This window comes from Mycobacterium sp. E802, assembly GCF_001666875.1.
Classification (GTDB): domain Bacteria; phylum Actinomycetota; class Actinomycetes; order Mycobacteriales; family Mycobacteriaceae; genus Mycobacterium.
In genome coordinates this window covers 1-56,995 of sequence record NZ_LZJD01000189.1, presented here as the reverse complement: position 1 = coordinate 56,995, position 56,995 = coordinate 1, and the positions used below count along the sequence as shown (strand labels likewise).

General features: G+C 67.0%; 52 protein-coding genes and 1 tRNA gene. 24 read left to right on the top strand and 29 right to left on the bottom strand.

Annotated elements, in window-relative coordinates; all coding sequences use genetic code 11:
* Positions 1 to 91: 91 nt before the first annotated feature.
* Positions 92 to 403 (top strand): WhiB family transcriptional regulator, encoded by a 312-nt coding sequence (locus A5699_RS27580; protein ID WP_067776917.1) that lies wholly within the window; start codon positions 92 to 94, stop codon positions 401 to 403.
* Between the two features lie 88 nt (positions 404 to 491).
* Here A5699_RS27580 and A5699_RS27575 read toward each other — a convergent pair whose 3' ends face one another.
* The 3 genes from A5699_RS27575 to A5699_RS27565 are packed head-to-tail and all read right to left on the bottom strand — an operon-like array spanning position 492 to position 4,214.
* The gene (locus A5699_RS27575; RefSeq protein WP_067776913.1) at positions 492 to 1,826 is read right to left on the bottom strand and encodes an AarF/ABC1/UbiB kinase family protein; all 1,335 of its coding nucleotides are present in this window, start codon (positions 1,824 to 1,826) and stop codon (positions 492 to 494) included.
* 42 nt (positions 1,827 to 1,868) lie between these two features.
* Positions 1,869 to 2,708: a cyclodehydratase gene (locus tag A5699_RS27570; RefSeq protein WP_067776910.1), complete on the bottom strand. Its 840-nt coding sequence runs from the start codon at positions 2,706 to 2,708 to the stop codon at positions 1,869 to 1,871.
* Between the two features lie 60 nt (positions 2,709 to 2,768).
* Positions 2,769 to 4,214: a zinc-dependent metalloprotease gene (locus tag A5699_RS27565; RefSeq protein WP_067776997.1), complete on the bottom strand. Its 1,446-nt coding sequence runs from the start codon at positions 4,212 to 4,214 to the stop codon at positions 2,769 to 2,771.
* A gap of 91 nt (positions 4,215 to 4,305) precedes the next feature.
* Between A5699_RS27565 and A5699_RS27560 the strand changes: the two genes are divergently transcribed.
* The 5 genes from A5699_RS27560 to A5699_RS27535 all read left to right on the top strand — a co-directional run bounded on the left by A5699_RS27560 (position 4,306) and on the right by A5699_RS27535 (position 11,481).
* Entirely contained in the window at positions 4,306 to 5,334 is a 1,029-nt protein-coding gene (locus tag A5699_RS27560) for a PDZ domain-containing protein (protein ID WP_067776994.1), read from the top strand.
* A gap of 96 nt (positions 5,335 to 5,430) precedes the next feature.
* A complete protein-coding gene (locus A5699_RS27555) occupies positions 5,431 to 8,439 on the top strand; it encodes a UPF0182 family protein (protein ID WP_067776907.1) in 3,009 nt (1,002 codons plus the stop codon).
* 169 nt (positions 8,440 to 8,608) lie between these two features.
* Positions 8,609 to 10,003, top strand: a complete 1,395-nt coding sequence (locus A5699_RS27550; RefSeq protein ID WP_067776904.1) for an FAD-binding oxidoreductase — start codon at positions 8,609 to 8,611, stop codon at positions 10,001 to 10,003.
* 96 nt (positions 10,004 to 10,099) lie between these two features.
* Positions 10,100 to 10,176 (top strand) — tRNA-Met (locus A5699_RS27545).
* A 306-nt stretch (positions 10,177 to 10,482) separates the two neighbouring features.
* The gene (locus A5699_RS27535) at positions 10,483 to 11,481 is read left to right on the top strand and encodes a tocopherol cyclase family protein (protein ID WP_067776898.1); all 999 of its coding nucleotides are present in this window, start codon (positions 10,483 to 10,485) and stop codon (positions 11,479 to 11,481) included.
* Between the two features lie 3 nt (positions 11,482 to 11,484).
* On the opposite strand, the gene A5699_RS27530 is transcribed toward A5699_RS27535, so the two are convergent.
* From A5699_RS27530 to A5699_RS27465, 14 genes are all read right to left on the bottom strand, one after another.
* A complete protein-coding gene (locus A5699_RS27530) occupies positions 11,485 to 12,249 on the bottom strand; it encodes an RsiV family protein (RefSeq protein ID WP_067776895.1) in 765 nt (254 codons plus the stop codon).
* A gap of 57 nt (positions 12,250 to 12,306) precedes the next feature.
* Positions 12,307 to 12,630 (bottom strand): XRE family transcriptional regulator, encoded by a 324-nt coding sequence (locus A5699_RS27525; protein ID WP_067776892.1) that lies wholly within the window; start codon positions 12,628 to 12,630, stop codon positions 12,307 to 12,309.
* 1 nt (position 12,631) lies between these two features.
* Positions 12,632 to 12,907 (bottom strand): type II toxin-antitoxin system RelE/ParE family toxin, encoded by a 276-nt coding sequence (locus A5699_RS27520; protein WP_231965863.1) that lies wholly within the window; start codon positions 12,905 to 12,907, stop codon positions 12,632 to 12,634.
* Positions 12,908 to 13,022: 115 nt separating this feature from the next.
* Positions 13,023 to 14,366, bottom strand: a complete 1,344-nt coding sequence (locus A5699_RS27515; RefSeq protein WP_067776886.1) for an AMP-binding protein — start codon at positions 14,364 to 14,366, stop codon at positions 13,023 to 13,025.
* Positions 14,363 to 15,040, bottom strand: a complete 678-nt coding sequence (locus A5699_RS27510; protein WP_067776883.1) for a hypothetical protein — start codon at positions 15,038 to 15,040, stop codon at positions 14,363 to 14,365. The genes A5699_RS27515 and A5699_RS27510 overlap by 4 nt, the downstream gene beginning before the upstream one ends.
* Entirely contained in the window at positions 15,037 to 16,656 is a 1,620-nt protein-coding gene (locus A5699_RS27505) for a hypothetical protein (protein WP_067776881.1), read from the bottom strand. Before A5699_RS27505 ends, A5699_RS27510 begins: the two co-directional genes overlap by 4 nt.
* Positions 16,653 to 17,324, bottom strand: coding sequence for a hypothetical protein (locus A5699_RS27500; protein ID WP_067776878.1), 672 nt, complete (start codon positions 17,322 to 17,324; stop codon positions 16,653 to 16,655). Before A5699_RS27500 ends, A5699_RS27505 begins: the two co-directional genes overlap by 4 nt.
* A complete protein-coding gene (locus tag A5699_RS27495) occupies positions 17,321 to 18,580 on the bottom strand; it encodes a MoxR family ATPase (protein WP_231965862.1) in 1,260 nt (419 codons plus the stop codon). Before A5699_RS27495 ends, A5699_RS27500 begins: the two co-directional genes overlap by 4 nt.
* 291 nt (positions 18,581 to 18,871) lie before the next feature.
* Complete coding sequence (locus tag A5699_RS27490; protein WP_067776871.1) at positions 18,872 to 19,915, bottom strand: AAA family ATPase; 1,044 nt, start codon at positions 19,913 to 19,915, stop codon at positions 18,872 to 18,874.
* Positions 19,908 to 20,513: a nicotinamide riboside transporter PnuC gene (gene pnuC, locus A5699_RS27485; RefSeq protein WP_067776869.1), complete on the bottom strand. Its 606-nt coding sequence runs from the start codon at positions 20,511 to 20,513 to the stop codon at positions 19,908 to 19,910. The genes A5699_RS27490 and pnuC overlap by 8 nt, the downstream gene beginning before the upstream one ends.
* A 19-nt stretch (positions 20,514 to 20,532) precedes the next feature.
* On the bottom strand, positions 20,533 to 21,918 hold the full coding sequence (locus A5699_RS27480) for a TIGR00366 family protein (RefSeq protein WP_157561484.1): 1,386 nt from the start codon (positions 21,916 to 21,918) through the stop codon (positions 20,533 to 20,535).
* A 105-nt stretch (positions 21,919 to 22,023) separates the two neighbouring features.
* Positions 22,024 to 23,322 carry an NtaA/DmoA family FMN-dependent monooxygenase gene (locus A5699_RS27475; protein ID WP_067776858.1) on the bottom strand — a complete coding sequence of 433 codons (1,299 nt, stop codon included), beginning with the start codon at positions 23,320 to 23,322 and terminating at the stop codon, positions 22,024 to 22,026.
* A gap of 26 nt (positions 23,323 to 23,348) precedes the next feature.
* Complete coding sequence (locus A5699_RS27470) at positions 23,349 to 23,963, bottom strand: TetR/AcrR family transcriptional regulator (protein WP_067776856.1); 615 nt, start codon at positions 23,961 to 23,963, stop codon at positions 23,349 to 23,351.
* Positions 23,960 to 25,786, bottom strand: coding sequence for an NAD(P)/FAD-dependent oxidoreductase (locus tag A5699_RS27465; protein ID WP_067776853.1), 1,827 nt, complete (start codon positions 25,784 to 25,786; stop codon positions 23,960 to 23,962). Before A5699_RS27465 ends, A5699_RS27470 begins: the two co-directional genes overlap by 4 nt.
* A 179-nt stretch (positions 25,787 to 25,965) precedes the next feature.
* Here A5699_RS27465 and A5699_RS27460 point away from each other — a divergent pair, with 179 nt between their 5' ends.
* The 3 genes from A5699_RS27460 to A5699_RS27450 are packed head-to-tail and all read left to right on the top strand — an operon-like array spanning position 25,966 to position 29,029.
* A complete protein-coding gene (locus A5699_RS27460) occupies positions 25,966 to 27,411 on the top strand; it encodes a DHA2 family efflux MFS transporter permease subunit (RefSeq protein ID WP_067776991.1) in 1,446 nt (481 codons plus the stop codon).
* Positions 27,412 to 27,437: 26 nt separating this feature from the next.
* The gene (locus A5699_RS27455) at positions 27,438 to 28,184 is read left to right on the top strand and encodes an SDR family oxidoreductase (protein WP_067776850.1); all 747 of its coding nucleotides are present in this window, start codon (positions 27,438 to 27,440) and stop codon (positions 28,182 to 28,184) included.
* Between the two features lie 11 nt (positions 28,185 to 28,195).
* Positions 28,196 to 29,029 (top strand): hydroxypyruvate isomerase family protein, encoded by an 834-nt coding sequence (locus A5699_RS27450; protein WP_067776847.1) that lies wholly within the window; start codon positions 28,196 to 28,198, stop codon positions 29,027 to 29,029.
* Here A5699_RS27450 and A5699_RS27445 read toward each other — a convergent pair.
* Complete coding sequence (locus tag A5699_RS27445) at positions 28,991 to 29,890, bottom strand: helix-turn-helix domain-containing protein (protein ID WP_067776844.1); 900 nt, start codon at positions 29,888 to 29,890, stop codon at positions 28,991 to 28,993. The genes A5699_RS27450 and A5699_RS27445 overlap by 39 nt on opposite strands.
* A 147-nt stretch (positions 29,891 to 30,037) precedes the next feature.
* Here A5699_RS27445 and A5699_RS27440 point away from each other — a divergent pair, with 147 nt between their 5' ends.
* Positions 30,038 to 30,814 carry an SDR family oxidoreductase gene (locus tag A5699_RS27440; RefSeq protein WP_067776841.1) on the top strand — a complete coding sequence of 259 codons (777 nt, stop codon included), beginning with the start codon at positions 30,038 to 30,040 and terminating at the stop codon, positions 30,812 to 30,814.
* 13 nt (positions 30,815 to 30,827) lie between these two features.
* Positions 30,828 to 31,553, top strand: coding sequence for an SDR family oxidoreductase (locus tag A5699_RS27435; RefSeq protein WP_067776838.1), 726 nt, complete (start codon positions 30,828 to 30,830; stop codon positions 31,551 to 31,553).
* Between the two features lie 90 nt (positions 31,554 to 31,643).
* Here the strand turns inward: A5699_RS27435 and A5699_RS29425 are convergent, their stop codons facing one another.
* Positions 31,644 to 31,793 (bottom strand): hypothetical protein, encoded by a 150-nt coding sequence (locus A5699_RS29425; protein WP_142253731.1) that lies wholly within the window; start codon positions 31,791 to 31,793, stop codon positions 31,644 to 31,646.
* Positions 31,794 to 32,077: 284 nt separating this feature from the next.
* Here A5699_RS29425 and A5699_RS27430 point away from each other — a divergent pair, with 284 nt between their 5' ends.
* A complete protein-coding gene (locus tag A5699_RS27430; protein WP_082957901.1) occupies positions 32,078 to 33,997 on the top strand; it encodes an acyltransferase family protein in 1,920 nt (639 codons plus the stop codon).
* Positions 33,998 to 34,000: 3 nt separating this feature from the next.
* Here the strand turns inward: A5699_RS27430 and A5699_RS27425 are convergent, their stop codons facing one another.
* Together A5699_RS27425 and A5699_RS27420 are read right to left on the bottom strand one after the other, a co-directional pair.
* Positions 34,001 to 34,423: a nitroreductase family deazaflavin-dependent oxidoreductase gene (locus A5699_RS27425; RefSeq protein WP_067776834.1), complete on the bottom strand. Its 423-nt coding sequence runs from the start codon at positions 34,421 to 34,423 to the stop codon at positions 34,001 to 34,003.
* A gap of 39 nt (positions 34,424 to 34,462) precedes the next feature.
* A complete protein-coding gene (locus tag A5699_RS27420) occupies positions 34,463 to 35,437 on the bottom strand; it encodes an NADPH:quinone oxidoreductase family protein (RefSeq protein ID WP_067776831.1) in 975 nt (324 codons plus the stop codon).
* 84 nt (positions 35,438 to 35,521) lie between these two features.
* On the opposite strand from A5699_RS27420, the gene A5699_RS27415 reads away from it, so the two are divergent.
* Positions 35,522 to 36,619 carry an NAD(P)-dependent alcohol dehydrogenase gene (locus A5699_RS27415; protein ID WP_067776828.1) on the top strand — a complete coding sequence of 366 codons (1,098 nt, stop codon included), beginning with the start codon at positions 35,522 to 35,524 and terminating at the stop codon, positions 36,617 to 36,619.
* Positions 36,620 to 36,661: 42 nt separating this feature from the next.
* The gene (locus A5699_RS27410) at positions 36,662 to 37,585 is read left to right on the top strand and encodes an alpha/beta fold hydrolase (RefSeq protein ID WP_157561483.1); all 924 of its coding nucleotides are present in this window, start codon (positions 36,662 to 36,664) and stop codon (positions 37,583 to 37,585) included.
* Here the strand turns inward: A5699_RS27410 and A5699_RS27405 are convergent.
* A complete protein-coding gene (locus A5699_RS27405) occupies positions 37,575 to 38,927 on the bottom strand; it encodes a flavin monoamine oxidase family protein (RefSeq protein ID WP_067776822.1) in 1,353 nt (450 codons plus the stop codon). The two genes, A5699_RS27410 and A5699_RS27405, sit on opposite strands and share 11 nt — an antisense overlap.
* 27 nt (positions 38,928 to 38,954) lie before the next feature.
* Here A5699_RS27405 and A5699_RS27400 point away from each other — a divergent pair, with 27 nt between their 5' ends.
* The 4 genes from A5699_RS27400 to A5699_RS27385 all read left to right on the top strand — a co-directional run bounded on the left by A5699_RS27400 (position 38,955) and on the right by A5699_RS27385 (position 42,558).
* On the top strand, positions 38,955 to 39,926 hold the full coding sequence (locus A5699_RS27400) for a TIGR03617 family F420-dependent LLM class oxidoreductase (RefSeq protein ID WP_067776985.1): 972 nt from the start codon (positions 38,955 to 38,957) through the stop codon (positions 39,924 to 39,926).
* Between the two features lie 44 nt (positions 39,927 to 39,970).
* Positions 39,971 to 41,464 (top strand): NAD(P)/FAD-dependent oxidoreductase, encoded by a 1,494-nt coding sequence (locus A5699_RS27395; protein ID WP_067776819.1) that lies wholly within the window; start codon positions 39,971 to 39,973, stop codon positions 41,462 to 41,464.
* A 117-nt stretch (positions 41,465 to 41,581) separates the two neighbouring features.
* Positions 41,582 to 42,196, top strand: a complete 615-nt coding sequence (locus tag A5699_RS27390; protein WP_231965861.1) for a TetR/AcrR family transcriptional regulator — start codon at positions 41,582 to 41,584, stop codon at positions 42,194 to 42,196.
* A complete protein-coding gene (locus A5699_RS27385) occupies positions 42,193 to 42,558 on the top strand; it encodes a DoxX family protein (RefSeq protein WP_067776816.1) in 366 nt (121 codons plus the stop codon). Before A5699_RS27390 ends, A5699_RS27385 begins: the two co-directional genes overlap by 4 nt.
* Before the next feature lie 73 nt (positions 42,559 to 42,631).
* Here A5699_RS27385 and A5699_RS27380 read toward each other — a convergent pair whose 3' ends face one another.
* The gene (locus A5699_RS27380; RefSeq protein ID WP_067776813.1) at positions 42,632 to 43,387 is read right to left on the bottom strand and encodes an AraC family transcriptional regulator; all 756 of its coding nucleotides are present in this window, start codon (positions 43,385 to 43,387) and stop codon (positions 42,632 to 42,634) included.
* Between A5699_RS27380 and A5699_RS27375 the strand changes: the two genes are divergently transcribed.
* Entirely contained in the window at positions 43,386 to 43,787 is a 402-nt protein-coding gene (locus tag A5699_RS27375) for a DUF4345 family protein (RefSeq protein ID WP_082957900.1), read from the top strand. The two genes, A5699_RS27380 and A5699_RS27375, sit on opposite strands and share 2 nt — an antisense overlap.
* Before the next feature lie 220 nt (positions 43,788 to 44,007).
* Here the strand turns inward: A5699_RS27375 and A5699_RS27370 are convergent, their stop codons facing one another.
* Positions 44,008 to 45,123, bottom strand: coding sequence for a hypothetical protein (locus A5699_RS27370; RefSeq protein WP_067776976.1), 1,116 nt, complete (start codon positions 45,121 to 45,123; stop codon positions 44,008 to 44,010).
* Positions 45,123 to 46,271 (bottom strand): phosphotransferase family protein, encoded by a 1,149-nt coding sequence (locus A5699_RS27365; RefSeq protein ID WP_067776810.1) that lies wholly within the window; start codon positions 46,269 to 46,271, stop codon positions 45,123 to 45,125. Before A5699_RS27365 ends, A5699_RS27370 begins: the two co-directional genes overlap by 1 nt.
* A 45-nt stretch (positions 46,272 to 46,316) precedes the next feature.
* Between A5699_RS27365 and A5699_RS27360 the strand changes: the two genes are divergently transcribed.
* The 5 genes from A5699_RS27360 (at position 46,317) to A5699_RS27340 (ending at position 51,469) form a co-directional block, all read left to right on the top strand.
* Positions 46,317 to 46,925 carry a TetR/AcrR family transcriptional regulator gene (locus tag A5699_RS27360; protein WP_067776807.1) on the top strand — a complete coding sequence of 203 codons (609 nt, stop codon included), beginning with the start codon at positions 46,317 to 46,319 and terminating at the stop codon, positions 46,923 to 46,925.
* A gap of 72 nt (positions 46,926 to 46,997) precedes the next feature.
* Positions 46,998 to 48,308, top strand: coding sequence for an MFS transporter (locus tag A5699_RS27355; RefSeq protein ID WP_067776804.1), 1,311 nt, complete (start codon positions 46,998 to 47,000; stop codon positions 48,306 to 48,308).
* A complete protein-coding gene (locus A5699_RS27350) occupies positions 48,305 to 49,684 on the top strand; it encodes an LLM class flavin-dependent oxidoreductase (protein ID WP_067776802.1) in 1,380 nt (459 codons plus the stop codon). The genes A5699_RS27355 and A5699_RS27350 overlap by 4 nt, the downstream gene beginning before the upstream one ends.
* Before the next feature lie 33 nt (positions 49,685 to 49,717).
* A complete protein-coding gene (locus tag A5699_RS27345) occupies positions 49,718 to 50,401 on the top strand; it encodes a PIG-L deacetylase family protein (protein ID WP_067776799.1) in 684 nt (227 codons plus the stop codon).
* Positions 50,402 to 50,431: 30 nt separating this feature from the next.
* Positions 50,432 to 51,469, top strand: a complete 1,038-nt coding sequence (locus tag A5699_RS27340) for a zinc-dependent alcohol dehydrogenase family protein (RefSeq protein ID WP_067776796.1) — start codon at positions 50,432 to 50,434, stop codon at positions 51,467 to 51,469.
* A gap of 6 nt (positions 51,470 to 51,475) precedes the next feature.
* Here A5699_RS27340 and A5699_RS27335 read toward each other — a convergent pair whose 3' ends face one another.
* The 4 genes from A5699_RS27335 to A5699_RS27320 form a co-directional block, all read right to left on the bottom strand.
* The gene (locus A5699_RS27335) at positions 51,476 to 53,044 is read right to left on the bottom strand and encodes a PKD domain-containing protein (protein ID WP_082957899.1); all 1,569 of its coding nucleotides are present in this window, start codon (positions 53,042 to 53,044) and stop codon (positions 51,476 to 51,478) included.
* A 93-nt stretch (positions 53,045 to 53,137) separates the two neighbouring features.
* The gene (locus A5699_RS27330; protein ID WP_067776790.1) at positions 53,138 to 53,905 is read right to left on the bottom strand and encodes an enoyl-CoA hydratase; all 768 of its coding nucleotides are present in this window, start codon (positions 53,903 to 53,905) and stop codon (positions 53,138 to 53,140) included.
* A 37-nt stretch (positions 53,906 to 53,942) separates the two neighbouring features.
* Entirely contained in the window at positions 53,943 to 55,508 is a 1,566-nt protein-coding gene (gene nuoN, locus A5699_RS27325; RefSeq protein ID WP_067776787.1) for an NADH-quinone oxidoreductase subunit NuoN, read from the bottom strand.
* 1 nt (position 55,509) lies between these two features.
* Positions 55,510 to 56,995 (bottom strand): NADH-quinone oxidoreductase subunit M (locus A5699_RS27320; protein ID WP_067776784.1); only part of this gene is annotated, 1,486 nt, incomplete at its 5' end.

Sequence of the window (56,995 nt, the reverse complement as noted above, 5' to 3'; positions counted from 1 at the left end):
GTTGTTCGCACACCCCGGAAAACCTGGTCGCAGATCCCTCGAAGAGACAGATCGCCGACAACTACGACCAGGAATCAGGGGGACACAACACATGTCCATTGCGATGACCGCTCCGGAGGTGAGCGTCGCGCCGGTGACATGCGAGCAGCGGCTGCCGGCGGTGCCGTGCCACATCGGGAATCCCGATCTGTGGTTCGCCGAGAGCCCCGTCGATCTGGAGCAGGCCAAGGCACTGTGCGCGGATTGCCCGATCCGTCGCGAGTGCCTGGCCGCCGCGCTGGAACGGCAGGAGCCGTGGGGTGTGTGGGGCGGGGAGATCCTCGACCGCGGCACCATCGTGGCCCGCAAGCGGCCTCGGGGGCGTCCGCGTAAGAATGCCGCGGGCAATCCGGCTGCGGCGTGAGGTGTGCCAATACGTTGACTCTGCGCTCAGGGCGTATTGCTCTCAAGCGAGCATTTGCGCCCTGGCCGCAGAGTCGGCGTGCCGGCAGCTAGGCAGCTTCTTCGGAGAAGCCCGGGACCAGTTGTGTGGCAATCGCTTTCACGGGAACGTGCGCGTCGAGTTGGCAGCAGATCGCGATGGTCGAGGCGATCACCCGCAGCGGGATGGCGAGATTCGGCGGCAGGTCGAGTTGGCGGGCGGTCTTGATCTGGGCCACCGAGTTGTCCATCTGCCCGGCTGCCATGCGCTGAATCCAGCGGCGGGTGTAGTGGAAGACGTCGACCTCGATCGGTTCGACGTACTGGCGCAACATGTCGTCGATCTCCTCGGTCGAGACCTGTTCGCCCTTCTGGATGAAACCGGCTGCCTCCATGGTGGGCAGCAGTTCGTCGTAGTTTTTGTCGCGGGCCAGCCGGATCGTCTCGCCCAGCGCGGTCGGGAAACCACCGGGCATCGGGGCGACGGCGCCGAAGTCGATGACGCCCATCCGGCCGTCGGGCAGCAACATGAAGTTCCCGGGGTGGGTGTCGCCGTGCATCATCTCCATGCGCGCCGGGGCGTCGAACGTCAGTTCCGTAAGACGGGTGCCCATGAGGTCGCGCTGCTCGGGGGTGCCCTCCCGGATGATCACCGACATCGGTACGCCGTCCATCCATTCGGCGATGACGACCTTCGGTGCACTGGCGATGATGGCAGGGACCGCGAAGTGCGGATCGTTGTGGTAGGCCTTGGCGAACGCCCGCTGGTTGTCGGCCTCCAGCCGGTAGTCCAGTTCCATCTCGGTGCGTTCGATCAGCTCGTCGACGATGCCCTGGATGTCGGCACCGGGGGCCAGCTGCTTGAACACGCCGACCAGACGTTGGATCGTCTTGAGGTCGGCGCGTAGCGCTTCGTCGGCACCCGGGTACTGGATCTTGACGGCCACCTCACGGCCGTCGGACCAGACCGCCTTGTGCACCTGGCCGATGCTGGCCGACGCCACCGGGGTGTCGTCGAACGACGTGAACCGATCGCGCCACTTCGTGCCGAGTTGCCCGTCGAGCACCCGGTGCACCTTGGCCGCGGGCAGAGGCGGCGCCTCACGCTGCAGCTTGGTCAGCGCCTCGCGGTAGGGCTTGCCGTACTGCTCGGGGATGACGGCCTCGACCACCGAAAGCGCCTGGCCGACCTTCATCGCCCCGCCCTTGAGCTCACCCAATACGGTGAACAGCTGTTGGGCGGCTTTATCCATCAATTCGGCGGTGACTTCGTCCTTGGACTTGCCGGTCAGGCGCTTACCGAACCCCAATGCGGCCCGGCCCGCCATGCCGCCGGCCAAGCCGGCGAGCTTCGCATTCCGTGCGACGCTGCCCCGTTTGATGTCAGACACCAGACCATCATCCATGACTTGGCTGAACGGCCCACAACCAACTGGCAACATTCGTTTTCAACATGGGCAGTCCGGGTGGCGGGACCAGCGTCTTGCCACGATCGAGTACCCGTCGGCATCGAGTTCCAGCGTGGTGTTCAGCGTGGGCGGCGCCTGCGGGACCGGCTGCCGGTCGGCGGTGTGTCCGACCGCCCGGATCACCAACTCGACCTGCCGCATGGCCAGCGCCGCGGTGGCCAGGATGGTCGCCCGACTGGCGGTGCCGACCGCACCCCGGAGCTGGGTGGCCACGGCCGGCCACGCCGCATCGCGGTCGGCGCGGTGCAGATCCGCACACTGCAGACAACTGGTCACCCCCGGGATCACCAGTGGTCCGACCAGCCCGGCACCGTCACGCACCCGGACGGGTAGGTGGGCGATGCCGCCGTGATGCAGCTCCTGCCGAAGTCTCGGGTCGGTGACCTGGTAATCGGCCAGCACGACCAGGTCGGTGGCGGCCGCCACGCCCCGGGCGTGCGGGTGGGTACTGCGCCGGACCCGTGCGCCCGAACAGCGCAGGCCGCCGGCCAACAGTTCCGACAGCGGTCCGCGGCCATGAACGCGGACGGATGCCGATCGGGCGGGACCGTCCGGTGCGGCGGTCAGGACACCCGCCGTGGTCAGTGCATCGATCAGTTCGTCGAGGGCGTCGGCACCGGTGAATGGCTCGCTCGCAGTGACCAATTCGTCGCGGGTGGCCCCGGTTTGCAGCGTGCGCAGCAGGTGCACCAGTTGGGCCTGGGTGATGCCGGCCGGGGGACGAACCAAGACCGCGCGCCGAGGATCCCAGCCGAGTTGAACCGCGTCGTCGGGGCGCAGCAGGATCGGCCTGCCGGCAGCGAGTACATAGCGCGTCATGCGATGACTCTGCCACGGCCGCGGCACCGGGCGTTTCAGTTATCCACAGGCACCGAGGCGTCAGGGCCGGTCGGGCTGGTCCCCGTTGTCGTCGCCTTTGTCGTCCCCGTTGTCGTCCCTTTTGTCGTGGCCCTCGCGCTGCTCTTTCTCCAGGTCGGCGAAGGCCTGCTCGAAGGCACTGTCGAGGTCGCCGGTGTCGCCGCCGATCATGCGGTCGATGAAGGCGGCCGGCTCGTCGAGATCGGCGGCGCTGGGCAGCAGGTCGGGGTGCTGCCACACGCTGTCACGGGTGTCGATCCCGACTGCGTCGGTCAGCCGCTCCCACAGCAGGGCGGCTTCGCGCATCTTGCGTGGGCGCAGTTCGAGGCCGACGAGCGTGGCGAAGGTCTGTTCGGCCGGGCCGCCGGTGGCGCGACGGCGCCGCAGGGATTCGGCCAGCGCCGAGGTGCCGGGGATGCGATCGCCCAGGGCCGCGGTGACGACGGTCTGCACCCAACCTTCGATGAGCGCCAGCAGGGTTTCCAGCCGCTCGAGGGCGGCTTCCTGCTCGGGGGTGGCCTTCGGCTCGAAGATGCCCTGGTTGAGCAACTGCTCCATCTCCGACGGATCGCCGAGGGAGGCGGGGTTGAACCCGCGGGCGAAGTCCTCGATGCCCGACATGTCGACCTTCATGCCCTTGGCGAAGGCCTCGACCGCGCCGAGCAGCTGGCTCGGCAACCATGGCACGTGGCTGAACAACCGGTGATGGGCGGCCTCACGGGCGGCCAGGAACGTCAGGATCTCACTGCGGGGACGTTCCAGCCCCTCGGTGAGTGACTCGATCGCGTCGGGCATCAGCGCCGCGACTCCCTTGGGCCCCAACGGCAAGCCGATGTCGGTGGAGGTCAACACCTCGCGGGACAGCTTGCCCAGGGCCTGACCGAGCTGAGACCCGAAGGCCATGCCGCCCATCTGCGACATCATCGCCAGCAGCGGCCCGGCCATGCTCCTGGCCTCCTCGGGCAGCGCCGAAGCCCACACCGACGAGATCTGCTCGGCCACCGGATCGCACAGCCGCTTCCAGGTGTCCAGGGTGTGGTCCAGCCAGTCGCTGGGCGTCCAGGCCACCGATTTGGTGGTGCCGGCGGGCAGGGGAGTCACCCCGTCCAGCCACGTCTCGGCCAACCGGACGGCATCGGCGACGGCGCCGGTCGTCTTTTCCGGCACCGGTGCGACGAACCCGATCGAGTTCGACGCCAACTGCCGGGCCAGGTCGTAGTTCACCGGACCGGGTTGTTTGCCGCCGGTCATCGCCCCGCCGGCGCCGCTGAACATCTCACCGAGCTTGGTGAAGATCTGGCCGAGGTCACCCATGTTGAAGTTGCCACCGCCCATGCCGAAGCCGAACGGATCTGCACCGGGACCTGGCCCGGGATTGCCGGAACCGGACCCCGAATCGGGGTCCTTCTTTTGCTTGTCTCGGTCGGGGTCGTCCCCGGCGGAGAAGCCGAAGGGCAGGTCAGCCATACCCATAACGGTACTCATGACACAGTGCCCGGGTGTGGCTGCGGGTCACGCTGTGGGTGAACACCACGACGCAGGCTTTACTGTGGGCGGCGTGAACAGGCGGATTTTGACGCTGCTCGTCGCCCTGGTGCCGATCCTGGCGTTCGGGGTGGTGCTCTCGGTGGTGACGGTGCCCTTCGTCTCGTTGGGGCCCGGTCCGACGTTCAACACCCTCGGCGAGGTCGAGGGCAAGGAGGTCGTCGACATCAACGGACCCGACGCGCACGTGCATCCCACCTCCGGGCACCTCAACATGACCACCGTCTCCCAGCGCGACGGCTTGACCCTGGGGCAGGCGCTGGCGTTGTGGATGTCGGGCCGTGAGCAGATGGTCCCGCGCGATCTGGTGTACCCGCCGGACAAGTCCCGCGACGAGATCGACAAGGCCAACAACTCGGATTTCAAGAAGTCCGAGGACAGTGCCGAGTACGCCGCGCTGTCATTTTTGAAATACCCGATGGCGGTGACCGTGCAGAGCGTCACCGATCCCGGCCCGTCGGCGGGCAAGCTGCGCGAAGGTGACGCGATCGACGGTGTGAACGGCACCCCGGTGGCCAATCTCGACGAGTTCCAGGCCGTTCTGAAGAAGACCAAGCCGGGCGATCAGCTGGTGATCGACTTCCGTCGTAAGAACGCGCCACCGGGGGTCGCCACCATCACCATGGGCGATAACCCCGACCGGGACTACGGCTTCCTGGGTGTCGGCGTGCTCGACGCGCCGTGGGCGCCGTTCGACATCAACTTCCACCTGGCCAACATCGGCGGGCCGTCGGCGGGCCTGATGTTCAGCCTGGCCGTCGTCGACAAGCTCACCACCGGTGATCTCAACGACGGCAAGTTCGTCGCCGGCACCGGAACCATCACCGGCGAGGGCAAGGTCGGGTCCATCGGCGGCATCACGCACAAGATGCTGGCCGCCAAGGAGGCCGGCGCCACGGTGTTCCTGGTGCCCGCCGACAACTGCACCGAGGCGCGCTCGGCGCCGCAGGAGGGCATGGAGTTGGTCAGGGTGGAAACGCTGAGCCAGGCGGTCGACGCGTTGCACACGATTTCTGCCGGTGGCGAACCGCCTCGCTGCTGAACCGTGCCCAACCTGTGAATGGCTAGAGTTGTAGGAAATCGGGCGGCCCCACCGGGCATGTCACGAGTCCACCGAGGCTGAAACAGGAGTTCACGAGTGGGGATGCGGCCCGCGGCGAGGATGCCGAAGCTGACGCGACGTAGCCGGGTGCTGATCGCACTGGCACTGGTGGTGGTGCTGGCATTGCTGATCGGGCCACGCGTCGTCGACGGCTATGTCGACTGGTTGTGGTTCGGCGAGCTCGGGTATCGCTCGGTGTTCACCACCGTGCTGGCCACCCGCGTGATCGTGTTCCTGGTGGTGGGGCTGCTCATCGGGGCCGTGGTGTTCGCGGCGTTGGCGCTGGCGTACCGCAGCCGTCCGGTGTTCGTCCCGGCCGCCGGGCCCAACGACCCGGTGGCGCGCTACCGCACCACGGTGTTGGCCCGGCTGCGGCTGTTCGGTATCGGCGTGCCGGTGTTCATCGGTCTGTTGGCCGGCGTCATCGCGCAGAGTTACTGGGTGCGGGTGCAGTTGTTCCTGCACGGCGGAGACTTCGGGATCACCGATCCGCAGTTCGGCCGCGACCTGGGCTTCTACGCGTTCGATCTGCCGTTCTACCGGCTGGTGCTGACCTACCTGTTCGTTGCGACGTTCCTGGCGTTTGTCGCGAACCTGCTGGGGCACTACGTGTTCGGCGGAATCCGGCTGACCGGGCGCAGCGGTGCGCTGAGCCGTGCCGCGCGCATCCAGCTGATCAGCCTGGTCGGCATCCTGATCCTGCTCAAGGCGTTGGCCTACTGGCTGGACCGCTACGAACTGCTGAGCAATACCCGGGCGGCCAAACCGTTCACCGGCGCGGGCTACACCGACATCAATGCCGTGCTGCCGGCGAAGCTGATCCTGTTGGCCATCGCGGTGATCTGCGCGGTGGCGGTGTTCTCGGCGATCGTGTTGCGGGACTTGCGGATACCGGCCATCGGCGTGGTGCTGTTGCTGCTGAGCTCGCTGGTGGTGGGCGCGGGGTGGCCGCTGATCGTCGAGCAGTTCAGCGTCAAGCCCAACGCGGCGCAGAAAGAAGCCGAGTACATCAGCCGCAGCATCGCCGCCACCCGGCAGGCGTACGGCCTCACCGATGACACGGTGACCTATCGCAATTACGAGAGCAACGCGCAGACCACCGCCGCGCAGGTCGCGGCCGACCGGGCGACCACGTCGAACATCCGGTTGCTCGACCCGACGATCGTCAGCCCGGCCTTCACCCAGTTCCAGCAGGGCAAGAACTTCTACTACTTCCCGGATCAGTTGTCGATGGACCGCTACATCGGCCCGGACGGCAACCTGCGCGATTACGTGGTGGCCGCGCGCGAGCTGAACCCGGACCGCTTGATCGACAACCAGCGGGACTGGATCAACCGGCACACCGTCTACACCCACGGCAACGGCTTCATCGCCTCGCCGGCCAACACCGTGCGCGGAATCGCCAACGATCCCAACCAGAACGGCGGTTACCCGGAGTTCCTGGCCAGTGTGGTCGGGGCCAACGGCAGCATCATCTCGCCCGGACCGGCGCCGCTGGATCAGCCGCGGGTGTACTTCGGTCCGGTGATCGCCGATACGTCCGCCGACTACGCCATCGTCGGCAAGAACGGTGACGTCGACCGCGAGTACGACTACGAGAACAACACCGAGACCAAGAACTACACCTACACCGGTGCCGGCGGCGTCCCGATCGGCAACTGGCTGACCCGGTCGGTGTTCGCGGCCAAGTACGCCGAGCGGAACTTCTTGCTGTCCAATGTGATCGGTGAAAACAGCAAGATCCTGTTCAACCGTGACCCGGCGCAGCGCGTCGAGGCCGTGGCACCGTGGCTGACCACCGACACCAGCGTCTACCCGGCCATCGTCAACAAGCGCATGGTCTGGATCGTCGACGGCTACACCACGCTGGACAACTACCCGTACTCGGAGTTGACGACGCTGTCGAGTGCGACCGCCGACTCCAACGAGGTGGCGCTCAACCGCCTGGCGCCCGACAAGCAGGTGTCCTACATCCGTAACTCGGTGAAGGCCACCGTCGACGCCTACGACGGCACCGTCACGCTGTACGCGCAGGACGAGCAGGACCCGGTGCTCAAGGCCTGGATGAACGTCTTCCCGGGCACGGTCAAACCGAAGTCGGACATCTCCCCGGAGCTGCAGAACCACTTGCGCTACCCGGAGGACCTGTTCAAGGTGCAACGCGCGCTTTTGGCCAAGTACCACGTGGACGACCCGGTGAAGTTCTTCACCAACGCCGACTTCTGGGATGTACCACTGGATCCCAACCCGACGGCGAGCAGTTTCCAGCCGCCGTACTACATCGTGGCGCGCGACATCGCCCACAACAACGGCTCGTCGTCGTTCCAGTTGACCAGTGCGATGAACTGGATCCGGCGTGACTTCCTGGCGGCCTACATCAGTGCCAGCTCCGATCCGGACAACTACGGCAAGATCACCGTGTTGACCATCCCGGGCCAGGTCAACGGTCCCAAGTTGGCGTTCAACGCGATCAGTACCGACACCGCGGTCTCCCAGGATCTCGGTGTGATCGGACGCGACAACCAGAACCGCATCCGCTGGGGCAACTTGTTGACCCTGCCGGTGGCCGACGGTGGATTGCTCTATGTGGCACCGGTTTACGCCTCACCGGGCAGCAGCGACGCCGCGTCGTCCTATCCCCGCCTGATTCGGGTGGCGATGCTCTATGGCGACAAGGTCGGTTACGCCCCGACCGTCAGTGATGCGCTGACGGAGATCTTTGGCCCGGGTGCCGGTGCCACCGCGACCAATGTGGCGCCGACGGACAACAAGCCGCAGGCAGCGGCCGGTACACCGGAAGCGCCGGCGGCCGCCCCGCCGCCGGCCAATGCCGATGGTCAGGCGCCGCAGGTGGTTGCCCCGCCCGCAGCGGTGCCGCCGGGCGAGCCGGTGCAGTTGTCGCCGGCCAAGTCCGCCGCGCTCAAGGAGATCGAGTCGGCGATGTCGGCGGCGCGCGATGCTCAGCGCAGCGGTGACTTCGGCAAGTACGGTGACGCGTTGCAGAAGCTCAACGATGCGATGAACAAGTACGACTCCGCGAAGTAACGTCTTCCCGCGAGCAGACGCAGATGTCCCGCACCGCCCGGCGTGTCGGGTACATCTGCGTCTGCTCGCCGTGAGTTGACCTGGACACCAAGTCAACGCCAAGAGGTCCCGGGCATGCTGTGCGCCGACATTGCATCGGCTGCGCAGCAGCATTTTTGAGAGGACCTCGATGACCCTGACCGATCTTCCGCACGGCGGGCTTGACGACGCACTGGAGGGCCTACGCGCCCACGTCGCCGCCCCCGTCGCATTACCGGGGGAAGCCGGCTATGAGCGAGCCACCCCGTGGAATGTGGCGGCCAGGGTGGAGCCCGCGGCGGTGGTGTTGGCGGCGACGGCCTATGACATCGCCAACACCGTGCGGTTCGCCGCGGCTCGCGGGCTTCGGGTGGCTGTGCAGGCGACCGGACACGGTGCCCTGGCCGTCGAACCCGACACCATCCTGGTGGTGACGGCCGAGATGAACACTGTCACCGTCGATCCGGTGGCCCGGACTGCGCGGGTGGCCGCCGGGGCCACCTGGCAGCACGTCCTCGACGCCGCCGCGCCGCACGGTCTGGCTGGGCTGGGTGGCTCGGCGCCAGGGGTCGGCGTGGTCGGGTATCTCACCGGCGGCGGGATCGGACCGCTGGTGCGCTCGGTGGGCCTGTCCGCGGACTATGTGCGGTCGTTCGAGTTGGTCACCGGCACCGGGGAGCTGCTGCGCGCCAGTCCGGAGGAGAACGCCGAGCTCTTTTGGGGTCTGCGCGGCGGCAAGTCGACGTTGGGCATCGTCACCGTTGTCGAGATCGAGCTGTTGCCGATTCCTGAGTTCTACGGTGGCACGGTGATTTTCGACGGTGTCGACGCGGCAGTGGTCCTGCGGGAATGGGCGCACTGGTGTGCGGATCTGCCCGAGTCCGTCTCGACCTCGATCGCGCTGCAACAACTCCCAGCAATGCCGGGTGTTCCCGAACCGTTGGCCGGCCGGTTCACGGTGGCGGTGCGTTATGCCGCGCTCGGTGACTTCGCGGAGGCCGAGCGGCTGCTGGCACCGATGCGCGCCGTGGCCACGCCGGTGCTCGACACCGTCGCGGTATTGCCTTATGCCGCAATCGGAGCCGTGCATGCCGACCCCGTCGACCCGATGCCCGTCTACGAACACCACACGCTGCTACGGGAATTGACCGCGGAAACCGTCGAGGTGTTGCTGAGTGCGGCCGGCCCCGATTCCGGCTCGGTGCAGACGATCGTCGAACTACGCATGTTGGGCGGCGCCCTGGCGCGCGAGGGTCGTCATCGCAGCGCGTTCTGCCATCGCGACGCCGCCTTCGCCGTGACCACGATCGGGGTGCTGGTGCCACCGGTGGCCGATGTGGTGGTGCCGCAGGCCGGTGCGCTCATGGTGGCGCTGTCCCGCTGGTCCAGCGGCGGCCAGCTCGCCAATTTCGCGCCGTCGGAGGACGCCGGACGGGCCGGGCGGGTCTACGACGAGGACACCCGGCACTGGCTGGCCGCGCTGGCGCAGCGGCATGACCCGGCCGGGGTGTTCCGCTGTGGTCAAGTCGTGCGTTATGCGGACTGATTCTGCGGTGGTTCTCGGGCCGGATTCGACCAAAAACCAGCGCTGAGCAGACGATTTGGAGCTCTGCGTAAGACCCCGGTAACCTTGTATTCGCAACGCGGGGTGGAGCAGCTCGGTAGCTCGCTGGGCTCATAACCCAGAGGTCGCAGGTTCGAATCCTGTCCCCGCTACCAGCGAGAATGGCCCTCGGAGGAATCTCCGGGGGCCATTCTCTATTGGGCTTCGGACATCTGGAATGCCGCCGCTCAGGCGGCGGCGTCCTGCACCTCGGGCTCACGGTGTGCGCATGACGTGCACTCGGGGGACTCGATGTCGAACTCACCGCAACTCGGGCAGATAAACGGAATCACCGGGCCGTCCTTTCTCGCTCTGCGGCCCGCCGTGGTGCCGCGCTGCCTGCCCTGTACCCCGTGCCGGACGCGATCGAAACCAACCATTTTCGACGTGCATCTGCTGCCGAATCTGGGTACCAGGGCAGCATGGATGCTGTTGATGTCCTCACCTGGCCGGCCCGGGAACTCGTGGCGCTGTATCGCCGGACGGGCGCTGACGTGCCGCTGGGGGATCCGTTGCCGTCCCATGGCACCGAGATGGAGGGCTGGTTCTGGCGGCTCACCGATGCGGCCTCAGGCCGGGTGGTGGTCGCCTTGTGTAGTAGCAACCAGCATCCCGACGGGGACTGGTCGACGTCGGCGATCGCTCTGGAGCCGGGCGGGACGGTTCGTGCTGCCGCGATCGACGGGGTCGAAGCCGACCGGCGCGATTTCGTGGTGCGCGCCGAGAGCGGCGGCAACGTTCTGGACGCCAACCGGTCGGGGTTGCGATTGACCATCGACGACATGACTGTCGACCTCGCCGTGGACAACACCCAGCCATGGCCGAAGGTCTTTGGCGGAGGTGGCCTGTTCTCCTCGGTTCCGTTCCTCAACCAGTACTGGCAGCCGTATTGCCTGGGCGGGCGCGCCTCCGGGACGGTGAAAGGCGCAGGTATCGACTGGCAGTTCGACGACGCGCGGCTGTACTGCGAACGCAATTGGGGAGCCGGCTTCCCGCAGCGCTGGTGGTGGGGTGAAGCTCACGACTTCGGCACCGACGATGTCTGCGTGGCGTTTTCGGGCGGTCTGCTCGAATTCGGCCCGGTGGGACAGGAAGTCACCGGCGTGGTGGTTCGGCTCGGCTCACGCGTGCTGCGCCTCACCCCTCCCGCGCTGGTGAACTACCAATTCGACCGGGACAGCTGGCATTGGCAGATCACCGCTCGTACACCGCAATTCGTGGTGGAACTCGACGGACGCGGCAGCGGCGGATCCCCGCACGTGTTGCCCGTACCGCTTCCCGCCGAACGCCGCAACATCGACAGCGACTACGAGTTCCTGGCCGGTGCGCTTCGCTGCACTGTGCGTGAGTGGGGCAAGACCATCTTCGACGGCACGTCACCGCTGGCCGGCCTGGAGATCGGTGACCGGCCAGCGCAGTAGAAACTACGTCGTCAACTTCTCCCGCATCCCCGGCGCCAGCACCCCGGACAACGCGTCCCAGTCGACGGTGACGGGGTAGTAGTCGCCGAGCACGTGGGCGACTGGCAGGTACACGACCAGGCCGTCGTCGTCGGGCACCCAGTTGGCGAGCTGATCGGCGACCGGCTCGGGTGCGGGTTGGCCGGCCAGTTTCTCGTCCGCGGCGATTTCGGACTTGATGCCGTCGACCAGGGCGGTCAGCCCGGCGGTCGGGTCGGTGAACAGGTCGGTGATCATGATCGGTTTGGCGGTGTGGGCGTCGATCACCGTGGTCGCCACTACGTTGAACGGATGCGCTGCATGGTCGACGAAGATGTTGAGCAGCAACACGCCGGCCACGGCTCCGGTGCCGATGTGGGCGACCTCGCTGCGATCATCCTCGTTCAGCACGCCGGGCGCGACGGTGACGGACAGGTTGTCCTCGTTGGGTTTCAGATAGTCGTCGAGGGCGGTACGCATCGCGCCGTTGAACGCGTCACGCACCACGGCGTCGCCGCCTTTCAGCTGCGGTAGCTCCGCCTTGTAGGTGACGGATCCCTTTGCGCCATCTTGGGTTTCGAGGAAACCCGTCAACGGTGCGGTGGCATTCGTGGTGGAGCTCGTCGTGACAGACGGCTGCGAGGTCGTGGAGCTGTCCGAACTGTCCGAGTTGCACGCCGCGCCAACGCCGATCATCGAGAAGGCGACTGTCGCCCATGCGAGACGCCGAATCATCATTGATTCACTCATTTCTCGACCCTAGCGAGTTGAGCAGCTGGCCGAACCGAGAATGGGTATGCGGATTAGTCACGCGGTGAGTTCGACACTGCTTTCACCGAAATCGGCTACCACCCTCAATTGTCCGCCGAGTGCGGCTACATAGGACTGCAGAGTCCCCAGCTCGGTACGTGACAGATCTCCACTCTCAAGCTTTGAGACCCGCGCCTGCGATACGCCCATGAGCTCGGCGACGTCAGCTTGCCGGGCATGTCCGTGCTCCTTGCGGATGTCGGCCAGTCGCTGCGCCTGAACGGTCGCGAGCATCTTCCGACGCGCTGCATTCGCATGTTCGGGGTCGAAGTGACCTCGAGCGATGGCGTCGGCGCGAACGTCGCGCCAGTTCCGTGCCATGTCACTTACCTCCTGCCACCCATTTCTCATACCGTTGTTCGGCGATAGGAATGTTCTTGTCGTACCAAACTTTCCAATTGCCCGCTTTGTCGCCGCCAAGTAGTAGGATGGCCTGCCGGCTGGGGTCGAACACGAACAAGATGCGAATGCTCGTCGCGGCCGGCCGCAATTCCTTCATGTTGTGAAACTTCGAACCATTTACCTTGTCGACAGTGGGCCCGGCCCAGCGAGGAGGAGAACCCGCCACGCCCATGAGTATAACTCCTGTGTTATTTATAGGTGTCGTAGAGTCATGATGCCCGGCAGGACCGACAAGCTGAGGCCGCCGGAGCTAGACGTGATGCGATGCCGTCAACGTCTCGCGCATTCGAGCGCTGCAGACAAGAATCGGATCAGCTGACATCACGGCGATAACGCCGCGGCTTACCCTCACCGAGATCGGCCAACGACGCGACGCGACGGATCGACACCGCAGCGCCGAACAGAGCCGCCAGGACGGATTCGATCGCCGTGCTGTCCCCGCCGACCACCGCGGCGGTCACCGTGCCGTCGGCGCCCTGGTGCACGGTCCAGCCGATGGCGCCGTGCCGCTGCAGCTGTTGGGTTACGTCGACGGCGGGCAGCCGGTCGCCGGTGACCGTCGCGAAGACGACCTCTTCTCGGCCCTCGAGGTCGGCGATCGCCAGGCCGCCGTCGGGCAGGGTCACGAGCCGGCCGAAATCGCCGGTGCGGTAACGCACCAACGGCAACAAAGGGTTCTCGCCGGCCGTCACCACGATCTCGCCCCGCGCCCCAGAAGGCACGGGAACACCGGCCGCGTCGAGGATCTCCACATGCACCCGCCGGTCCAGGATCCGGTGCGGGCCGTCGTCGGACCGCACGGCGATCGGCCGCGTCTCGTGCAACCCGTAGACGTCGTACACCGGCACGCCGAACTCGCCCTCGAGCGCTGCCCGCGCGCCCGGCGTCAAGCCCATGGCCGAGGAGAACAGCGCGAGCGGCTGCAGCCCGCCGATTCCCAGCAGTGAGGTCAGCGAGCTCGGATCGCCGGTGATCACCTGTGGAACCTGTGCCCGCAGAAAGGAATTGCGCTGTGCCGCACCGCGTGCCCACGCCGACGGGTGCAGGTTCAGCCGGGCCATGCCGGCGTGGCCGAAGGAGCTGATCGAGCCGGCATAGCTGAACGCCTGCTGTTGATGCACCACATTCACCAAAGCCAGACGCCGCGGGTCGGGATCCCAGACGACGCCGTCGGACGCCGCCAGCGAGCGGAACAGATGGAAGGTGCGGGCCGTGTCTTCCAGATCATCCGGGATCAGCAGGGCGTGGCCCGTCGAGCCCGAGCTGGTGCCGTGCACCAGCCGACTCAGATCCGCGCCGAGTGGTACGTAGGCGCCGATGTCGCGAATCAGGTCCTCGCGGCTGGTGGTGGGGAAGTCCTCGAGGCGCTCCAACCGACCGAGTCCTCGGTAGGCGAGCAATCCGCGCGCGGTCTGCAGATGTCCGGCGAGCCAACCGGTGTGGGGTAGTGGTTCGAGCACCCGGGTGATCGCGTCGGCGTCGAGCCGGTCCCCGGTCGCGTGCGTCCACACCGGTGCGTCCGGATGTTCGCGCAGCGTCCGTAACCGGGCCGCGCCGGCGGCATCCAGCGTGGGCCAACGCTGCGCGTCGGACAGGACGGCGGCCGCGCCGGGGCGGTACTCGCCGATCCCGAGGTGTTCCTGCGGGGTGCTCATTCGTGCCCGTACCGTTGTGCGGCTTCGCGGGCGGCCTTGGCGCGCAGGGCCGAGACGACGGCGGCCCGGTGCTCGTAAGCTTCACGGGCCGCGGCGAAGGCCCGGTCTCGGCGCAGGCTGTCGCGCATGTCAAGGGCGGCGCGGGCAGCGTCGCGGTCCTCTCCGGCGGGCACGAACCCGAAGCGCAGCAGGAACCAGCGCGCGGCCTCCTCGCGGCGTTCGTCGTCGGTGAACCAGGTGCGCGGCGGGGCGACCGGTGCCACCCGTAGCCCCAACATCTCGGCCGCCAGGTCTGAAACCAATAGGAAGCGGTGTGCCACACCGATATCCACGCTGTAGCGACCCAGGGTGAGCTGGCTGCCCAGCAGCCACGCGGCGATGGCGGCACCGGCACGCACGTCGTCCCCGAGGTCGTCCAGGCGTGGCGCATCGGTGGGTCGGTTGCGGCCCGGCACCAGCGGTCCGCCACCCGGGTGGCAGACCAGCTGGTCCAACAACGCCAGGATGTCGACGGCCGGGTCGAGGAATTCCGCCGGCGTCGCCGAGATTCGCGCGGTGATCTCGGCCAGGGCCGGGCCCTGTCGCAACTGCGGGTCGGCCCAGAGCGACTGTTCGTCACCCCCGGAGCGGATCCACCGGTTCAGCGCCTCGTCCCGGATCTGCTCGTGGTTCATGCCCGCGCCCCCTCCAGAAGTTCGGCCGCCAGTGCGCCGCACACCGCTGGCGCGGCGGCCAGGTCCGGAACGAGCCGAATCTCGTAGCCCGCGGCGGCCGCCTCGGCGGCACCGCGGCCGACCCCGAGCAGGACCAGGGTGGCCGAGTCCAGCGCCGGGCGCACGTCCGCGGCCACATGGGCATAGTCCGGCTGACCGGCGCCGAACAGGCTCGTCATGCCGTCGTCGGAGAGCACCACCAGATGGATGCCGCGCCGCTGCGGCCGGGTATAGCGGCGCTGCAACAGATCGAGGGGAAACGTGGTGCCACCGCCGAAATAGTGCAGCACCGCATCGATCGCGACGCGACGGTCCCGCGTCCAGTCGCAGCCGGCTACCTGCCCGGCCGAAGCGAAGGACGTGACCCGGACGCGGCCGCCGCCGGCGAGCGCCGACCCCACCAGGATCACCCCGGCCAACAGCGCCGGTGACCCGAGTTGCGGCGCCGGCATGGACCCCGAGGAGTCCACATACAGGTCCAGGTCGATCTCGGATTCGGCGCGGACGGCGCCGTCGGGCAGCATTGCGCGCCGGCGGGTGGTGACGCCGGGAATCAACACCGGACCGGCCGCCAGCGACGCGGGCAGATCCAGGTCGGCGAGCTCATCACCGGCCTCCCAAACTTCAAGCGGGCCAGGAAGATCGGGCTCGGGCAGAACCTCGTCGGTGCGCACCCGTAGCGGGCGCCACCAGGGTGCGGCCCGGCTGGTGTACCAGGCCCGCAGCACGGCCGCCGGGTCCCCGGCGCCGAGCACGGCCTCGGTGACAGCGATGTCATGCGCCTGCCCACCGTGGCCGCGGGACAACGGAATCGCCTCGCCGATCGGTTCCTGCAATCGGGGATCGGCGAGCACCCGGGTCATCTCGACCTCGGTCAGCGGCGTCCCTCCGACCTCTCCCGCGCACCCGGTCCCAAAAACGTCTTCGGTGAACGCGCCTCCGAGCACCAGCCCGGCCCGCAGTGCCCCGCCGAGCGGGTCGGTCCCGTAGGTGCGCACCAGGTCCGCGAGTACGACGGCGTCGGTCTCGACCGGTTCGGGCGTCACCGGTCCGCCGGCCAGCGTGCCGGCCGGCAACAGCCACAGCATCTCGTAGGCCCGCAAGACCCGCGCCATCACGGGGTCGGGGGTGTCGGTGCGCAGCACACGCCAGGTGTCGACGATCGTCGGGGTCAGCCCGGCGCGGCGCTGGGCTCGTTCCACCCGCGCGTTGATGAGCATGTCCTCCCACAGATTCGCCAGCATTGCCCCGACCCGGGCCACCCGATCGATCGGGACGCCGTCGGGCGCGGCGACCGACACCGCGTTGGCCATCTGCAGTTGGATCCGCGCCCCCTCCACCCGGGTCGCGGGGGCGAGCACGTGGTGGCCGAGCTCGTGGGCGAACACGCTGACGAGGTGGTCGGTCAATCCCTGACGACGCAGGTCGGCGACATCGATGAGCACTTGCGACGGGAAGGTGAACGCCGCGAACGTGCCTTCCAGCTCATGCGGATGCGGCGGATGCATCCGCACGCCCCACAGCTCCTGGGCGTCGGCCCAAGCCTGTGACCATCCGGGTAGCGGTTCGTCGGTCACGGCCAGATCCGTAGGCCGGGGACATCGACGCCCAACAGGTAGGAGCCGTCGGCGCGGACCACATCCTGCTCGCGTTCGACAGCCCATCCCGATTGGGATGGCACGAACACCGCGCCGCACACGTCGAGCAACAGCAGCCACTGCCGGCGGCCCGCTCGGACCACGAACCGGTCGGGCCGCTCGGTGCCCACAACATGCTCCGGTGGCACCAAAAACGGCCCACCGAAACCGACGAAGCCCCCGACGGCATCGATCCGCGGCTGCGGATGACCGCGCGGGCGCCCGTCGTGGCCGGCGGCGCCGGGCCACCAGAACGGATCGGTGGTCAATCCGGCCAGCGTGGGGCCGACCGTGTCGGGTGGCAGGGCCAGCGCGGCGCCGACGTGGCCGGTGGCATCAGGCCGGGCCGCGAGCAGGTCCCGGGCCTGGGCGAGGGCGCTCACCCGCAGCCGGACGACGCCGGCCCGCCAGGCCGCGAGCGCGGTGAGCACCGGTTGCCACTCCGGCGGGGCCGCGGGGACATGCTGGGCGAACCGGCGCAGCAGCGGCACCGAGCCGCCCCAACCGGCGACGTTCGCCTCGACCTGCGCCGGCTGTGGGGGCGGAGGTGACGGCAGCGGCGGCAGGTCGAGGTTGACCAGACGCCCCTGCGGTCCGGGCGGGATCACCGCCCACCGCCGGTGGCGTCCAGCCAGGTGAGGTAGTTGCGGTAGCGCTGGTGCACATGCTTGAGCGTCAGCAGGTCGGTGTAGGTGGAGCCGTAAAGCTTTCCGGTGCCGGCGATCTGGGCGATGCGTGACTCCACCGCGGTCAGCCGTGCGGACACCTCGGCGCGGCTCACCCCGGTCAGCCCGGCCCGTAGTTGAGCCAGCAGCTCACCAACCGGGTCCTCGTCGCGGGCCAACCGGTCCCGGCGGGCCCGGTCCCACAGTGTGGAAAGCCAGGCTCCGGTGTCGGTGCGCAGTTCGGCCCCGTCGGCGCCGTCGAAGGTCGGATGGTGCAGATTCGGAGCCACCTTGCCCCGCAACACAAATGGGAGCACGGCAGCTACGTCGTCGGAGCCGACGGCCGGGCGTCCGCGGAACCAGGCCATCGCCTTGGCGTACAGGATGAGGGCCTGCAGCGCACGTGGTGACGGCGCCGACGCGGTCTCGGCGCCCAGATCGGCCTGCACGTCGGCGCCGGTGTTCAGGTCGATCACCTCGCCCACGCGGCCGCCGCCGGTGGTGATCACGTCCTTGGTGCGGTGTTCGAAGGTGCGCCCGCCGTGCTGGGCGAACTCGAAATGACTTGCAAATGCCGACAATTCGGCCACCACCTCCGGCGGAACCGGCACCGCCCGGATTCCGGCGGCGACGGCGGCCCGCTCGGCGGCGCCGAAGACCAGGTCGGGTGGTACGTGTTCCTCGGGCCGCTCGCCGCGTTCCACCCGGGCGATCAACTCGTCAAGAAACCGCGGGTTGTAGCCCATCGCGGTGACGGTGACGTCCATCCGATCTCGCAGCGCCTGGATGAGCGCGAACGTGCCCCCGCCCGCATCGTCGTTGGCAGTGAAGAACCACGACTCCACGCCGTCGGCCGGTGCGGTGGCGAGCAGTTGGTCGTGTGACTCCACATAGCCGTCGGCGACCATGGTCAGCAGAGCCGACTGGGTCTTGGTGGGGATGCGGTTCACCTCGTCGACGATCTTCACCGGCGCGGTCAACCACTCGCGCCAGGCGATCCGCACGTCGGCGAGCCGCTCGGCGCCGAGCAGGTCCTTCGGCAGCGGCATGCCGACCAGGTCGGAGATGCTCAGCTGCGGCTGTCCCTGCTGGATGTCGCGGCGCACCTGCGCCGGCGTGGACCCGGCCATCACCGCCAGCACGGTGGCCACCGTGGTCTTGCCCCGCCCCGAGCCCGGCGACCGCATCGGTGACCTCACGGTCGATGACCTCTTCGCACCGCCGCCGCAGGCCCCGGTGAGCCTCGACGAGAAGGTGCGACAGGCCTACTTCTGGCTCGTCAACTCCGCAGTGGTGCTGCCCTATCACGACATCGAGTTCTCCACGGCCGACCCGGTCACCTTCTCGGTCGGTGATGCCGGTGCCGTCCTCACGCTGCCCACCGATCAGTCCTACGCCTCGGGTGTGCTCGTGCCGCTGCTGGCGTTCGCCGTCGGCGGTCGGTGCCTGCTGGTGGGTGGGTGCCTCGGGGATGTGCTGCCAGCGATCGCTCATCTGATGATGATGCCGGTTCCGCGCTGCGGCAGGGGCGCGCTGCACAGCGGTGTCGCGGCCAATTCCCGCCCGACGGCGTCGAGGGCGGTGGCGGTGCGCTGCGCCGGCGTGCCCCGCACTTCGATCCAGGGCACGGGCTGGGCGGCAAGGGTTTCGCGGAACCGGTCCTGCATGGCGTGCCGCAGGTGTTCACCGTCGCGCCAGCCGTCCTGCACGAACGGGATCTCGTCGCCGGTGAGCAGGTACAGCACCGGTGGGTGTGCGGCGGCCCGGAGTTCCAGCCGCTGCGCCCGATGCCCCACGTACCGCTCATGCCACAGGGTGGTGGCCAGGGCATCGGTGTCGCAGACGAGCACCGAACGCGGCGCGGTGGCCGCCGCGGCGCGCTCCATCGCGATCTGCCGGTCGGTGATGAGATCGAATTCGTGTGTGCGCCAAGGAGAGTGCGGGCCGCCGTCGCGGGTCTCAGTGTACTCGCGGCCATACTCGGGCACCCAGTCGGTGCCCAGCGCGGCGGCGAGATCGGCGGCCAGGGTCGTGGACCCGGTCGACTCGGCACCGAGCACCACCACCCGCCGGATCAGGTCGGTGCGCACCAGCGGCGGCAGCGCCGACCAGTGCGCATCCGGGTCCGCGCGGATCGCGGACGCCGAGATCGGCAGCTGCGCACGGTCCGGGTTGACCTGCACCCAGGTGGCATTCAGGCGTCGGGCCAGCTCGCCGCCGTAGACGTCGGAGGTGAACACGGCGTCAACGGCGGCATCCAACAGAGCCTCGATCACCGTCATGTGGGCGTCCCAGGCCGGTGCGGAATCGAAGTCGACCGCGGCGTCGTCGAGGCCGCACACCACATGTGCGCCAGGGAATTCGGCGCGTATCCAGCCCACCCGACGGTCCATCGAGATGGATTCTGCGCTGGACCCGAGCACCTCGACGGTGACCACATCGCAGCGGGCCAACGCGGTCCTGATCAGCAGCGCGTGGCCGGCGTGGAATGGATAAAACTTGCCCAACACCAGGCCGTGGGCGAACTCAGGCATGTTGTCCGACCGGTTCGCTGCCCGGCACCGCGGCGAGGTCACGCCGCCACACGCGCAGGCCGTTGACGCACAGTCCGATGAAGATCAGGTACAGGGCGCCGGTGATCCACAGGCCCTTGCTTGCCGCCAGCCCCACCATGGCGATGTCCACCACGATCCAGACGCACCAGGTCTGCCAGCATCGCCGGTTCAGCAGCACCTGGGCGACCAGGCTGAAGGAGGTGACGGCGGCGTCGGCCACCTCGGTGGTGGAGTCGGTCTGGCCGAGCAGCAGCGCCACGATCGCGGTGCCGAGCCCACCCGCAACCAGTGCGATTGCGAGGCCGCGGGCAGTGGCGGCGCGGACGAATCCGTCGTCGACGGCGCCCTTCGCCCGCGCCCAGCCGTACCAGCCCATCACCCCGAGACCGAGGTAGACCACCTGCAGCGCGGCGTTCCCGTACAGCGCGTTGGTGGTGAACAACCACAAGAAGACCAGGTTGTTCGCAATGCCGACCGGGAAGTTGTACACGTTGCGCCGGCCGGCCAACCACACGCACAACAGGCCCGTCCCGAACCCGAGCACCTCGGTCCAGTTCGCCGCCCACCACGGGCCCACGTGTGCTCCCTCCGACGCCTCAGATCACCAACGGTGCGATCAACATCGTCGCACCCAGGACCACCAACCCGATCAGGAAGGCCACGACCGTAAAGCCCATCACCTGGCGCACATTGAGTTTCGCGATCGCCAACAGCGGCAGCAGCCAGAACGGCTGGATCATGTTCGCCACCCCTTCACCGACGGCGACGGACATCGACATCAACCCGAGGTAGGCCGGGGACTGCTGGCCGACCGCTAACGCCGAGTCCACCGCGATCGGTCCCTGCACCGCCCAGTGCCCGCCGCCGGACGGCACGAAGAGGCTGATGATCAACGAGCCGATGAACGTCAGGAACGGCAGGGTGTACTGCGTCGCCCCGTTGACCACCGCCTCGGCCAGCAGCGTCTGCAGCGGTTTGGTGTCCTCGATCGCCTGATAACCCAACAAGCCGACCAGTCCGCCGTACAGCGGATACTGCAGCAGCAGTGGCCCGGACACCTTCGCCGCGCCGGTGAACGCCCGGATGAACCGGATCGGGGTGCGGTGCAACAACGCGCTCGTGATGGTGAACAACATGATCATCGACGAGATGTTCAGGGCGAAACCGCTGAGCACGAAGTACGCGATCCCGGCGACAAACACCAAAACGTTGAGGATCCACAGGTTTTCCAGCCATTCGGCGAACGTCTTTTTCCTGCTGACGTCGGTGTCGTCGTGCGTTTCGCTGTCCGGTTGCTCGTCGTCTTCGAACACCGCAGGATCCGGTGCCAGGCTCTGGGCCGGCGCCATGCGCCAGATCGCCAGCGCGAGCACGGCGAGCACGACGATCACCGAGAGCCAGCTGTAAGGCTGGAAGATGGTCTGGCTCAACGGCACCGTGATGCCGGTGATCTTGTGGATCACGTTGATCGGACTGCTGCTGTCGGTGTTGGCCAGCGCGATCGACGACGATAGGCCCTGGGTCCAGACGATGAAGCCCATGAATGCCGCCGCGATCAGGTAGCCGAAGTGTGCATCGGTGAACCGCCGTGCCACCTGCCGGGCCACCAGCGCACCGGCCACCAGTCCCAGGCCCCAGTTGAGCAGCGACAGCACCGCGCTCACCGCGAAACAGAGCAGTGCCCCCTGCACCTGGTTGTTCGGCTTGGCGGCGATGCAGCCGATGGCCCGTTTCAGGATCGGCGCCTCGGCCAACGTGTAGCCCGTCACCAGGATCAACACCATCTGGAAGGCGAACGTGAAGATGTTCTGCGAGCCCCACACCCCGCCGTACCACGCCTTGAGCATGCCGTCGGCCGACGCGCCGTCGACCAACACCGCCACCAGCGCCGCGACGATGAGGGTGAGGATGACCGCGAAAAGATACGGGTCGGGCATCAGACGTTCGACGTAGCGGACACACAGCCCGGTGAACGACTGCATGACGCCGCGGCGCCGGGGTGGGTGTTCTTCGCCTGCCGCAGTAGGTTGTTCGCTCGTCGTCATCGACTTTCCTTGCCGTTTCGCCTGCCGGCAGGGACTCTAGCCTCAGAACCGCTCGCGCAAGGGCCGATCCGCCGGGGTGGCGCGATAGATGCCGCGGTCGATGAGCCGGGGGACCACCTCGTCGATGAACTCCCGGATGGACTCCGCACCCGCGGAGAACATCAGGTTGAATCCGCCGACGTTGCCGTCGGAATGCCAGGCCGCGAAGTCCTCGACAAGATCGTCGTAGGAGCCGACGAACTTGCGGTGGGTGGCGCCGCCGCGGCCGACCGCCTGGGCCGCGACCTCGCGCACCGTCACCCCCGGGCGTTCCTGAATCCAGTTGTACAGCCCCACATAGTTGCCGAAGGTGCTCTTGATCGTCTTCTCGACATCGGCCGGAACCGGCAGCGCCGCAACCGGAAACGGGGCGTCGATGTCGTCGAGCGGGATCTCGATACCGAACTGGCCCAAGGCAAACGGGGCGATGGGCGCCCAGTCGACGTAGCTGTCCAACTCGTGCAGCCGCTCCTCGGCGTCTTTGACGGTCTTGCCGACATAGGGAATGAGGCCGGGAATCGCAGGCACGGAGCCGGGTTCACGGCCCTGGGCGGCCAGCGCCTTGTCCAGGGTCTCGCGGTAGACCGCGGCGCCCTCGCGTGTAGAGGAGTTGGTGAACACCATCTCGGCATACTTGGCGGCGACCCGGATGCCGGCCCCGGAGCCACCGGCCTGTGCGATCAGTGGTCGGCCTTGCCGGCTGGGTGCGATGTTGAGTGGGCCGGAGACCTGAAACAGGTTGCCCCGGTGGTTGATCGGCTCCGCGTAGAACCGGGTGCGGCCGTCGGGATCGCGGCGCAGCTCGCGGTTCTCCCACAGTGACCGCAGCACATCGAGGAACTCGTCGGCGCGTTGGTAGCGTTTTTCCCGATCCAAATGCTTTGCCAGGCTGTAGTTCAGCGCGAAGTCATCGATGACGGAGGTGACGGCGTTGTATCCGGCACGGCCGTCAGACGCCTGGTCCAGTGAGGCCAGCAACCGGGCCAGGTTGTACGGGTCGTAGAACGTCGTCGACGCAGTGGCGATGAGGCCGACGTGCTTGGTGTGCTGGGATATTGCGGTTAGCGCCGTGATGGGTTCGGCGGGGCCGCCATCGAAGGCCGGTGAGCCCTGCATGCCGGGGATGTCACCGACGAACAGCGCGGTGAACAAGCCCTCGTCGCCGAAGCGCCCGTACTCGAGCAGGCGCTCGAAAGTGCTGCGCTCGGCGATTCCGTGCGCCTGTTCGTACCCGTACGCACCCTGGTGCAGGTTGATGTCGTTGGCTACCAGGTTCAGATGCAGATACCGTCGGTCCGTCATCGGGAGTTCCTGTCTCGGTGAGGGTTTCAGCGCATGGTGGCGTAGAGGGCATCGGTCATCGCCTCGATGGCGGCCTCGCGGTCCAGCGGCCACCCGTCGACGAGCCATAGATGCATGAAGGAGTCGACCATGGTGTACATCATCGCGATCGCCAACCGGATTTGAGCCTCGTCGGCGCCGGGGATGGCGTCGTTGGCAATCCAGTCCTCGATGTTGGCTTCCATGGTGGCCCGGTGGGCGGCGGCGAATTCCGGGTCGGCGGCGCGGGCTTGGTGCAGCGCCATGTAAAGCTCCGGTGCGGCGGTGTAGAAGTCGACCACTTTCTCGAAGAAGGCCCGAACCGACGGCCGCCCCGACTTGCCGCCGCGCGGCGCATCCTGCTGTGACCACACCGTCATCCGGGTGTTGCGCAGCTCGCGCAGCACCGCGGCCTTGCTGTCGAAATGCAGGTAAAAGGTGGCTCGACCGATCCCGGCGCGCCGCACGATGTCGTCGATGGTGACCGCGACATAACCGCGCTCGCCGAAGGCTTCCAGGGCGGCGGCCATGATGTGCTCACGTGTCATGATGCGATGGCGGTCGCGCATCGTGAGTTTCGGTGCCCCAGTGTCGGTGTCGTCGACGTGCGTCGTCTCGGTCACGTCAAGACCACACCCTCCAGCTGGCCCGTCGAGCGCCACTTGGCCAACATGTCGAAGAACTCGACGGGCTTACCGCCGAAGTTGGTCGACAACATGCCGTGTGGGTTGTCCTTGTCGCCTTCGGAACTGAGGTAGCTCGGTGTGCAGTCGGCGTAGAAGGCCTTCGGCTTGACCGAGGCCTCGTTCATCGCCGCCAGCCACTCTTCCTCGGCCTCGGCGGTGGCCTCGATGGTCGTCGCCTTGCGTTCGACGAATGTGCTGACCAGATAGGCGAAGTGGCGGGCGCGCTCCTCGGCGGTGTGGGTGTAGTTGGGGGAGACGCCGGATTGGGTGTAGCCCAGAAAGAAGCAGTTGGGGAAGCCGTGGGTCTGCAGCCCGTGCAGCGTCCGCATGCCCTTGGCCCATTTGTCGCTCAGTCGGACGTTGTCGCGACCGACGATCTCGAACCCGAGGCGCCGGGTGAACTCGGTGCCGACCTCGAAGCCGGTCGCGAAGATCAACGCGTCGAGCTCGTATTCGACGCCGTCGACGACGGCGGCCGTCTCGGTGAACCGCTCCACTCCGCGGCCGTCGGTGTCGACCAGTTCGACGCTGTCGCGGTTGAAGGTCTTGAGGTATTCGTCGTGGTAACCGGCGCGTTTGCACATCAGGCGGAACCAGGGCTTGAGCGCCTCGGCGGTCTTCTCGTCGTGCACGGTCTCGCTGATCCGCCGGCGCAGGCGTTCCATCGCGTCGAAGTCGGCGCGGAACAGGAACGCGTCGATCTCCTGCGGGGTCATCTCCCGGCCGAGGCGGGCGGTCTCGCGGATCACCGCAGAATCGGTCAGCTCCAACGCATTGCGCGTCCAGCCGTCCTCGGTGAGATCGAGGTCCATCTCGACCCCGCAGGTGACCCGGGTGAAGTTCTCCATCCGTTCCCGCTGCCAGCCCGGCTGCAGACCGGCGGCCCAGTCGCGGTCGGTGGGCCGATTGCCGCGTTCGGCGACGGTGCTCGGAGTCCGTTGGAACACATAGAGTTTCTGCGCCCACCGGCCCAGGTGTGGGATGCACTGCAGGCCCGTCGCGCCGGTGCCGATGATGCCGACGCGCTTGTCGGCGAGCTTGGTCAGCCCGCCGGTTTCGTCGCCGCCGGTGTAGCCGTAATCCCAGCGGCTGGTGTGGAAGGTGTGCCCGGTGAATTCGTTGATTCCCGGGATGCCGGGCAGTTTCGGGCGGGTGAGCGATCCCGGGGAGACGGTGACCAGCGACGCGGTGAACACATCGCCGCGGTTGGTCGAGATTTCCCAGTGCGCGGCCTGCTCATTCCAGCGCATACCGGTGACGGTGGTTTGCAGCAACGCATTTCGGTACAGCCCGTAGTGCCGGGCGATGGCCTGCAAGTGTGCGCGGATCTCCGGCCCATGGGCGTAGCGCTCGGTGGGCATGTAGTTCAGCTCTTCGAGCAGCGGCAGGTAGATATAGGACTCGATGTCGCACTGGGCGCCGGGGTAACGGTTCCAGTACCACGTGCCACCGAAGTCGCCCGCGGTGTCGACGATCCGGACGTCGGTGACGCCGGACTCCTGCAGCCGGGCGGCGGCGATGAGGCTGCCGAGCCCGGCACCGATGATCAGCACCTGCACGTGGTCGTGCACCGGCTCACGGTCGACCCACTCGGTGTAGGGATCGTCGGCGTAGTGCGAGAAGTCGGCGGTGACCTCGACGTACTGGTCGACGGCATCGGGGCGCAGACGCTTGTCACGTTCGAGCGCGTACTTCGCGCGGACCCATTCGGCGTCGTACTCCGCCGGCTGAGGACGCAGGGAAGTAGGCGTCTGTGGCATCTCACTCCTCGAATCCGGAAATTTCGCTAGACACACCGTCTGGTCAATGGACCGTATGCCATCTTGGCAGACGCATCGTTGATTATCGAGGGCTCAGCCGGAAAAACTGGTTTCCCCGTCGCGGGGCCGGCCACCTACCCTGGGGTGCTGCGAAAGTGCCGATTGAGACAGGAGTGGTGATGACAGCGGGACCGGACACGGGGGAGATCGCGACGCGACCGCGTGCCGAGTCGAGCCCCAACGTCATCATCGCGTTGCTGGTCGGATCGGCGTTCGTGATGATCCTCAACGAGACGATCATGAGCGTCGCATTGCCGGCGTTGATCGTGGATCTGCACATTTCCGCCAGCACGGCGCAATGGCTCACCAGCGGTTTCCTGCTGACCATGGCCGTGGTCATCCCCATGTCGGGCTCGCTACTGCAGCGGTATCCGGTGCGCGGGATCTACCTCACCTCGATGTCGCTGTTCTGCACCGGCACGCTCGTGGCCGCCCTCGCACCGGGTTTCGCGGTGCTGATGGCCGGGCGGATCGTGCAGGCGTGCGGCACCGCGGTGATGATGCCGCTGTTGATGACGACGGTGATGACGTTGATTCCAGCCGACCGGCGCGGACAGATGATGGGCACCATCTCGATCGTCATCGCGGTCGCCCCGGCGATCGGGCCCACGCTGTCCGGCTTCATCCTCGGCTCGCTGGACTGGCGGTGGATGTTCTGGATCGTGCTGCCGATCGCGCTGGCTTCGTTGGCCGCCGGCCTGACGTGGTTGCGGGTCGAGGACGAACGGGAGGAACCGACCCCGATCGACCCGATCTCGGTGCCGTTGTCGGCGGTCGCGTTCGCGGGCCTGGTCTTCGGCCTCTCACTGTTGGGCGAGGCCGCGCATGGCGGGCCGGGCATCCCCGCCTGGGCGCCGATGGCACTTGGCGCGGTGGCGATGGTGGCTTTCGGAGCACGCCAGGTACAGCTGCAGCGCCGGGACCGCGCGTTCCTCGACCTGCGGCCGTTCACCTACCGGCGGTTCTCGGTGTCACTGAGTCTGGTGGTCCTCGGCTTCATGGGATTGTTCGGGGCCATCATCATGGTGCCGCTGTACGTGCAGGACGTGCTGGGCCACAGTGCCTTGGTGGCCGGGCTGGCGACCCTGCCGGGTGGATTGCTCATGGGTTTGGCCGGACCGTTGGTGGGCCGGGCCTATGACCGTCACGGCGCGCGGATGCTGGTGGTGCCGGGGTCGATGCTGCTGTGCGCATCGCTGTGGGGTTTCACCGAGCTGTCGGCCGCCTCAGCGATCTGGGAACTCGTCGCGCTGCAGACTCTCATGATGGTCGGCCTGTCGATGATGTTCACCCCGTTGATGACCGACGCGCTCGCCGTACTGCCCGATCGTCTGTACTCGCACGGCAGCGCGATCTTGACCACGTTGCAGCAGGTGGCCGGCGCGGCGGGCACTGCTTTGTTCGTGACGGTGATGACCAAGGCCTCGCAGTCGGGCGGAGCACCCGACATCTCGGGCGTGCACGCGGCGTTCCTGGCCGCGGCGATGATCGGTGTGAGCGCGGTGGTCATGGCCTTCTTCACCGCCGCCCGTCCGAGCCCGGCTGGCGGCACACCGACGCACTGAGCCGCTGCCACGGCACAATCGACGACGTGGACAAAGACCCGAAAATCGTCGTCGTCACCGGAGCGGGCAGCGGCATCGGCCGCGCCACCGCGCAGGTTCTGTTGGACGCCGGCCATCACGTGGTGCTGGCCGGTCGCCGGCCTGAGACGTTGGCACAGGTGGCGGCGCACCGGCCGAATGCGTTGGTGGTGCAAACCGATGTCACCGACTCGGCGTCGGTGCAGGCCTTGTTCGCCGAGACCGTCGCATCGTTCGGTCGCGTGGATGTGTTGTTCAACAATGCAGGCGTGTTCGGGCCCTCGGCCTCGATCCTCGACATCGACGACGAAGGGTGGAGCACCACCTGGCGCACCAACGTCGACGGAGCGGTGTACTGCGCACGCGAGGCCGCCCGCCTCATGGCTTCCCAGCTACCCCGAGGCGGCCGGATCATCAACAACGGCTCCCTGTCGGCGCACCGGCCCCGGCCCAACAGCCTGGCCTACACCACCACCAAACATGCGATCAGCGGGCTGAGCGCGTCGATGTTGTTGGACCTGCGCGACATCGACATCTGCATCACCCAGATCGACATCGGCAACGCTGCCACGGACATGACCGCCGGGTTCAGCCACCAGACTTTGCAGGCCGACGGAAGTCTCGCGGCGGAACCCACTTTCGACGTCGAGCATGTGGCCCGCGCGGTCGCTCACCTCGTCGAGCTGCCGCTGGACGTGTCGGTTCCGTCGCTGACGGTGATGGCCCGGGCCATGCCGTACTTCGGCCGCGGCTGAACCGAGGTCTCGTGAGTACCACTGCACGCTTCGTCGTCAACTGCTCGATCCTGTTCCCCGAGCTGCCCCTGCTGCAACGGCCCGACGCAGCCCGCCGCGCCGGCTTCGAGGCAGTCGAATTCTGGTGGCCCTTCGACGATCCGGTTCCACCTGACCCGGAGGTCGACGCGTTCGTCCGGGCCGTCGAGGACGCCGGGGTGCGCCTGGTGGCGATGAACTTCACCGGCGGTGACATGGCCGCGGGGGACAGAGGGCCGGTCTCGGACCCCGCGCAGCGCAATACCTTCCGAGACAACGTCGACGTCGCCATCGGCATCGCACAACGGCTGGGCACCAAGGCATTCAACGCGCTCTACGGCAACCGACGTGAGGGGCTGGACCAGTCCACACAAGACGAGACCGCGTTGGAGAACCTCGCCCACGCCGGCCGGCTGGCCCAGGGCATCGGTGCCACGATCCTCATCGAACCCCTCAGCGGCGTACCGGCGTACCCCTTGAACACCGCGGCCGAGGCGATCGCGGTGATCGAACGCGTCGAACGGGAAACGGCAGTGACGTCACTGAAGCTTCTCGCCGACCTGTACCACCTGCAGGTCAACGGTGACGACATCACCGCGGTGATCGACCGCCACATCGACCGTATCGGTCACGTCCAGATCGCCGATGCACCGGGACGAGGCGTGCCCGGCACCGGAGCCATGGACATCCCGGCCCATCTGAGCCACTTTGGCCGTCGCGGCTACCGCGGTCACGTCAGCCTGGAGTACCAGGCCGACGGCCCCGACCCGTTCGGCTGGCTGCCGCGATCACGACGCGGTGTCAGCCCCTGGCTGTCCCTCGGGTGACCGAACACGTTCGTCCCCATGCCAATTCGCCAGCAGGCGCAGTGCCGTCTCGTCGGCAGATCCGGCTGCGGTGGTGTAGATGATGAGGATCTGATCTGGGTCGGCCGACGGGTTGAGGGCTTGGTAGTCGACGGTCAGATCACCGACCAACGGATGATGGTAGGCCTTGGTTCCGGTCGTCCGCCGTTCCACGGTGTGGTTGGACCACCAGGATCGGAATTCCACCGAACGGATGGACAATTCGCCGACGAGGGCGGCCAGCTTGTCGTCGTCGGGATGGCGTCCGGCATCGAGCCGCAACATGGCGACGGTATCGGCGGCCACCTGCTCCCAATCCGCGTAGAGCTCACGGGCATGCGGGTCGAAGAAGACGAAGCGGGCCTGGTTACGTTGGGCGGCGGGCAACTCGCGGAACTCGGTGATCAGGGCCCCGGCTAATCGGTTGTGGGCCAGCACGTCCAGGCGCCGGCCTAAGACAAACGCCGGTGAACACACCTGGTCGAGCAACTCCAGCAGACGCAGGGTGGTGCCGTCCACCGATTGGGGCCGCGATCGCCGCTTGCGTTGGGTGGGCTGGCGTCGCGCCAGGTGATGTAGGTGCTGACGCTCGGCCTCGTTGAGCTGCAGCGCGCCGGCCAGCGCGTCGAGCACATCGGTCGAGGCGCTGCGGCTGCGGCCCTGCTCGAGGCGGGTGTAGTAGTCCACGCTGACCCCGGCCAGTCTGGCCAGCTCCTCGCGACGCAACCCCGGCACCCGGCGACGCGCAACTGCCTCGTCGTCGAGACCGGCCGCCTGCGGGCTCAACTGTGCCCGCCGCGCGCTGAGGAATTCGGCCAGCTCCGACGATTTTCGGTCGGTCATGCTGCCAGTCTGCCCGCTGCGCGCCGGTTGTCGACGCCGAAGGTGGCCCAGTTTGTCCCCCGATAGACAGGGCGGGTCTGACCGCCCCAAAGTCATCCGATTGCCGGTTGTCTGGGTGGTGTCACGTCGTCACGAAAGGAGAACCACATGTCCACCCTCATCACCGCAACCCCACTGGCCGAGCGGGTCGCTGTCGTCACCGGCGCCTCCAGCGGTATCGGTGAGGCCACCGCGCTACGCCTGGCCGCGCTGGGCGCCACGGTGGTGCTTACCGCGCGCCGGGCCGACCGGCTGGCGGCCCTGGCCCAGCAGATCACCGAGCGCGGGGGCACCGCGTTGGCCCTCCCGGTCGACGTCACCGACCGCGAGGCAGTCAAAGCCGTCGCCGAGCAGGTCGACCACCGCTTCGGCGGGGCCGATCTGGTGTTCGCCAACGCCGGAGTCCAGCTCATCTCACCGGTCGAGGACGTCAAATTCGATGAATGGCAGCGCCAGATCGACCTCAACGTCACCGGGGTGATGAACGTCATCGGCGCCTTCGTGCCGCAGCTCGTCGCTTCGGCCGCCGACGGAAAGCCCGCCGATCTGATCACCACCTCGTCGATCGCTGCAACGAGGGTGTTGGAAAAGTTCTCGGTGTATTCGGGCACAAAGGCGTACATCAGCCAGCTCACCAGGCTGTTGCGAGTTGAGCTGGGCCGCAAGAACGTCCGGGTCGCCACCATCGAACCCGGGATGGTCGACACCGAATTGCCGTTGCACGTCACCGATCCGGACGCCTCGAAGCTGATGGCCGATCTGATCGACGACATCGACGTACTCACCGCCGCCGATGTGGCGGAAACGATCGCCTTCATTGCCGCGGTGCCCCGACACGTGAACCTGACCGAGATCACCATCCTGCCCACCCAGCAAGCGATCTGAGGAACGAACACAGATGAACAAGACGGTCTTGATCACCGGAGCCTCCAGCGGTATCGGCGAGGCCACCGCGCGGCGCCTGGCCGCCGACGGGCACCAGGTGTTTCTCGGTGCCCGTCGTACCGATCGGCTGCAAAGCCTGGTCGACGAACTCCGAAGTGCCGGTGGCGCAGCAGCCTTCCGCCGTCTGGACGTCACCGACGCTGATGATGTCGAGCGGTTCGTGGCCGCCGCACTCAGCACCTATGGCCGTGCGGACGTGATGGTCAACAACGCCGGGGTGATGCCGCTGTCGATGCTGGCCGAGCGCCGTGCCGACGAGTGGAACCGCATGATCGATGTGAACATCCGCGGCGTGCTGCACGGCATCGGCGCTGCCCTGCCGGTGATGCGGGCCCAGGGCGGCGGCCACATCGTCAACCTGGCATCCATCGGTGCCCACGAGGTGGAACCGACCGCGGCGGTCTATTGCGCCACCAAGTTCGCGGTGTGGGCGATCTCCGAGGGACTACGCAAGGAGAGTGCGGGTGACATCCGGGTCACTGTCGTGTCCCCGGGTGTCACCGAATCCGAGCTGGCCGAGTCGATCTCCGACGAGGCGGCACGTTCGGCGATGCGGGACTACCGGGCGGTCGCCATTCCCGCGTCAGCCATCGCCGATGCCGTCGCCTTCGCCGTCGGCCAGCCGGCCGAAGTGGATGTCAACGAGATCATCGTCCGCCCAGCGGCAAGCACCCATTAGCCACTGCGGAGATTGCCCGCGCCCGGGGCCCACCGAAAACAACAGAGCCGGGGCCTTCGGGCCACCGGCTCTGTACAGCGGCTGGTCATCTCAGCGATGTGCATCCTGAAGCTCGTACCGCTGTACGACTGCGATCAACTCTTCACGAACCGTCGAGTTGGGCAGTTCGTTGATCCGCGCGTAGAGGCGGCGCCGCATGTTGGCGCGCTTCTGGTTCGCGCGAAACTGTGCGAAGGACATACTTCTCACTCCTCAAAGTGCCCCGGATCACGGGGACTCATGTGTTGTTGACGTCCACACCTCGGGGATCACCCGAGGAACAGGGACCCTTCCATGGTCCCGTCAAACGCCAGGTAAAAGCAATTCTTAGAGTGTGAGTTTGGCTACAGCGCAACCAGTTTCGATAGTGTCCCGGGTCACATCACACGAGCCGCCGAGCGGTGACCTATGCTCGCTGCGGCGAACGGCGTGCCCGAGGGGCGGTTTCGTCGACCATCGGCGAAGACGGCGCAGGAAGTTTCATCGTGCAGGCAAGTGTTGACGATCCGGTCCGCGTTTCTGCCGTGCGGCCGCAGGCGAGTGACCACCTGATCGGGTTAGGCGGCGTGGCCATCGTGATGGTGGTCGTCGGCCATTTCTGGTTCGGTCAGGCCAGTGCCGGACTCGATGTCCTGTTGATGCTGACTGGGTTTCTGCTCGGCCGGCGCGTCCTGCACCACATCGGTACGGCGGGCCCGAGCGCCATGGCCGGCGAATTCGCCTGGCTGGTGCGGTGGTTGGTGCCGCCGATGGTTCTCATGATTGCCGTGTGCGCGGTACTGACCGTGCTGATTCAACCGCAGACCCGGTGGGAGGCATTCGCCGAGCAGACGCTGGCCGGCCTGGGTTTCTACCAGAACTGGCAGTTGCTCCAGTCGGCCGAGGACTATGTGCAGGCCGGTGCGGCGGTGACGCCCCTGCACCACCTGTGGGCGGTCTCGGTGCTGGCTCAGTTCGCGGCCGGATTCCTGGCGCTGGCCGCCGTGGTAACGGCGGTGACGCGGCGTCGGGGCCGGTCTCTGCGGCGCGATGTGCTGATGGCGGCCTGCGGTGCCGCGATGGTGGCGTCGCTGTACTACGCGGTGGTGACGCACTCGGACAACCCGATGCCGGCCTACTACAGCACCGCCGCGCGCGCCTGGCAGCCACTGGTCGGCGTGCTGGCCGCGGCGCTCGTGACCCGCCCGGCCCGGCTCCGCGGGTGGCCGATCTGGTCCCGGATCGGTGAGACGTTGCGCAGCGCACCGTTGGTCGCTCTCGGAGCGGTGGCGTATCCGCTGTACCTCTGGCATTGGCCACTGTTGATCTTCTGGCTGGCCACCGTCAACACCGATGCGGCCGGTCTCGTCGACGGCAGCGCGGTCGCCGTGGTCGCCGCGTTGCTGGCGTGGCTCACCGCGCGGTTCGCCCAGCCGCCGTGGCGCACGCAGTGGCGCAACCCCGCCGCGGCCTTGACGGGGATAGTCATTGTGCTGGTGACGGTGATGTTGGTGGCGACATCGTTGATGTGGCGGGGCCATGTGGCATCGGCGCGGGCCAGCGGTGCGGAATTGGAAATGCTGCCGGTTCGCGACTATCCGGGCGCGCGGGCGCTCATCGAGAACCGCAGGGTTGCCAAACTGCCGATGCGCCCGAGCGCTCTGGAGGCGGCCGACGACATCCCGCCGTCGTCGGTCGACCATTGCGTCACCGGATTCACCGGCGACGAGGTGATCACGTGTACATACGGAGATCCCAAGGCGGCCCGTACGATTGCGCTGGCCGGCGGGTCCCATTCCGAGCACTGGCTGACCGCTCTGCACCAGATCGGCCGGCAGCACGGCTTCAAGGTGACCACCTATCTGAAGCTCGGTTGCCCGCTGACCACCAAACCGGTGCCCATCATCGCGGGTTCCTTCCAGCCGTATCCGTCCTGCCGGACGTGGTCGGACCAAGCGCTGGCCCAGATCATCGCCGACCGGCCGGATTACGTGTTCTTCACCGCGACCCGCCCGATCCTCAACGGACCCGGTGACTATGTGCCCGATTACTACCTCGGGATCTGGGAAGAACTGGCGGCCAACGGTATTCCGATGCTTGGCATGCGGGATACGCCGTGGATGGTTCGGGACGGTTGGTTCTTCTCACCGGTCGACTGTCTGTCGGACGGGGGTGACGCCGAGTCCTGCGGGCTGCCTCGCAGTGAGGCGCTGGCCGCCCGCAACCCCACGTTCGAGTACCTGGACAGGTACCCATCGATGAAGGTGCTGGACCTCAGCGACGCCGTGTGCCGGCCGACCATCTGCCGCGCGGTGGAGGGCAACGTGCTGATCTACCACGACACCCACCACCTGTCCGGCGCCTACGTGCGCACGCTCACCGACGAGTTGGCGCGGCAGCTGTCCGAGGCCCTCGGCTGGTGGTGACCGTCATTCGACGATGAACACCGGGATCTGCCGAGTGGTCTTGGTCTGGTACTCGGCATACGGCGGGTAGGCCTCGACGGCCAGCTTCCACCAGTGTTCGCGCTCGGCACCGGAGAGCTCGCGAGCCGTCAGCGATGCGGTCTTGTCGCCGTCCTGCACCGTGACAGCCGGGTTGGCCTTCACGTTGAAGTACCAGGAAGGGTGTGCCGGGTCTCCGCCCTTGGAGGCCACCATCGCGTAGCGGCCGTTCTCCTCCACCCGCATCAGCGGGACGTAGCGCTTCTTGCCGGATTTGGCGCCCGTCGTCGTGAACAGCACGATGGGGCGGTCCAGCACCTCGACGCCGTCGGTGGTGCCTTGTTCCAGGATGCGTTGGGTCTGCTCGCGTACCCAGTCGGTGGGGCTCAGTTCGGCTTGCTCAGTCACGCACCCCGCAACAGCGGCTCCCGCCCGGATATTCCGCGCTCAGCGAAGCGTCAGCACCACTTTGCCTTTCGCGGTGCGGTTCTCCAGGGAGGCGATGGCCTGGGCGGCCTGCTCCAGCGGGTACACCTCGGGCTGCGGCGCGGCGACGGCACCGGAGGCCAACAACGGCTGCAGTTCGGCCCACTGCTCGGCAAGATATCCGGGATGGGAGAACGTCCAGGCGCCCCAACCGGCCCCGACCACGTCGACGTTGTTGAGCAGCAGGCGGTTGACTTTGACCGTGGGGATCTCACCGCCGGTGAAGCCGACCACCAGCAGTCGGCCGCCCACGGCCAGTGAGCGCAACGAGTCGGTGAAACGGTCACCGCCGACCGGGTCGACCACGATGTCCACCCCACGCCCGCCGGTGAGTTCGGAGACCGCATCACGGAAGCCCTCGGCCAGCACCACATCGGATGCCCCTGCGGCCCTGGCGATCTCGGCCTTCTCCTCGGTGGAAACCACCGCGATGGTGCGTGACGCGCCGAGTGCGGGTGCCAGGCGCAGCGCGGAGGTTCCGATGCCGCCGGCCGCGCCGTGCACCAGCACGGTCTCGCCCTTGGCCAGCCGTCCGCGGGTACGCAGGGCGAAGTGGACGGTGAGGTCGTTGAACAGGATGCCGGCCCCGGCCTCGAACGACACCGCGTCGGGCAGGGCGAACACCCGCTCGGCGGGCAGCGCCACGACTTCGGCCATGCCGCCCGACAGCATGGTCAGGCCGAGCACCCGGTCACCGGCGGAGACATGGGCATCGTCGGGCGCGGAGCGCACCACGCCGGCGACCTCAGCGCCCGGGGTGAACGGCAGGTCCGGCTTGTACTGGTAGAGACCGCGGGTCAGCAGCGCGTCGGGAAACGCCACGCCGGCGGCGTGGACGTCGATCACCACCGCATCGGTCTCGCCGGAGGGCTCCTCGACCTCTACCACCTGCACCGCGGCCGGACCGTCGAGTCGGCTGATCTGTGCTGCACGCATCGCCTGTCTCCTTGTGCGTAGACCGTTTGAGTGGACCGCCGGCCAATTGTGACAGGTGTCAAGTCGTTGGCCTAGCATCACCGGATGCTCAATGCGCGCGCCGCAGTGCTGCTCGACGCCGGAGCTGACCCGCAGCTCACCGAGGTCCAGATCCGTGAACCTGTCGGCGATGAAGTGTTGGTCCGGATCGACGCCGTGGGCATCTGCCACACCGACGTGAGCATGGCCGCCCGGTTCCGCAAGGTACCGATGGTGTTCGGCCACGAGGGGGCCGGCACGGTGGTCCAGGTCGGGCCGGACGCCACCCACCACGTCGGTGATCAGGTCGTGCTCACCTTCGCCAGTTGCGGCAGTTGCCCGGACTGTCTGGCCGACGCTCCCGCGTACTGTGCGCATTCCACCGACCTGAACATGCGCGGCAGTCGCCGCGACGAGTCCAGCGCGCTTCGGCTGGCCGGCGAGCCGATCAGTGGCGGCTTCTTCGGCCAGTCCAGTTTCGCCACGTACGCGATCGCCGGCAGCCGCAACGCGGTCGCGCTGCCCGAGCCGATCGACCCGGCCCTGGCGGCCCCGCTGGGCTGCAGCGTGCAGACCGGTGTGGGTGCGGTGCTCAACGTGCTCGCCCCGAAACCCGAGGATGCGCTCGTGGTGTTCGGCGCCGGCGCCGTCGGGCTCTCTGCGGTCATGGGTGCCCGCATCGCGGGATGCCGCACCATCGTCGCCATCGACCCGATCGCGCAACGTCGTGCACTGGCAACCGAATTGGGTGCCACGGCCACGATCGACCCGACGGCCGTCGACGCGGCCGCGGCGGTGCTGGAGCTCACCGGGGGAGCGGCCGCCGCGGTCGACACCACCGCCCGCCCGGACGTGATCGCCGGTGCGGTCGGGGTACTGCGGTCGCGCGGGTCACTGGCGCTGCTGGGCCTGGGCGCCATGACCGCTGAGCTTCCGGTCGTGCTCATCATGGCCAAGGGGCTGACCGTGCGCGGCGTGGTGGAAGGTGACAGTGATCCGCAGTCGTTCATTCCGCGACTGGTCGATCTGCACCGCCGTGGCGAACTTCCGCTCGACGCCTTGGTGACCCGCTACGCCTTCGACGACTTCGAGGCCGCCTGGGCCGCCGCCAAGATGGCTGACGTGGTCAAACCCGTGCTGACCATCGAAGCGGTAGGCTCGTAAACCCTGTTTCGCCCCGGCAACGACGCCGACGATCGGAGCATGATGACCCTGCCCCAGCTACCACCGGGACGCGCCGTGGAGGTCCGTGCGGTCGACGGTGTCCGGCTGCACGCCGAGGTGTTCGGACCCGAGGACGGCTATCCGATCGTCCTGGCCCACGGCATCACCTGTGCCATCGGGGTGTGGGCCCATCAGATTGTCGATCTGGCCGCCGACTATCGCGTCATCGCCTATGACCATCGTGGGCACGGCCGCAGCGAGGCCCCGCGCGAGCGGCACCGCTACAGCCTCAACCACCTCGCCGCCGACCTCGACGCCGTGCTCGACGCGACGCTGCGGCCGGGCGAGCGGGCCGTCGTCGCCGGACATTCGATGGGCGGCATCGCGATCACCTCGTGGTCGCAGCGCTATCCAGCCCGGGTCGCCGCCCGCGCCGACGCCGTCGCACTGATCAACACCACCACCGGGGATCTCCTGCGCGACGTACAGCTGCTGCGCGTACCGGCAGCATTGAGCGCCACCCGCATCCGGGCGGCCGGCACCGTGGTCAGGACGTTCGGCGGGTTTCGGGTACCCCGGGTCACCGCGCGTCCCAACCAGCGCTTCGTCGCGCACCTGGCCGTCGGCCGTGACGCCGAACCGTGGGTGGCGCCCTACGTCTATCGATTGTTCACCGAGACGCCGGGGGCCGGCCGCGGTGGCTGGGCTCGGGCGCTGGTCAACAGCATGGGGCCGCAACACATTTCGGTGAAGAACCTGTCGGTGCCCACACTCGTGATCGGCAGCCACAAAGACCGGTTGCTGCCGATCGATGCCGCCCGCCGCATCGCCGCCGACGTCCCGAACCTTGCGGGTTTCGTCGAGATGCCCGGCGGGCACTGCGCCATCCTGGAATGCCCCGACCAGGTCAACGCCCAGTTGCGGGCCCTGGCCGAGTCGGTGACGTCCCAGCCGCTCAGTTCGTAAGCCGACCGGCCACCTCGGCGGCGGCCCGCTGCCCCGAACGCACCGCCCCGTCGAGGAATCCGGTCCACACGTCGGCGGTTTCGGTGCCGGCCCAGTGGATCGCGTCCACCGGCGCACGCAACCACTGGCCGTACTGCGTCCAGGATCCGGGCGGCACGGCCGCGGTCGGGCCGCCGGGCGCGAATTGTTCTGTGCCCCAACAATGGTCGATGTAATCGATCGGCGCCAAGGCGGCGTCGCCGAACAGGGTGGCAAAGCCGGCCAGGGCCTGTTCGCGTCGCTCCGTCGCCGGGAGCCGGTCGAACGTACGCGCATCGGTGAAGCCCAGCAGGATGCCGGGGCCATCGTCGCCGGGGCTCACGTCGAAAGTGATGAACACCGGACCTTCATCGGACAGTGCCTCACCCGAACATCCGTTGGCCCGCCAGAACGGGCGCTCGTAGGCGGCGTAGGCCTTGCTGAGGTTGCCCTGCGGCCAGTGCGTGGCCAATTCCGTGTAGGCCCGGGGCAGCGGGGGACTGAACTCGATACCGGTGCGGTGCTGCGGCGGGATCGCCACGATGACCGCCCGTGCGTGCACCACACCGGCTGGGCAGCTCACCTCGACGGTGCCGTCGGTGCGTCGTTCGATGCGGCCCACCGGGGCGTCCAGCACCACCCGGTCACCCAACTCCTCGGCCATCCGCAGCGCGATCTGCTGGGTGCCCTCGGGAAAGCGGTCCTGCTGGGCGCCGCCGCGCACGTCGAGCATGCGGTCCAGTCCACCGGCGGCCTTCACGTAGCGGGCGGCGTGCAACATCGACACTTCATCGGGCTCGGCACCCCAGGTGACCCGCGACATGATCGCCATCAGGTTGCGGGTCGAGGCGTTGGCGTCGGCCGAGCGCAACCATCCCTCCAGGGTGCGCTCATCGAGGGTGTGGGCGTTCGTGCTGTTCCACGGCTCGTCCACGCGGATCAGCCGGCACAGCCGCTCGAATCGCCACTGGATCCGGGACACGTCGAACAGTTCCATCATCGACAGTCGCGGGATCGTGCTGCGGTAGGACCGCACCCGGCCATGCCAGCGGATCAGGTTCTTGCCGCGGTCGTAAGTGGGAACGGTTCGGCAGCCCAGTTCTCGGGCCAGCGTGAGCACGGCGTCCTGGGTCGGTCCGACGAACGTGGCGCCCAGGTCGACGGGTATCCCGGCGATGGTGGCGGTCGACGAGCGGCCGCCCACCCGGTCGCGTCCCTCCAGCACCACCACCTGGTGTCCGAGCCGGGACAAGACGCGGGCGGCGGACAGTCCGGCGAAACCGGCGCCCACCACGACGACGTCGCTGCTCGATGGGAGGCTCACCCCTCTAGGCTCTCACGCGTGAAGGTCATGACAGCGTTGTTCGGGCCGACGGATGCGATCCAACGAGCCACGGCCCTGCGCGAGGCCGGTGCCAGTGGGGTGTTCACCTTCGAGGGGCCGCACGACGTGTTCACCCCGCTGACCCTGGCGGCCACGGTCGGCGATCTGGATCTGATGACCAATGTGGCAATTGCGTTTCCGCGCAACCCGATTCACCTGGCACATCAAGCCATCGACCATCAGATCCTCTCGGGTGGCCGGTTCACACTGGGGCTCGGCACCCAGATCCGTACCCAGATCGAGAAACGGTTCGGTGCGCAGTTCGACCGTCCGGTGGCCCGGATGGCCGAGTTCGTCGCGGCGTTGCGGGCGATCTTCACGGCCTGGGAGACCGGCGAACGGCTGGATTTTCGGGGCGAGTACTACCGGCACACCCTGATGACACCGACGTTCACGCCGCGTGACAACCCCTACGGTCCGCCGCCGATCTACGTCGGCGCACTGGGCCCCAAGCTGACCCGGGCCACCGCCCAGTTCGCCGACGGCCTGCTGGTCATGCCGTTCGGTTCCAAGCGGTTTCTGCACGAGGCCACGCTGCCTGCCGTGCGCGCCGGGCTCGCTGCGGCCGGGCGCGACGAGGGCGAGCTGGCGATCGTGCCGGAGATCATCGTGTCGGCCGGGGACGACCATGACGCGGCGCGCCGATTGCTGGCGTTCTACGGCTCCACTCCGGCCTACCGACCGGTGTTGGAGGTGCACGGTTGGGGTGATTTGCAGCCTGAGCTAAACGCGTTGTCCAAGCAGGGCCGCTGGGCCGAGATGGGTTCGCTGATCGACGACGATGTGCTGCACACCATCGCCGCCTGCGGTAGCCCGGCCGAGATCGCCGCGCACATTCGCGACCGGGTCGACGGGGTGTCCGATCAGATCTGCCTGTACCAACCGGGTCCGATCGCCGTGGAGTCGCTTGCCCAGATCGTTGACGCGCTCCGCGGATGACGACCTAATCTGGTGGTACTGAGCGGGACCAAAGGAGGTTCGCCATGGATGGCGCTCGTCGGGACGTGGATGCGGGTTACTCGGACGTGCTCATCATCGGAGCGGGGATCTCCGGTCTCGGTGCGGCCTATCGGCTTCAGGAGAAGAGCCCGGGACTGACGTACACGGTGCTGGAACGCCGCCAGCGCATCGGTGGCACCTGGGATCTGTTCCGGTACCCGGGCATCCGCTCGGACAGTGACATCTTCACCCTGAGCTTCCCGTACCACCCCTGGTCCCGGCCGGAGAACGTGGCCGACGGCGGCGACATCCGCGAGTACCTCACCGAGACCGCGCGGGTCAACGGGATCGATCGGCACATCCGGTTCAACACCCGTGTGCGGTCGGCGGATTGGGATTCGGGCACCGACACCTGGACCGTGCATGCCGAGCAGGACGGTCAGCCGGTGACGTACCGGTGTCGGTTCCTGTTCTGCGGCACCGGTTATTACAACTACGACGAGCCCTACACACCGGAGTTCCCCGGCATCGAGAGCTTCAGCGGGGACGTCGTGCACCCGCAGTTCTGGCCCGACTCGCTGGACTACTCGGGCAAACGGGTCGTGGTGATCGGCAGCGGGGCCACCGCGATCAGCCTGGTGCCCGCGCTGGCCCAGCAGGCCTCGCAGGTGACCATGCTGCAGCGGTCACCGACATACATGATGTCGATGGCGCGGATCGATCCGATGGTGACCGCGATCCGAAAGGTGCTGCCCCGCAAGCTCGCCCACCAGGTGGTGCGGTTCCGCAACGCGATGATCCACTTCCTGACGTACTTCATGTTCCGCAAGGCACCGCGTTTCGGCCGGTGGCTGATCCGCAACCGGACCATCGCTGCCCTGCCGGCGGGCTATCCCGTCGACGTGCACTTCAAGCCGCGCTACAACCCGTGGGATCAACGCATGTGCCTGGTGCTGGACCGGGACCTGTTCGAGCACATCAGTGACGGACGAGTCGAGGTCGTCACCGATCACATCGACCACGTGGATACCGCCGGCATCGTGCTGAAATCCGGTGCACGAGTGGACGCCGACGTGATCGTCACCGCGACCGGTCTGCAACTGCAGGCGCTCGGGGGCATCAAGCTGTCGATCGACGGTCACGAGGTCAAGCCGACCGAGCGATTCGTCTACAAGGAGTTCCTGCTGGAGGACGTGCCCAACCTGGCCTGGTGCATCGGGTACACCAATGCGTCGTGGACGTTGCGGGCCGACATGACCGCTCGGGCATTCGCAAACCTGGTGGCCTACATGGGCGCTCACGGCTACACCCACGCCTACCCGCACAAAGGCGCGGCCCCGATGCCGGAGAAGCGGACGTGGGATCTGGAGGCGGGCTACATTCAGCGTTCCGAGCATGCGCTACCGCGCTCGGGCACCAAACGGCCCTGGCATGTGCGGCACAACTACGTGCTGGACGCCATCGACCATCGCTTCGACCGCATCGACGAGTCGATGGTCTTCGGCCGCGCCCCGGCCGACGCGAACGTGGCCTCCTGAGCGCCGCGAGTTCTTGAGCGTCGCGCGCTCCTGAGCCGCGCGAGCAATGCGGCTGGTGTGCCGCCTTTCGGCTGTTTCGGGCGGTCTCATCCTTGACATGGCGCCCAACGGGCTGGCATGGTGCTGAACATGTTCACTGAACACGTTCAGTCAAGGGCTGAACAGCGAGATGCGACCCAGCGCAAGGTTTTGGTGGCCGCTGAAAAGCTGTTCCGCAAGCAAGGCTTCGAGTCGACGACCGTTCGCCAGATCGCAGCCGATGCCGGGGTGAGCAGCGGGACCGTGATGAGCGTCGGGGACAAAGACGGCTTGTTGGTGGCGGTGTTCGACGACCGGATCGCGGCGGTGCATGCCAACCGAAAAGGTCTCGCGCGAAAGCCCTCTCACGCGAATGCGCCGAGGGCGATTGCAAAACTGTTCGACCCCTTCCTGGCCTACTTCGCAGAAGATCCAGCGCTCTCGCGCCGGTATGCGTCGATCATTGTGCGCGGAGGTCACACTTCGAGCATCTTCGGCGATCTGGCAGAAATTCTGGTGGGCGAAATCGAATCGGCTCTCCTGCAGGTCGGCCTCGGCGAACCCGGTGCCGCACGGAGCGCTCGCACGATCTATTTCGCGTACCTGGGCATTGTGCTCAGCGGCAGCAACCAGGCATTGGAAAACCGATCGGTGCCCGACCAACTGCGCGATGTCATCGAGTGCGTCCTCGCACCAACCCGACAAGGAGAATGATCGTGATCGACACACCGCACTGGTGGTGGCTCACCGCGATTCTGGCGATTGTGATCCTCGGTGACGCGCTGATCTCGCTCAAACCGCCGCGGTTCATCCAAGGCTGCCTCGATGGTGCGGGACTCCCGCGCGACTGGTGGTGGGCGCTGATCGTGGTCAAACTTCTTGCCGGCGTGGGATTGATTGCCGGTCTCAAATATCCGGGAGTGGCGTTCTCGGCCAATGTGGGAATCGTCGTGTATTTCCTGTGCGCCTGCTATGCGCACTACCGCGCCCGGTTTCTCAAACATGAATTCTGGATCAATTGCATGGGCATGCTGCTGTTTTCAACTTTCGTACTGGTGGTCTCCTATGTGGTCTGAGACCACTCGCCTCGCGAGCGTGCGTGTCTGCTGCCCGCCACGCCGCATTTCGCCAACACATTGCGCACGCTCGTCACGGTATGTGGATGCGCAGCCCCGTGGTCAACAACTGTGTGGCCGACAATCCGAATGTGGTCTTGAAGCAGTCGGCCAGATGTGAGGGGCTGGCGAACCCGGAATCGACGGCGGCCGTGGTCAAGTTCTGACCGGCCGCCACGGCGCTGCCCGCCGCGATGAGCCGGCTCCAGATCCGGTAGCGGCGTAAGCTGGTGCCGGCCTCGCGGCGGAACAGATGCAGAAACCGTGATTCAGACAGTCCGGCCGCGGCGGCCAGCTCGCGTGCCGGTACCGCCGTCGTCGGATCTTCGCGAATCTGCTTGGCCGCCATAGCTATCCGAGCATCGATCCGATGAGGGGTGTCCGGAGCAGCCACATCCAGCCAATGCCGGGCAGCCTCGTCATCGGCCGGCATCGTGTTCAGCGCGGCCTCGGCAGCGTGGCTGATGCCGATGGCGTGTCGGAAGTCGGTGAACTGCTGCCGGCATGATGCACTGCGCTGCGAACTCGGGTCGAGATAGACCGAGACCATGGCACCCTTCACCGACAGATGGTGGGTGAGCCGCGGTGGAATCAGCACACTGCGCGCAACGACGACGGTGTCCGGCAGCGTCACCCTCAGCGGTTCGTCGACGGCGACCACCAGGCACCATACCGAGCCGGAGTGCGGCTCCAGGCCCAAGCCGGGACCGGCGTAGAGCGCCTGCCCGGGCCACAGCCACACCGTCGGGCAGCAGGTTTGTGGAAGCGCGGGCATGGTTTCAGTGTGCATGCTGACCTCCTCACCAATTGAGCAGGAGGCTACCGTGGTCATCGCAGTAATCGTCGTGGTCGGGGTGTTCTTCCTCGGCATGGGTGTCTATGCGCTGGCCGCTCCGCGGGCGATACTGCGTCCCTTCGACTACGACGTGAGAACTGCTGCCGCCCGCGCGGAAGTCCGTGGCGTGTACGGCGGTTTCGGTCTGGCCATCGCTGCGGTGCTGGCCTACGCCGCCGTGACGCCAGGGGAGGTGCGCACCGGAATCCTGCTCACCGTCGGCGCCGCGTTGGTCGGAATGGCGTTCGGCCGCGGCGTCTCGGCAGTGTTCGACGAACGAACGTCGTTCTATCCCAACTGGTTCTACTGCCTGGTCGAGGCGGCCGGCGCGGCGGCATTGTTCTGGGCGGCCTGATTTCGCTTGCCTTCTTGTGGCGCCTTTGTCACGCCAGAGTGGCGCTCAGGCCCGAGCGTCACGCCAGAGTGGTCGGCCGGCCCGGGCTGACGCCGCATTGTCACACCAGAGTGGCTGTCGCCGTTGACAGCCACTCTGGCGTGACAATGGAGGGCCGGGGGCGGCGTGGCGGGCTCGGCCCGGGGGAGACGGGGCGTGACGTACGAGGGCCAGGTGACGCTCAGGGCGCGACGGTGAGCCAGTCGGCGAAACCGGACGGGTCGTGTCGGCCGAGCGCGCCATGCTCGAACAGGCCCCAGCCTTCGACGGGCGCGGCATTGCCTTCCGTGCACACCGCCCGGCCGACGTGATCGATCACGCCGAATCCCGCCCGGCCGATGACCGCCGGATCGGTCATGTCATAGGTGCGTCGTTCGGTGAACTTCTCGCCCCTCCACACTCCGTGGATCCAGTCGATGTCACCGCCGTAGCCGCCACCGACGTGAATCGGTACGGGCAGTTTGGACTCCACGTCGAACCGCAGGGGCGTGCCGTCCAATGCAGTGGCGTCGATGGTGGCCCCGGTCGGAATGCGGGTGCCCGACCGGTAGTGGATCTTGACCCGAGGCCAGCCGAGCTGCTCGACGCGGCCGTCCCGGAAGATGCGTGTGCAGTCGTTGAGCGAACGGAAGCCGCTGGGATCCTCCTGGATGATCAGCACGATCGCGAAGTCGTCGAATGCCATCGGCACGTACAGCCACCACATCCCCTCGAACGGTGGATCTGCCGGGCGCCCGGCCGGTTCGGCCTCACCGATCGGACGAATGCCCCAGGACCGGTCGCGCGAGCCTATCCAGGTCTGCGGGTCGACGTCGATACGCAGACCGTCGATCTCCAGATGGCCACTCCAGGAGCCCAATTGGGCAAAGCGCTGGGCGTCGAGCGTGACGCGGTTGCCCTGACGCATCAGATGCGGCTGCTCCTGCACGACGTCGAACAATCCGTTCCAGGTGAGATCGGCGGCGACGCCGTCGGTTTCGTCGAGCACGATCCGGAGCTTGTGCAGTGGCTCGATGACCTCGACGCGGTAGTCCAGCACGTGCTGGTTGAGCCGGTCCTGGTCGATCGCGTCGGACAGGTGCACGGCGGTCTGCTCATCGCCGCGGCGGACCAGGAAGAACGCGTCCTTCACGCCCAGGTTCGGGTAGTAACCCAGGCCGGTGATGACGAAGATGTCGCCGGTGCGATCGTGAGCGTTGAAATACGAGCGGTCATAGAAATTCCGGTCTGATGACCCCGGCCAGGCGATCGGCTGGGGGACTTGATGTACCGGATATTCGTCCATCGGTCCGAGCATCATGCCTCCTCAAGAAGGCGTCGCAGCAACGACGCGTGGTAGAACATCGTCTCGACGTCCTCGGGTTTTTCGATCTCGCCGAAATGCACGCGCCGCGCGCCGGTGCGCATGAACACGCAACACCAGATCACCCCGGAGTAGATGTAGAACCACCGCAGATCACCCAGTTGCGCACCGGTCAGTTCGGTATAGGTGGCGCGGACATCCTCTTCGCGCATCACGTCGGGCAGCCCGGGCAAGCCGGCCAATCCCGACAGTTCCTCGAACACCATGTGCGCAAAAATCATCCACGCGACATCGAGTTCGCGGGGGCCGAGAGTGGCCATCTCCCAGTCGAGTACGGCAGCCGGGCGGAAGTCGTCGTACAGCACGTTGCCGATGCGGGAATCGCCCCACGACAGCACGGTGTCCGAGGCCGCGACCTCTTCGGGGAAGTGATCCTCGAGCCATTGCAACGCCCGCTCCACCAGAGGTGAGCGTCCGATATCGGGCACCGAGAACTCGTACCAGTCCTTGAGCCAGCCGAAGTGACGGCGCAGAGGGCTGTCACCCGGGGGATCGGCCTCGGCCAGGAAGGCGAAACGTTCTGCGGCATCGGGAATCGCGTGCAGCTTGGCCAGCACGGCCACGGTGCTGTCCTGCAACTCGCGCCGGCGTTCGGCCGGGGCGTCGGCGAACCAGTTGCCGCCGAACGTGTACGGCATGACGTCCGGTGGGACCTGGCCGTCGACGCGATCCATCAGGAAGAACGGCGTGCCGAGCACCTCACCCGCAGTGTCGATCCAGCGCACGCGGGGCACGGGTACGTCGGTGAGTTCGCCGACCTGGCGCATCACCTCGAACTGGTGATCCAGCCGGTAGGAGGAGAACACCGGAACGTCGTCGGCGGTGGGGGCGACGCGGGCCACCCACTTCTGCTCCTGCGGTTCACCGTGTTGTTCCCAGCGGCCGGTGAGCATGATCGTCTCCGAGGACATGCCGTTGGAATCGACCCCGCTTTCCACCGTGATCTCGGGGTTGACGCCACCCGGCAGCAGGGTGGACAGCCACGTCGACAGCACCGCCGGCAAAGCCGTGACATCACGGCTGGAGCGTTGCAGGTGATCGACGTTCTCGACGGACGCCTCTACGGCCGACTCGTTTGCCATGGAACTGTTCCTCATCGCCACAATTACGATACTGTTAGTAGCGTTATGAAAGCAGAGCCATCACCGGTTGGCAAGACCGCCGGAGCCGGACGTCCCCGCGACCCGCGTATCGACGCTGCCATATTGCAGGCCACCGCGGAGCTGCTCGTGGAAATCGGTTACGCGAATCTGACCATGGCGGCGGTCGCCGAACGCGCGGAGACCACCAAAACCGCGTTGTACCGCCGGTGGTCCAGCAAAGCTGAACTGGTGCACGAGGCGGTGTTTCCCGCCGCTGCGACGGCATTGACCGCGCCGGCCGGCGACATCGCCGCCGACGTCCGGGCGATGATCGGTGCGGCGCGAGACGTCTTCACCAGCCCGGTGGTGCGCGCGGCGCTTCCGGGGTTGGTCGCCGATGTCGCCGCCGATGCCGAACTCAACGCCCGGGTGATGTCGCGTTTCGCCGAGATGTTCGTGACCGTCCGTTCCCGCATCGTCGACGGCATCGAACGCGGTGAAGTCCAGGCCGACGTCGACCCGGACCGGTTGGTCGAGCTCATCGGCGGCTCGACGATGCTGCGAATGTTGTTGTGGCCGGACAGTGAACTCGACGACGAGTGGGTGGCACAGACCGTCGCGATCGTGGTGCACGGGGTCACCGTCACTCGTTGACCCGACGCGTGTTTGCGTCAGCGTGAAGAGAAATCTTTCGCGTGATTAGGGGTGTGCATAGCCTGTCGCCACGTGACTGTCACCGCCCCACGTTCAGCAACCACCCCGTCTGCGCGCACCGTCGCGCTCGGCAGTGCGGTCGGTACCACGATCGAGTGGTATGACTTCTATCTGTATGCCACGGCCGCGGCCCTGGTGTTCAAACCGCTGTTCTTCCCGAACATCTCGTCGACGGCGGGCACGCTGGCCTCCTTCGCCACCTACGCCGCAGGCTTCGGTGCCCGGCCGTTGGGGGCACTGATCTCCGGCCATTACGGAGATCGACTGGGCCGCAAGACGGTCTTGGTCGCCGCGCTGGTGGGAATGGGTCTGAGCACGTTCGCGATCGGGCTCCTGCCCACCTACGCCCAGCTGGGCCTGCTTGCACCCGTACTGCTGGTCACCTTGCGATTACTGCAGGGTCTGGCGGTCGGTGCCGAATGGGGCGGTGCCGCATTGCTGTCGGTGGAGCACGCTCCGGTGGGGCGACGCGGCCTGTTCGGCAGCTTCACCCAGTTAGGTTCACCGGCAGGCATGTTGCTGTCCACGGGCGTCTTCTACGTGACGAGAACCGTCACGGGACCGGAAGCCTTCTTGGCCTACGGCTGGCGAATCCCGTTTCTGCTCAGTGCTGTTCTCGTCGTAGTCGGCCTGGTGATCCGGCTCAGGCTCTCCGACGCCGCAGTGTTCACTCAGGTCCGAGAGCGCGGTGAAACGGCGCGGCTGCCGGTGCTGGAGGTACTGCGTTCCCAGCCGCGCAATGTGGTGATCACCACCGGACTGCGGTTCTCGCAGATCGCATTGTTCGTTCTGCTCACCACGTATTCGTTGACGTACCTGCAGGATTCGTCAGATGCCGGTGGACAGGTCGGCTTGACCGCGGTCCTGATCGCCTCGGCGCTGGGACTGATCAGCACTCCGGCGTGGGCGATGCTGTCCGATCGGATCGGTAGACGGCCACCGTATTTGTTCGGTGCGATTGCCGGAGTACTGGCCCTGATCCTGTTCTTCGTGGCAGCCGGTACCGGATCACACATCGCCATCGTGCTGTCGATCGTGTTCGGCATCAACATCGCTCACGACGCCATGTATGGACCCCAGGCAGCCTGGTTCGGCGAACTGTTCGACACCCGGGTGCGCTACAGCGGGGCTTCCCTGGGCTATCAGATCGGTGCCGTGCTGTCGGGAGGTTTCGCACCGTTGATCGCGGCGGCGCTGCTGGTGGCCGGTGGGGGCAGTCCGTGGTGGATCGTCGGATACTTCGTGGTGCTGACCGCAATCACCGCTGCGGCGGCCTATTTCGCCCGAGAAACACATCTGGACGAACTCGGGGACCGGCGATGACCAGGATCTACCTCAACGCCTTCGATATGGCCTGCGTCGGACATCAGTCGGCTGGTCTGTGGCGCCATCCCGAAGATCAGGGCTACCGCTATCGCGAACTCGCGTACTGGACCGATCTGGCCCGCACCCTTGAGGCCGGCGGTTTCGACGCGCTGTTCCTCGCCGACGTGCTCGGGGTCTACGACGTGTACGGCGGTTCGCGTGACGCCGCGGTGGCCGATGCCGCACAGGTTCCCGTCAACGATCCGACGCTGGCGGTGTCGGCCATGGCCGCGGTCACCGAGCACCTCGGCTTCGGTGTCACGGTGTCGTTGACCTACGAGCAGCCGTATGCGCTGGCACGCCGGTTCTCCACGCTCGATCATCTGACCGGCGGCCGGATCGCGTGGAACATCGTCACGTCCTATCTCGACAGTGCGGCCCGAAATCTGGGATTGGACGCGCAGATCCCACACGACGAACGCTACGAGATCGCCGAGGAATACCTCGAAGTCTGCTACAAACTCTGGGAAGCCTCGTGGGAAGCCGATGCCGTGGTCTGCGACCGCGAGCGTGGCGTGTTCACCGATCCGGCGAAAGTTCACGACATCGAACACAAGGGCCGCTATTTCAGCGTCCCGGGGCCCTTCCTGTGCGAACCGTCGCCGCAGCGCACCCCGGTGCTGTTCCAGGCGGGTGCCTCACCTCGCGGGGTCCGGTTCGCGGCCGCTCATGCCGAGGCGGTGTTCGTGTCCGGGCCGACGCCGGAGATCGTCGCCAAACCGGTCAAGGCGCTGCGCACCGCGGCCGCCGCACTCGGGCGAGATCCGCAGGCCATCAAGGTGTTTACGATGCTCACCCCGATCGTCGCCGAAACTCATGACCTGGCTGTGGCGAAACTGCACGACTACCGCCGGTATGTCAGCGCGGAGGGTGCCCTGGCGTTGTTCGGCGGATGGACGGGCGTGGACCTGGCCGAGCTCGGGCCCGATGAGCCGTTGCGATACGTCCAGACCGAGGCCAATCGCTCCGCGCTGGCATCGTTTACCACCTCGGGCCGGGACTGGACGCCGGGAGAGCTGGCCGACGAGGTTGGTCTCGGCGGTCGTGGCCCGGTGGTGGTGGGCTCGCCGACCGAGGTCGCCGACGAACTCGAACGTTGGGTCGAGGAGGCCGGCGTGGACGGGTTCAATCTGGCCTATGTCACCACGCCGGGTACCTTCGTCGATTTCGCTCGCCACGTCGTGCCCGAGTTGCGTCGACGTGGCCGGGCGCCTGACCATCGCGCACCGGTGACGCTGCGCGAGCGGCTCGGCGGCGCGGGACCGTTCCTGGCCCCCGACCATCCGGGTGCCGCCCACCGCCCGGCCTGGGATTCGACTCGCTCGAACAGTTGACACGAACCGTAGTCGGGGTTCGACACTGGTGAGATGACTGCGGAAGACGTGCAACCGTTCCCCACGGACTGGCATAAAGCGCTGGTTCTCGTCGCGCACCCCGACGACCCCGAGTACGGGGTGGGCGCGGCCGTCGCGAAGTGGACCGCGGCCGGCAAGTCCGTCCATTACGCGCTCGCCTCCCGGGGGGAGGCCGGTATCGCCGGAATGCCGCCTGAAGAGGCCGGACCGCTGCGAGAAGGTGAGCAGCGACGGTCAGCGGCCATCGTCGGCGTCGATGACGTGGAGTTCTGGGACTTCCCGGACAGCGATATTCGCAATACCGCCGAACTGCAGGCCAAGATCGCCGAAACCCTCACCAAGCTGCGCCCCGACGTCGTCGTCACGCTCTACAGCGGTCCCCAATGGGCGCCCGGAGCGCCCAACCAACGCGATCACATCGAGTTCGCGCACGCCGTGGCCGCGGCCTACGACAGCGTTTCCGAGCCGCCGGCTTGGCTGTTCGAAAACGGTCCAGATCCGACGCATTGCGAGGTGGTCGACGATTACACCGACCTGGCGGTGAAATCTCTTTCTGCGCATGAGGTTTACCTCTCGGTGCTCGATCCGGACACCCCCGTCCTCGAGCAGGCCCGCCGGCAGGTGCAGATGTCGACGCCGGCTCTGGCGGGATTCGGCGCGCGAACGGTGGCGTTTCGTCTGCAGCGGCATCGCTGAGTTCCTCGGAGTACGCCTACCATCGCACCTGTGCGTGCGGTGATGTATTCGGAGGTCGGTGCCCTTCCCGAAGTGGTCGGTGTGGACACTCCGGAATGCCCGGACGACGGTGTGGTGGTCGCGGTCGCGGCCAGCGGCCTGTGCCGGTCAGATTGGCATGCCTGGCGCGGGCATGACCCCGTGGAGTTGCCGATCATCCCCGGACACGAATTCGCCGGGACCATCGCCGCGGTCGGTTCCGCGATCACCGGTTGGCAGGTGGGCGATCGGGTGACCGCGCCCTTCGTTCTCGGTTGTGGGCGGTGCGAATTCTGTCGGGCCGGCGACGCGCAGGTGTGCCCCGACCAATTGCAGCCGGGTTTCACCCTGCCCGGGTCGTTCGCACAATTGGTGGCGGTGCCGCGGGCCCAGACGAACCTGGTGCGGTTGCCCGACGCCGTCTCCTTCGTCGCCGCGGCGTCACTGGGCTGCCGGTTTGCCACGTCGTTTCGTGCCGTGGTGACACATGGCGGGGTGCAGCCCGGCCAGTGGGTCGCCGTGCAGGGATGTGGCGGGGTGGGTCTGTCGGCCGTGATGATCGCGAAAGCGTTCGGCGCCAAGGTCGTCGCCGTCGACGTCAACGACCAGGCGTTGGAATCTGCCCGTCGTCTGGGCGCCGACGAACTGGTCAACAGCGAAAAAGCCGACGTGGCACGCGAAATCGTGGGGCGCACCGACGGTGGCGCGCATATCGGCATCGACGCGCTCGGTCATCCGGCGGTGGCGGCCGCGTCCGTCTCTGCGCTGCGCCGCCGCGGGCGACACATTCAGGTCGGTCTGCTGCTCGGTGACGCAGCGCAGACCGCGTTCCCGATGGATCGCGTCATCGCCTGGGAACTCACCATTTTCGGATCACACGGTATGCCCGCCGTCGACTACCCGGCGATGCTGGCCCTGCTGGCATCCGGCACGCTGCAACCAGAGCTGTTGGTGGCTCAGCGAGTGAGCCTGGAGGAGGCGGGCGCTGCGATGGCGGCCATGGACGCACCTACCGGAGCCGGGATGACGATCATCGAACCCGCTCGATGATCGGAGTCACGGCCCGGCCGTCACGGTGACGGCGAAAGTCTTGGTCACCGTGTTGTTCTGGCGGTCTGCACCGGTCAGGGTCACGGTGTAGGGACCGGGGGCCGCCCAGCCATGGGTCACGGTCGGACCCGTGCCGACAGGTGTCCCGTCCCCGAAATCCCACGCGACTTCGGCCATCGGCGACCAGGTGTCGGTGATCTTGCTGCGAAGCTGGACAACCTGATTCGTCGTCACGGTCCCCGGTACCGCCGCCTCGATGATCTCGGGTGCGCCGGCATCGAACGCGGTGGCATAGCTGCGCGCGGTCAATTCGTCGCGGATCGTCTCGATGACCACGACGGTGCCCTCGCGGGCGGCACTCACCTGGTCAATGCTGTGGGCCGGTCCCTGGGGGGCCAGGTCCACGGCGGGCCAGGGACGGCTGGAATAGACCGGCCAGTGGCTGGCCTGGAAGAGGCCGAGGCCCGGATCGCCGCCGCCGAATCCGACGGCACCGGTGTAAACCAACACGGCTTCCTCGCTGCCGGCCGGTCCTTTGCGGATGGCGATATGGCCTTCGAAAGATTCGGTGCCAAGCGGGGATATCGGTGTCGGCGACGGCCAGACACCCGGATAGCCGCTGCGTGTTGCGCACACGGCGCTGTTTCCTGAGGTATTCGGGCCTTGTCGGCGCACCAGTGCGTAGTTCATACCGCTGAAGGTGATGCCGACGTCGAGGCACGAACTCGTCGCTGCGGTCGACGAATTGAACAGCGGGGTGAACGGTTGCCAAGCTCCGCTACTGGTGTCGCGCGTGGTGACGTGCGCTTGCCCGCCGATGTACACCCCGAGGACGGCGGCACCGAGGTAGTTCACATCCAGGCGCACGCCGCCGGCATCGGTTCCGTTCTCGGGTGTCAGGGCGACGGCCGGTGGTGCCGTCCCCGTGGCGCTCGCTGTGCAGACGCGGATCGATGACCGCTGCGGTGACGCCTGGTAGCGATGTATCCATGCGACGGTGGGGTTTCCGAGCCCGTCGACATCGAGGACCGCGCCACCGTTGAGACCCGCGCTCGGCGTGAGCTTTTGGGGTGTGGTCCATCCGGCGTTGGCCGGGTGGACGGTGATGACGAGCGATCCTGCCTGGCCGTCGAACTGGTCTGCGATCACCACGGCGATACCGTTGTCGGCCACCTTCACCCGACGCTGGCGGACGAATTGGCTCGGCGCGCTGGCCGGCACGATCTCTTTGGGCGCCTCCCATTTCCGGGTCGCGGCCGGCGCGTAGGTGGCGTAGTGACGCCATTGGTAGGTTGCGGGGTCGGTGCTGGTAACCGTTGTGAAGCAGGCGGCTGCGCTGCCGTCTGCGCCCGCACCGAACGTGATGTCGACCGGAATGTCTCCTGGGACAGACTTTTTCTCGAAGACGTCTACCCACGTACCGTTCTTCCGCTCGGCGATGGCCACCCGGGTCGACACCGGATTGAGCGACAGCAGCTGAGCATAGGCCACGCGGACCCGGCCCGAACTGTCGAAACCGACAGTGGGCGCCGACCAGTGCGCTGGAAGTGGTTGCGTGGGGGACCAGTCAGCCATGCGCTCGACGCTACGGCCCCGACCACCTGTTGCTGTGAGTAGTCGACTACCTGTTTATCTCCACCGCGCGACCGCCCCGGTGAACCTCCGGGGCTACCCGTCGAGCTGGCCTCGGTTGCGTTGAGCCACGGCCCGATAGCGATCGCCCAGACCGTCGAAATCACGTCCCTGCGCCCCGGCGATGGCTTGTTCGGCGGCCAATGCCGGACCGATCAGAGGCTCGGTGCCCCGCGTGTAGATCTCCTTGAGTCCGGCCATGATCGGCCCCGGCACCTCGACGATCTGCCCGGCCAACTCCAGTGCGCGCTCCAGCAGTTGCTCGTGGGCCACCACCTCGGTGACCAGTCCCAGCCGTTCGGCGCGTGCCGCTTCGACAACCTCCCCGGTCATCGAGAGCCGACGCGCCATGGCGGCGCCGACCACCTGGGGCAGCCGCGCAGTCATGCCGCCACCGGGCAGGATGCCCACCCGAGCGTGGGTGTCGGCGAACACCGCCCGCTCCGAGGCGATCAAAAAGTCACAACCCAGCGCCATTTCGAGGCCACCGGTGAACGTGGGACCGTTGATCGCCCCGATGATCGGCGTCTTCAGCTCGCCGGTCTTGGTGATGCAGTTGTGCGACCGGAACTTCTCGAAATAGTCCATGCCCAGAGTTTGGGCTTCCTTGAGGTCGACGCCGGCGCAGAATGCGGGGTCGGTCCCGGTCAACACGATGGCCCGCACCGTGTCGTCGACGTCCGCAGCGTCCAGTGCACCGTGGAGGTCTTCGATCAGCTCTCGGCCCAGCGCGTTCCGTGATTGCGGGCGATCGAGGGTGATGACCCGGGTGGGGCCTTGGTCGTCGGTGCGGACCGTCGTCATGGTTCGAATCTAGCGCTATGCCCGGAGAACGGAGCGGTCAGCGTAGGAAGGTTTCGGCGTGGTTGGCCAGATCCAACAGCGGCTGGGGGAGCGCACCGAGGAGGAATGTGACCGCGGCGGTGAGGGCCACGACGGCGGTGGTGGGCCCGCTGGGGACGACGACCTCGGGCGCGTCGTCGGGGGAATCGGTGAAGAACATCAACACGATCACCCGCACGTAGAAATAGGCCGCCACGGCGCTGGCGATCACGCCCACGATGACCAACGGGATCGCGCCGCCTTCGCCCGCTGCTTTGAACACCGCGAACTTTCCGACGAAGCCACTGGTCAGCGGAATTCCCGCGAAGGCCAACAGGAACAGCGAAAAGACCACGCCGACAAGTGGATACCGCCGGCCCAGACCGGCCCACTGGGCCATCGACGTGGCCTCGTCGCCGGCGGCGTCGCGCACCAGCCCGACGACCGCGAACGCGCCGACGGTGCTGAATCCGTAGGCGAACAGATAGAACAGTGTGGCGGACACCCCGGCGGGATTGGCGGCGATCACGCCGGTCAGGATGAACCCCGTGTGGGCCACCGCGGAATAGGCCAACATCCGTTTGACGTCGGTCTGGGTGACGGCGGTGATGGTTCCGATCACCATGGTCAGGATGGCGATCGCCCACAGGACCGGTCGCCAATCGTCACGCAGTTGCGGCACCGCGACGTAGAAGATGCGCAGCATGGCACCGAATGCCGCGATCTTGGTGGCTGCGGCCATGAACGCGGTGATCGAGGTCGGGGCACCCTGGTAGACGTCGGGTATCCACGAGTGGAACGGCACCGCACCGACTTTGAACAGGATCCCGACGAGCAGCAGGGCGATCCCGATCAGGGCCAGCGGAGTATTGGGCGCACGGGTCGCCACCGAACTCGCGATACCGTTCAGGTTCAGGGTGCCGGCATAGCCGTACAGCATGGCGGCCCCGTAGATGAAGAATCCCGACGAGAACGCACCCAGCAGGAAGTATTTGAGCGACGCTTCCTGGGACAGGAGCCGCCGTCGGCGGGCCAGCCCGCACAGCAGGTACAGCGGCAACGAGAGCACCTCGAGCGCGATGAACATGGTCAACAGATCATCGGCGGCCGGAAACAACAGCATGCCACCGATCGCAAACATGGTCAGCGGGAAGACTTCGGTTTGCATCGCGCCGGTCGTGGTGGCCACCTTCTCGGCGACACTTCCGGGCACCGCCGAGGCCTGCGCGGTGAATCCGTCCAAACCCCGTGCGCCACCGCCAGGTTGGGTATGTGGTTGACGTTCAGCGATGAGCAGGACGCCCAATATGCCGACCAGGGCGATGGTGCCCTGCAGGAACAGCGTCGGGGCGTCGAGAACCACCGCGCCCAGCACCGCCGGCTTGCCCGGGGTGCCGTGAAGATCACGGGCCAGCAGCACAACCGCCACCACAGCGGCGACCAATCCGGTCAACGCCAGCGTCACCTGCACGCGGTAACGCGCGTACCGCGGGAGAAAGGCTTCGGCCAACACCCCCGCGACCGCCACCCCGAAGACGATCAACATGGGGGAGAGCAGGCCGTACTCGATGCTGGGTGTGACCATGTCAGCGGACCCCCTCTGCCAGCTTCGGCATCACCGTCGGTGGCGGATCGGTCTGACCGATGGTCACCAGGGTGTGCTGCACCGCCGGGTTGATCACGTCCAAGGCCGGCTTCGGATAGATCCCCAGCACGAGCAGCAGCGCGATCAGCGGTGCGACGACGGCCAGTTCCCGTGGCACCAGGTCGCGGACCTTGTGTTCACCGTCGGCGAGGCCGTCGGGTACCGGGCCGGTCATCATCCGTTGGTACATCCACAGGATGTACACCGCCGACAGCACCAACGCGGTGGCGGCGAACACCGCGATCACCGGGTACCGGGTGAATGTGCCGATGAGAACCAGGAATTCACTGATGAACGGCGCCAGACCCGGTAACGACAAGGTCGCCAGCCCGGCCACCAGGAAGGTGCCGGCCAACACCGGTGCGACCTTCTGAACGCCGCCGTAGGCGTCGATCAGCCGGGAACCGCGTCGTGACACCAGGAATCCGGCGATGAGGAACAGCGCGGCGGTGGAGAGCCCGTGGTTGATCATGTAGAGCGTCGAGCCGGACTGCCCTTGGCTGGTCATCACGAAGATTCCCAGGATGATGAAGCCGAAGTGCGATATCGAGGTGTAGGCGATCAACCGCATCACGTCGGTCTGCCCGATGGCCAGGACGGCGCCGTAGACGATGCCGATCACCGCGAGGGTGACGACCAGCGGCCGGAAATACGTTGACGCGTCGGGGAACAGGGGCAGGCAGTAGCGGAGCATGCCGAAGGTGCCGACCTTGTCCATGACGGCCATCATCAGCACGGCGCTGGCCGGGGTGGCCTGCACCGCGGCGTCAGGAAGCCACCGGTGGAACGGCCACAGCGGTGCCTTGACCGCGAACGCGAACATGAAGCCGAGGAACAGGAAGTTCGCCACCGCCGGGTTGATCACGAACTCGCCGGACGAGACGGCGGCGACGATCGCGCGGAAATCGAATGTGCCGGAGCCGAAGGCGTCACTGCCCGCGGTGACGACATACAGGCCGATCACCGCGGCCAACATCACCAGACCGCCAAAGAGGTTGTACAGCAGAAACTTCACCGCCGCTTTCGAAGCGTGAGCGCGCTGTCTTCCAAACCCCCCGATCAAGAAGTACATCGGGATCAGCATGGCTTCGAAGAACACGTAGAACAGCAGAATGTCCAGGGCCACCAGCGACATGAACACCATGCCCTCGACAGCCAGTGTGAGCGCCAGATACGCCTGCACCCCACGGCCACGGAGCCCGGTCTGGTGCTCGCCGTCGTTCCAGCCCGCGATGATCAGCAGCGGCAGCAGTACCGCGGTGAGCACGACCAGTGCCAACGCGATCCCGTCGACTCCGAGAATGTAACCGGTACCGAATGACGGTATCCAGCGGTGTGATTCGACGAACTGGTACTGCTCGCCGCCCGGATCGAAGCCGACGGCGAGCACCCCGGCCAGGCCCAGCGCCGCCAGGGACACGGCCAAC

What these genes read in the sequence shown, in the direction of transcription:
- A5699_RS27580 (WP_067776917.1), top strand. Translation starts at nt 92, where the DNA reads ATGTCCATTGCGATGACCGCTCCGGAGGTGAGCGTCGCGCCGGTGACA.
- A5699_RS27575 (WP_067776913.1), bottom strand. Translation starts at nt 1,826, where the DNA reads ATGGATGATGGTCTGGTGTCTGACATCAAACGGGGCAGCGTCGCACGG.
- A5699_RS27570 (WP_067776910.1), bottom strand. Translation starts at nt 2,708, where the DNA reads ATGACGCGCTATGTACTCGCTGCCGGCAGGCCGATCCTGCTGCGCCCC.
- A5699_RS27565 (WP_067776997.1), bottom strand. Translation starts at nt 4,214, where the DNA reads ATGGCTGACCTGCCCTTCGGCTTCTCCGCCGGGGACGACCCCGACCGA.
- A5699_RS27550 (WP_067776904.1), top strand. Translation starts at nt 8,609, where the DNA reads ATGACCCTGACCGATCTTCCGCACGGCGGGCTTGACGACGCACTGGAG.
- A5699_RS27535 (WP_067776898.1), top strand. Translation starts at nt 10,483, where the DNA reads ATGGATGCTGTTGATGTCCTCACCTGGCCGGCCCGGGAACTCGTGGCG.
- A5699_RS27530 (WP_067776895.1), bottom strand. Translation starts at nt 12,249, where the DNA reads ATGAGTGAATCAATGATGATTCGGCGTCTCGCATGGGCGACAGTCGCC.
- A5699_RS27525 (WP_067776892.1), bottom strand. Translation starts at nt 12,630, where the DNA reads ATGGCACGGAACTGGCGCGACGTTCGCGCCGACGCCATCGCTCGAGGT.
- A5699_RS27515 (WP_067776886.1), bottom strand. Translation starts at nt 14,366, where the DNA reads ATGAGCACCCCGCAGGAACACCTCGGGATCGGCGAGTACCGCCCCGGC.
- A5699_RS27510 (WP_067776883.1), bottom strand. Translation starts at nt 15,040, where the DNA reads ATGAACCACGAGCAGATCCGGGACGAGGCGCTGAACCGGTGGATCCGC.
- A5699_RS27490 (WP_067776871.1), bottom strand. Translation starts at nt 19,915, where the DNA reads ATGCCTGAGTTCGCCCACGGCCTGGTGTTGGGCAAGTTTTATCCATTC.
- A5699_RS27480 (WP_157561484.1), bottom strand. Translation starts at nt 21,918, where the DNA reads ATGCAGTCGTTCACCGGGCTGTGTGTCCGCTACGTCGAACGTCTGATG.
- A5699_RS27475 (WP_067776858.1), bottom strand. Translation starts at nt 23,322, where the DNA reads ATGACGGACCGACGGTATCTGCATCTGAACCTGGTAGCCAACGACATC.
- A5699_RS27465 (WP_067776853.1), bottom strand. Translation starts at nt 25,786, where the DNA reads ATGCCACAGACGCCTACTTCCCTGCGTCCTCAGCCGGCGGAGTACGAC.
- A5699_RS27460 (WP_067776991.1), top strand. Translation starts at nt 25,966, where the DNA reads ATGACAGCGGGACCGGACACGGGGGAGATCGCGACGCGACCGCGTGCC.
- A5699_RS27445 (WP_067776844.1), bottom strand. Translation starts at nt 29,890, where the DNA reads ATGACCGACCGAAAATCGTCGGAGCTGGCCGAATTCCTCAGCGCGCGG.
- A5699_RS27440 (WP_067776841.1), top strand. Translation starts at nt 30,038, where the DNA reads ATGTCCACCCTCATCACCGCAACCCCACTGGCCGAGCGGGTCGCTGTC.
- A5699_RS27435 (WP_067776838.1), top strand. Translation starts at nt 30,828, where the DNA reads ATGAACAAGACGGTCTTGATCACCGGAGCCTCCAGCGGTATCGGCGAG.
- A5699_RS29425 (WP_142253731.1), bottom strand. Translation starts at nt 31,793, where the DNA reads ATGTCCTTCGCACAGTTTCGCGCGAACCAGAAGCGCGCCAACATGCGG.
- A5699_RS27420 (WP_067776831.1), bottom strand. Translation starts at nt 35,437, where the DNA reads ATGCGTGCAGCACAGATCAGCCGACTCGACGGTCCGGCCGCGGTGCAG.
- A5699_RS27415 (WP_067776828.1), top strand. Translation starts at nt 35,522, where the DNA reads ATGCTCAATGCGCGCGCCGCAGTGCTGCTCGACGCCGGAGCTGACCCG.
- A5699_RS27410 (WP_157561483.1), top strand. Translation starts at nt 36,662, where the DNA reads ATGACCCTGCCCCAGCTACCACCGGGACGCGCCGTGGAGGTCCGTGCG.
- A5699_RS27400 (WP_067776985.1), top strand. Translation starts at nt 38,955, where the DNA reads ATGACAGCGTTGTTCGGGCCGACGGATGCGATCCAACGAGCCACGGCC.
- A5699_RS27395 (WP_067776819.1), top strand. Translation starts at nt 39,971, where the DNA reads ATGGATGGCGCTCGTCGGGACGTGGATGCGGGTTACTCGGACGTGCTC.
- A5699_RS27390 (WP_231965861.1), top strand. Translation starts at nt 41,582, where the DNA reads ATGGTGCTGAACATGTTCACTGAACACGTTCAGTCAAGGGCTGAACAG.
- A5699_RS27385 (WP_067776816.1), top strand. Translation starts at nt 42,193, where the DNA reads ATGATCGTGATCGACACACCGCACTGGTGGTGGCTCACCGCGATTCTG.
- A5699_RS27375 (WP_082957900.1), top strand. Translation starts at nt 43,386, where the DNA reads ATGCTGACCTCCTCACCAATTGAGCAGGAGGCTACCGTGGTCATCGCA.
- A5699_RS27380 (WP_067776813.1), bottom strand. Translation starts at nt 43,387, where the DNA reads ATGCACACTGAAACCATGCCCGCGCTTCCACAAACCTGCTGCCCGACG.
- A5699_RS27370 (WP_067776976.1), bottom strand. Translation starts at nt 45,123, where the DNA reads ATGCTCGGACCGATGGACGAATATCCGGTACATCAAGTCCCCCAGCCG.
- A5699_RS27365 (WP_067776810.1), bottom strand. Translation starts at nt 46,271, where the DNA reads ATGGCAAACGAGTCGGCCGTAGAGGCGTCCGTCGAGAACGTCGATCAC.
- A5699_RS27360 (WP_067776807.1), top strand. Translation starts at nt 46,317, where the DNA reads ATGAAAGCAGAGCCATCACCGGTTGGCAAGACCGCCGGAGCCGGACGT.
- A5699_RS27350 (WP_067776802.1), top strand. Translation starts at nt 48,305, where the DNA reads ATGACCAGGATCTACCTCAACGCCTTCGATATGGCCTGCGTCGGACAT.
- A5699_RS27345 (WP_067776799.1), top strand. Translation starts at nt 49,718, where the DNA reads ATGACTGCGGAAGACGTGCAACCGTTCCCCACGGACTGGCATAAAGCG.
- A5699_RS27335 (WP_082957899.1), bottom strand. Translation starts at nt 53,044, where the DNA reads ATGGCTGACTGGTCCCCCACGCAACCACTTCCAGCGCACTGGTCGGCG.
- A5699_RS27330 (WP_067776790.1), bottom strand. Translation starts at nt 53,905, where the DNA reads ATGACGACGGTCCGCACCGACGACCAAGGCCCCACCCGGGTCATCACC.
- nuoN (WP_067776787.1), bottom strand. Translation starts at nt 55,508, where the DNA reads ATGGTCACACCCAGCATCGAGTACGGCCTGCTCTCCCCCATGTTGATC.